Genomic DNA, 44,117 nt, shown 5'->3' on the forward strand with positions numbered 1-44,117 from the left:
GATAAACCCTCCCCGTACGCGGGGAGGGTTTATCCCCCCTACCCCCCCTTGCTAAGGGGGGAACCAGGCGTCTTGCGTTTGGCGTCTCGCGTTTGGCGTATTGCGTACGTCGTACGACGTAGGACGTACGACCCGCACCGAACGCCCGACCCGCGCCCGGCTACCGCCCATCGCCACCCCTACCCGAGCAACCACCCCGCCACGGCAAAGACCAGCACCAGCAGGCCCACGCTCAGCGCCAGGGCCAGCCAGGGCGGGCCTTCGCGCACGTAGCGGAAGAAGCGGCTTTTGCCGAAGAGCCCCCGGCCCAAGGCGATCAGCAGCACACCGCCGCAGAACACCGACAGCAAGACGATCAGGCGCACGGGCTCGAGGCCCCCCAGCCCTTCCAGCCGTTCCACGCCCCTAGCTTAGCCCCTCGAGAGGATTAAGCCGTCAGCTATCAGCGTTCAGCCGTCAGCGAAAGGCGGGCTCGCGGCGCGTGGCACTCGAGGGTCTAGGGCCAAGGGCCAAAGCGTCCCGCGTCTCGCGTCTTGCGTATTGCGTTTTGCGTACGACGTAGGACGTACGACGCACGACCCGCGTTTGGCGTTTGGCTATCAGCTATCGACTATCGGCCACCCGCAACATCCCCTAAACATCGCCATTTCCGCGCCCGATCCGCCTTTTTACCGCCCCTGCGCTTTGCACGCAGCTTGTGGGCTGGCTTAGACTAGGCTTGTGAACGGGTCCGACGCGCTGGCCGAACTGTTTCGTCTACAAGAAAAAGACCTCGAGCTAGACCGCATCCGTGAGGAACAGGGCAACCTCCCCGAAGACCTCAAGGCCGCCCGTGCTCGCTGGCAAAGCCTCGAGGCCGAACTCGCCAAACACCAGGGCGACCTGCGCGAGCAGGAGATGGAATACCGCCAGAACGAGGCCGAAATCGCCGACCTCAAGGAAAAGCTGGGCCGGGCCAAGGAGGCGCAGCGCCAAGCCCAGGGAGCCCGCGAACAGACCCAGTACGAGAACGTGATCCAGCAGCTCACCGGGCGCTACGAGGAGCTCGAGGGCCTCAACGAGCCCAAGTTCGAGGAGATCAGCCGCCTGGAGGGGGAGGTCGAGCGGGTGAAGGCCCTGATGGCGGAGGCCAAGCCCAAGCTCGAGGAGCTCGAGGCCGCCAACGCCGCGCGGGTGGAGGCGCTCGAGGCCAGCTACCAGGGCAAGCTCGCCGAGCGCAACGCGCTGGCCGCCACCATCCCCGCCAACCTGGTCAAGGAGTACGAGGCCGTGCGCAAGTCGCGCCGGGGCCAGGGCGTCGCCAAGGTCGCCCGCACCGGCTCGGGCTACCGCTGCATGGGCTGCAACGTGCAATTGCCCATGAACATCGCGCAGAAGGTGTACCAGGGCAACCAGATCGTGCGCTGTCCCTCCTGCGGGCGCATCATGTGGAAGGGCGAGTAGGGGCGGCGCGCGTCGCCCCTACAGCGTTTTCGGGATCGGGGATGACGCCACCCCCCATGGCTGCGCCGCCGGCCGGCCCCGGCTCGAGGAGGTGCCCGTGTCCAGCGGCAGGATGCACGCCGACGAGCTAGACACCGACGCGTCGCTCGTGCGCCGGCTGCTCGAGGCGCAGTTCCCGCAGTGGGCCGGCCTCCCGGTCGAGCCGGTCCGCTCCGCCGGCACGGACAACGCGATCTACCGGCTCGGCGACGGCATGGCCGTGCGCCTTCCCCGCATTCCTGCCGCTGCCGCGCAGGTGGACAAGGAGCAGCTGTGGCTGCCCAGGCTGGCCCCACTGCTGCCGCTTCCCGTCCCGGTGCCGCTCGCCAAGGGAGCGCCCGGCGAGGGCTACCCCTGGCACTGGTCCGTCTGCCGCTGGCTCGAGGGCGAGAACGCGACCCTCGAGCGCCTCGCCGAGGCGGCCCAGGCGGCGGCCGACCTGGCGCACTTCGTCGCCGCCCTACAGCGCATCGACGCCACGGGCGGCCCGCCCCCCGGCCCGCACAACTCCGGCCGGGGCGTGCCGCTGGCCGTGCGCGACGGGCCCACCCGGGCCGCGATCGCCTCGCTGCAGGGCATGCTCGACGCCGGCGCGGTAACGGCGGCGTGGGAGGCCGCGCTCCAGGCTCCCCCGCACGACGGCCCGCCCGTCTGGATCCACGGCGACCTGCAACCCGGGAACCTGCTGGCGGTGGGGGGCCGGCTCAGCGCGGTCATCGACTTCGGCTGCCTGGGCGTGGGCGACCCCGCCTGCGACCTGCAGGCGGCGTGGAACCTCTTCACCGCCGAGGCCCGGGAAGCCTTCCGCTCGGCCTTAGGGGTTGACGGCGCGACCTGGGCCAGGGGGCGCGGCTGGGCCCTGTCCGTCGCCCTGATCGCCCTCCCCTATTACCAGCACACCAACCCTTTCCTCGCCGGCGTCGCCCGGCACACGATCCGCGAAGTCCTCGCCGACCACGGGCACGGCGCGTGACGGGCGTGCCGGGCGCTGCGGGAGGGCCGGCGTTCGTGGGGTTCACGCTCGACGGAGTTCACAGGGTAGGGATAAGGCGCCCACCCCACCCGGCCGGGCTGGCGAGGGGGGGCGCAGGGCTGGCGGGTCGCGCACGTGCGTGCCTACGTGTTCATGCCCCGGCCTTTTTAGCCCCGCTCGAGGCGTCCCGTACCGCCGACCGCACCCGGAAATGCTTCAGGGCCAGCCGCCAGGCTGGCCCTGCTGTTGCTTCGGGGAGATAACGAGGGAGGTAGGCCTCCCCCGCTTGAAGGAAAAACTAAGGTCGCTGGAACCTTACTTCTTAACCTTCTCCTTGAGCGCCTTGCCGGGCTTGAAGGCCGGGTACTTGGAGGCGGGGATCTTGATCTTCTGGGTGGTGCCGGGCTTCACGCCGGTGCGGGCCTTGCGGGAACGCACCTCGAAGGTGCCGAAGCCGGTGAGCTGGACCTTGTGGCCACCGCTCAGGGCAGCTTCCACCTTGGAGAGGAAGGCGTCCACGGCAGCCTTGGCGTCTTTCTTCTTCAGGCCGGAGGCCGCAGCAACTTGGTCGATCAGATCAGCTTTGGTCTTGGTGGTCTTCTTCGCCATGCATTACCTCCTTTAGTTTTCCCTTCAGGACGGAGTGTAGCACACCATGAGAAAGAAATGCAAGCATCTGGTGGGGCTTCCCCTGCATTATGTTAAGAACCGACAGGCGCCGAATTGCCCTTGCTTACATACTCAGGGGGCAAAAGTGCCGCAACCATGGCCTCGAGCTGACGCGTAACCTCCTCCAACCCCTGATGATCAAGCTTCTTGTCGGGGAGGGTGATGGGATCGCCGAAGACCACTTTTATGTTCCTACGCAAGCGCGGCGCGTGGCCCACGGGCCAGGCCTTGTCGCTGCCGGTGATGGCGACGGGCACGATCTTGGCCCCGGTGCGCATGGCGATGGAGGCCGCCCCCGACTTGAAGGGCTCGAGCTTGCCCGTGCGGCTGCGCTGTCCCTCGGGGAAGATGCCGAAGGCCAGCCCCTCCTTCAGCGCCCGGATGGCGGCCTTGACCGCGCCCAGGTCGCTGGTGCCGCGCTCGACCGGGATAGCGTAGACCCGCGGCAGCAGCCACGAGAGCACCGGGTAGCGGAAAATATCGGCCCGGGCAATGAAGGCCACGGGCCGTGGGCACACCGAGCCGACGGCGATGGGGTCGAGGAAGGACAGGTGGTTGGAAGCCAGGATGACGGGCCCGTCCTTGGGCACCCGCTCGGCCCCCTCCACCCGCAGGCCGAACAGCACGCGCAGCAGGAAATAGGCTAGGGCTTTGCAGATCGCGTAAACCATGCGATTAGATTACCGTGGAATGCGGGGGGCAGGGCGGCGATAGTCGATAGCCGGGCGCGGGGCGCGGGCCGTACGTCTGAGGCGGGTCGTACGTCGTACGTCCTACGCCGTACGCAATACGCCTAACGTCGAACGCCGAACGCGAGACGCCAAACGCAAGACGCGAGACGCCTTGTCACCCCCCTTAGCAAGGGGGGTAGGGGGGATATCCCCTCCCCGCCACCCGAGAGGGGTTTACCACGGGCCACGGGCCTCCCGATTAACGCTGAGGGCTGATGGCTGACGGCTGAAAGCGGACCGCTTACGGCTTATGGTTTTCCCTCGTCGGCACCCGGAAGAGGATGAACCAGACGCCTGCTACGCCTAAGGCAAGGGCCAGGGCTCGAGCGGCCCAGGATTCGACGGCGACACTGCTCAGGAGCACGGCGACCGAGCACATCGAGGCGGCGATGCGCTTGGCGCGCAGGGGCATGCCTTTGCCGGCGCGGTAGTCGCGCACCAGGGGGCCCACCTTCGGCAGGGCCAGCAGCCACTCGAGCCAGCGGCGGCTGCCGCGGGCGAAGCAGTACGCGGCGATGATAAAGAACACCGTCGAGGGCATCACCGGCAGGAAGGCCCCGATGAAGCCCAGGGCCACGAAGAAGAAGCCCACCCCGATCCAGACCCAGCGGATCGGCTGGGCCAGGACGGCCTCGGCGGGCGGGGTGAGGGCGGGTTCGGGGGTGGACGCTTCGCGCTCGGGCATAGGCTCGCCTCAGATCCTCAACAGTTTACGGGCTCGAGGCGGCCGCATCGCGCCCTGGGCAACCTTTGGGACGTTTGTCCCTGGAAACGGGTGATAATGCCCCCGATGAGGCTTTCACCCCAGGTCATCCGGGCCATCGGGCAAATCCTGGCCGTCTCCTACCCCCTCTTAGCACTCTCCACCGGCGCGCGCGGGGTCTACCAGCTCTGCTGCAAGCCCGGCGTGAGCGACTACCTCGCCCCCGCCATCACCACGGTGGCCGCCGCGTGCTACCTGCTGGCGACGCTGGGCTTCGTCATCCGCAAGCCCGGCACCTGGCGCCTGGCCGTGGGCCTGCTGAGCTTCGAGACCGCCGGGGTGCTGCTGGTGGGCACCCTCACCGTGCTCGAGCCAACCGCCATCGGCCACACCGCATGGTCCTCCTTCGGCAAGGACTACGGCTTCCTACCCCTGCTCCAACCGATCCTGGGGCTGGTGTGGCTGCTGTGGCGGGAGAACCGGGAGGCCTACGGGGTTGTGAGCGGTCGGGCGGCAGGGGCAGAGGGAAAGCACTGAGCGGTCAGCCATCAGCCGTCAGTGGTCAGCTTGTGGCCCGTGGTAAACCCCTCTCGGGTGGCGGGGAGGGGGTATCCCCCCAGCCCCCCTTGCTAAGGGGGGAAAGAAAGGGCGTCTCGCGTCTTGCGTTTTGCGTACGACGTACGATGTACGACCCGCGCCCGGCGTCCGGCGTTGGGCGTCCGGCTATCGGCCATCAGCGCCCCGCATCCAGCACCTCCCGCACCCACGGCGCCACGTCCAGCAGCGAGGCCATCGCGGGGACGGTGGTAGCCCCGGGCCCCAGCACCAGCAGCGGCACCGGGTTTTGGGTGTGGGCGGTGTGCCAGGGTTCTTCGGCGTTGCCGTGGTCGGCGGTGAGGAGCAGGGTGGCCTGGGGGGCGGCCTCGAGCCAGCCCCGCACGAAGCGGTCGAGCTCGGTGAAGCGCTCGGCCAGGCGCTCGGGCTCGCGGTGGGCGGAGTAGTCGAGCGACCAGTTCTCCAGGAAGAGCAGGTCGTTTTGCCCGGCCATCCCGGCGAAGCGCTCGCCCGCCTGCTCGGGCTCGGGCCAGAAGGCCGGGAGCATGGCCCGCGCGTCGTCGAGGGGCAGCAACTCGAGGCCCGCCGCCACCGCGGCGTAGGCGAAGGCCGAGAACAGGTTGCGCCGGGAGCCGCGCAGGCGCTCGAGGTACTCGCGCCGGTAGCCGTTGGCGTGCAGCACCCGCAGGCCGCGCCGCACGGCCCACACCTGGAGGCTTCGCTCGCGCAGCAGTTCCTGCAGGCGCGAGCCGGGGTGGGGCCCCTGGTGGTGGCCGAGCAGGGCGGCGGCGTTGGCGCCGGTGAGCAGGGCGGTCTGGCCGGTGCCCGACTGGGGCAGGCCCTCCAAGCCCAGCTTGGCGTCGAGCACGCGGTAGGCCACGCCGGGGGCGTCGCGGGCGGCGGGGGCGAAGCCGCCGGTCAGGGCGCGCAGGGTGGGCAGCTCGAGCTGCCGCAGCGGGCTGCGGGGGTCGGCGGATAGCCCCAGGCCGTCCACGAAGAGGAAGGCGAGCACCCCTCGAGTCTACCGGGCTCGAGGGGTGCGACCGGGGGCCCGCGCTCAGCCGACGGGGGTGACGGCGGCGGTGTCCTCCTCGCCGGTGCGGATGCGGTAGACCTTCTCGACGGGCAGCACGAAGATCTTGCCGTCGCCCACCTCGCCGGTGCGGGCGGCGCTCATGATGGCCCGCACGGTGGGGGCGACGAAGGAGTCGGAGACGCCGATCTCGAAGCGCACCTTCTCGTGCAGCTCCATCTTGACGGTGGTGCCGCGGTAGGTCTGCACCTCGTCGGTCTCGCCGCCGTGCCCCTGCACGCGGGAGATGGTCAGGCCCCGCACCTCGGCCTTGTACAGCGCCTCGAGCACGTCGTTGACCTTTTCCGGGCGGACGATGGCGACTACCAGTTTCATGCCCTACCTCCTAGCCCTGGGCGGGGGCGGGCTTGCCCCGGGGTTCGCCGGCCTCGAGCACCAGGATGGCCCCCTCGCCGCTGGTGTAGCTCTCCTCGCCGTGCTGGCTGACGTCCATGCCGGTGGCCTCGTCCTTGGCGCCGGCCCGCAGCGGGGTGATGGCCCCCACCAGCTTGAGCAGGCCGAAGGTCACCAGCCCGCTGTAGAGCACCGCGATCAGCACCGCGAAGGCCTGGATCAGCACCTGCTGGGGGTTGCCCGCCAGCAGGCCGTCGAAGTAGCCCACCTGCGCCCCGGCGATCACCTTCTGCCCGAAGACCCCGGTCAAGATCGCGCCGGTCATGCCGCCGACGCCGTGGCCGGCGAAGACGTCGAGGGAGTCGTCGAGCTTGCTGCGGGCGCGCCACAGCAGGGCGAAGTAGCTGGGGAAGGCCCCGATGGCCCCCATCAGCAGCGCCGAGGCGGGCGAGACGTAGCCGGCTGCCGGGGTGATCACCACCAGGCCCACCACGATGGCCGTCGCCAGGCCCACCGCCGTCACCTTGCCGGTGCGGGTGAGGTCCAACAGCGCCCACGCCACCAGCGTGGCCGCCGGGGCCAGCAGGGTGTTGACGAAGGCGATGGCCGCGCTCTGGCTCGCGCCCCAAGCGCTCCCCGCGTTGAAGCCGAACCAGCCGAACCACAGCAAGGCCGCGCCCAGCAGCACGAAGGGCACGTTGTGGGGCAGGATGGCCTGGCGGCCGAAGTCCTTGCGGGCCCCGAGCACCAGCGCGGCCACCAGGCCCGAGATGCCCGCGTTGATGTGCACCACCGTGCCGCCGGCGAAGTCCCAAGCACCCAGGTCGGCCAGGAAGCCCCCGCCCCACACCCACTTCGCCAGCGGCGCGTAGACCGCCACGCTCCACAGCGTCATGAACAGCATGAAGGCCGGGAAGCGCATGCGCTCGACGACGGCCCCCGAGATCAGCGCCGCCGTGATGACGCAGAAGGTGCCCTGGAAGGCCATCCACAGGAGGTGGGGGATGGTGATGGGCACCACCGCGCCCTCGTTCTCGAGGCTCACCCCGTTCAGGAAGGCGAAGCGCAGGTCGCCCAGGAAGTCGTTGCCGCCCGGGCTCAGCGAGAGCGAGTAGCCCACCAGCGCCCAGGCCACCCCCACGAAGCCCAGCGCCACGAAGCTCATCATCATGGTGTTGAGCGAGCTCTTCGCGCGCACCAGCCCGCCGTAGAAGAAGGCCAAAGCCGGGGTCATCAGCAGCACCAGGCCCGTAGCCACCAGCATCCAGGCGGTGTCGGCCGCCGAGAACTCGGGGTCTTGGGCCAGCCCCACCGAGCCCGCCCCCACGGCCAGCATCCCCAACCAGCGAAGGTTTCTCATCCCCGCACCTCCATGGCCCAGAGGCTAGCAGGGCTCATGCCGAATGTCAAATTTTCGATGAACGGTTTGCCAACTTAATATAAGCGTTTCCCCTGTAAGTCTTTGATTTCGGCATTTTGTGTTGCGATTTTTGGACATTCGTACAGTCTTGGTTTGACGCTCGCTCAAAAGTCGTGGCGTTTGGTATACCTCGAGCACGCCCGGGGGGCGGGATGGATGTTTTTCTCACTGCACGCCGCGGCGGCGGGCGCATAAACTAGAGGCAGAGATGACCGAGCGGCAGCGCACCCTCTTGCACCTCCTGGTGGAGAGCTACATCCAGGGGCAGGCCCCGGTGCCCTCGGCCGTCCTGGCCGAGCGGCTGGGGCTCTCCCCGGCCATGGTGCGCTACGAGCTCATCGAGCTCGAGGAGGCCGGGTACATCGCCAAGCCCCACGCCTCGGCCGGGCGGGTGCCCACCCGGCAGGGCTTCCGGCACTACGCCCTCTCCAAGCTGCCGCCCGAGCTGCTGCCCAAGGCCACCCTCGAGCGCCTGGCGTTGGTGATGGGCGGGGCGGGCGACCGGCGCGAGATGCTGCTGGTGCAGGTGGCCTCCAAGCTCTCGGGCTACCCCGCGCTGCTGCGCCTGCGGCTGCAGCGCTCGACGCGCATCCGGCAGGTGCACCTCTCCTCCTTGGGCGAGGGCAAGGTGCTGGCGGTGGCGGTGCTCGAGGGCGGGCGGGTGCGCGAGGCGCGCCTCGAGCTCAGCTTCGCCCCCAGCGAGCCCCAGCTCACCGAGGCCGAGGGCCGGCTGCGCGGGCAGGTGGTGCTCGAGCCCCAGCCCGCCGACACCCCCGCCACCCGCGAGCTCTTCACCGCCTTGAAGCGGGCCTTCACCCAGGACGAGCTCGAGGAGTACCGCGAGGGCGTGGGCCTGCTGCTGGGCGAGCCCGAGGCCATGGACCCCGCCTTCCTGCGCCACGCGCTGCAGCTCTTCGAGGCCCCCGGCGACGAGCCCCTCACCCCGCCCGGCGGCCTCAACGTGCGGGTGGGCGAGGTCGAGGGGGTGTCGCTGGTGCAGGCCGGGGTGGCGCTGGGCGAGACGGTGGGCGAGCTCTCGCTGCTGGGCCCCATCCGCATGCGCTACCCCCAGGCGCTTTCGGTGGCCTTCGGCCTGAGCCAGGTGTACATGGGGAAGGAGCGCTATGCGAATTGACGTCCTCTTCTTCGCCCTCTTCCGCGAGCAGGCCGGCACCCGCGCCACCGCCCTCGAGCTCCCCGAGGGCGCCACCGTGCGCGACGCCCAGCGCGCCCTCGAGGCCCGCTTCCCCGGCCTGGCGCTGGGCCAGGGGCTGGCCGCGGTCAACCAGGAGTTCCGCCCCGCCGAGCACCCCCTGAGCGAGGGCGACGAGCTGGCCTTCCTGCCCCCCGTCTCGGGCGGCGGCGTGCCGGAGGTGGCCGAGGCCCAAGACAGTTGGGGCCTCACCGAGGAGCCGCTCGAGCCCCAGCGCTGGCTGGACTGGGCCAGCGCCCCGCCCTACGGCGCGGTGGTGAGCTTCCTGGGCACCACCCGCAGCCCCAACAAGGGCCAGGAGGTGGCCTACCTCGAGTACGAGGCCTACGGCGGCATGGCCGAGCGGGTGATGGGCCAGATCGTCGCCGAGATGCGCGGGCGCTGGGTGCTGGGCCGTGTGGCGCTGTGGCACCGCGTGGGGCGGGTCGGGCCGGCCGAGGCCTCCATCCTCATCGTGGTGTCCTCGCCCCACCGCCCCGAGGGCTTCGAGGCCTGCCGCTACGCCATCGAGCGCGTGAAGCAGGTGCTGCCGGTGTGGAAGAAGGAGTACCTCACCGACGGCTCGCACTGGGTGGAGGGCTTCGCCCCCGACGGGCTGCGCCTGCGATGACCGAGGCCACCTTCGTGCTGCTGCGCCTGGCCCTGTGGCTCTTGCCCGCGGTCTTGGGCTTCCTGGCGATGCGGGCGTGGCGCGGGGGGCGGGCCCGGGTCGCGAGCGGGCTGGCGCTGGGCGGGCTGCTGGCGGGCGTGCTCGCCAAGCCCCTGCCCGTCGGGCTGGTGCTGCTGGTGCTGGGCTTCCTGGCGGGCTGGGGCGGGGCTTCGCGGGGGGCTAAGCGTTAATGATACCGGCTCTTCGGGCTGGCTTTGTCGGATTTGACCATCGCCAGGGGTTCGCGCCGACTACACTGGGGAGATAAGTTGGGCTGTATCTCCTGGAGGGCATCGGGTGAATGAGTTCAATTGGAAATTATTCGCGCCGCTCTCGATTGAGGGTTCGACCCTCTTGATTGAACACCAGGAGCTTCCCGAGGGCACGGCGGTGCGGCTGGGGGGTTCGGCCGGGACCGTGCTGCGCGCGCCCGAGGCCCAGGAGCTGCTGCTGCACCTGCTGACCGGCGAGTCGTGGGTGAGCAACCGCCTGGTCTGGGCCGCGCCCCGCCTGCACCTGGGCCACAAGGGCTACAACCTCAACGAGCGGGCCCGGCTGGCCCTCATCGAGTCGCTGCAGTCCCTGCTGGCCGACAGCCAGGACGCCAGCGGCGGCGCCCAGCCCCAGGACTCCTGGCAGCGCGTGGTGCTGCAGCTCGCCCAGGGCCAGTTCGCCTCCCTCGAGCAGGCCCTCCCCCGGTTGGGGGAGGCCACGCTGAAGCTCTTGGGCCTGGAGAGCCTCAGCCTGTGGGTGCGCGACCCCGACACCCGCCACCTGCGGCTGGCGGCGCGCTACCCCCAGATCAACACCCCCGAGCGCCTGATCACCGCCCAGGACAACCCCGTCTACTTCGCCGCGCTCGAGCGCACCCTGCTGCTGACCGTCGAGGACGCCAAGACCGACGCCCGCGTGGCCGAGCTGCGCGGCATGCTCACCACCTGGGGCGTGCAGTCGATGCAGCAGATCGTCTTCCACGGCGAGGGCGGGGTGCTGGGCGTGCTGTGGCTGGAGAACGGCCAGCCGCGCACCTGGAGCAGCGAGAAGGAGGTGTTGGCGCTGTCGCTGGGCCACCTCTTCGAGCGCCAGATCTACCAGCCGCAGGGCGAGGCCCCGCGGGTGGTGCTGCAGTCGCGCAAGAGCATCGGGCTCAAGCTCACCGAGTTCGAGGCCCAGATCGCGCACGCCATCGCCCTGGCCGGACGCCACAAGCGCATGGTGGGGTTGGTGCGCGTGCAGATCGACGGCTTAGCCACCGGCCACAACGAGACCGCCGCCAAGGAGATCGCCGCCTGCCTGCGCAGCTCCGACGCCATCACCTGGCTGGGCGCGCAGGGCTACGCCCTGCTCCTGTCGGAGATCCGCTGGCCCAGCGGCGCGGCCCGGGTGGCCCAGCGCATCCTGCAGCGGCTGCGCTCGGCGCTGGGGCACGGTTTCAAGGTCGCCATCGGCATCGCGGTCTTCCCGCAGGACGCCAGCGCCGTCCCCGAGCTGTGGGAGCGCGCCGAGCAGGCCTGCGCGCAGGCGCTGGAGGACGGCGGGGGCATCCGCCTGCTGACCCCCGGGGCCTCCGAGCTGCAGGAGGCCATCACCCGCGACAACCTCACCCTGCACTTCCAGCCCATCCTGCGCCTGTCGGACCTCGAGCTCATCGCCGTCGAGGCGCTGGTGCGCTGGCCGCGCGGGCGCGGGGCCACCAAGCAGGCGGGCGAGTTCCTGGGCACCGCCCACCAGGCCGGGCTCATCGCCGTGCAGGACCGCTGGACCCTCGAGCGCGTGCTCGAGCAGGCCGCGCTGTGGCGCCCCTCAGGCGTCAACGCCTACTTCAGCCTCAACCTCTCCGGCGAGACCCTCACCGACCCCGCCTTCCCCACCCGCCTGCAGGACCTGCTGCAGGCCAAGCGGCTCGCCCCCGAGATCCTGGTGCTCGAGGTGCGCGAGGAGGCGCTGTTGTGGGACCTCGAGGCCTCCATCCGCACCCTCACCCTGCTCAAGGAGATGGGCGTGACCATCGCCCTCGACGACTTCGGCACCAGCCCCATCCCCATGGACCAGCTCAAGCGCCTGCCGCTCGACTGGATCAAGCTCGCCCCCCTCTTCACCAACCCCGACAACGCCGCCTTAGCCAAGGCCGCCGTCGAGATCGCCCACGCCATCGGGGCCAAGGCCATCGCCAAGGGCCTCGAGGACCAGAGCCAGCTCACCCGCCTCAAGGAACTCGGCTGCGACTTCGGCCAGGGCCACCTCCTGGGCTGGCCCGTCCCCGCCGAAGACCTCGGCGCCCTGCTGGTCTGGGGCATCGGGAGCTGATCCCGGCAGCCGTCAGCCTTCAGCCGTCAGCTCGTGCCTCGTGGTGGGCCCCTCCCCATCCCTCCCCGCGCGCGGGGAAGGTTTATCCCCCCTAACCCCCCTTGCTAAGGGGGGAACCAGGCGTCCTGCGTCTTGCGTCTTGCGTACGACGTAGGACGTACGACCCGCGTCTTGCGTCTTGCGTTTTGCGTACGACGTACGACGTACGACGCACAACGCACGACCCGCGTCTCGCATCCCGCTATCCCCCACCGTCAATCCGACCAATGCGCCGGCCTCCGCACCCAGCGGTGCTCGCGCAGGCGGGCCATGAGGTCTTCAGGCAGGGGCTCGAGCCCGCTCACGGCGGCGTTGGCCTCCACGTGGCGCACGCGGCGCATGCCGGGGATCACGGTGGAGACGTCGGGGTTTTGCAGGATGAAGCGCAGGGCCAGCTCGGGGAGGGTCATGCCCTCGGGGAGGTCGGCCTTCAGGCGCTCGACGCGCTCTAAGGTGGGGACGAGGTTCTCCTTGCTGAAGTAGCGGTTGCGCCAGTCGCCCTCGGGGAAGGTGGTTTCGGGGGTGAGGGTGCCGGTGAGGGAGCCCTCGTCGAAGGGCACGCGGGCGATGACGGCGACGCCGAGCTCGCGGCAGCGCGGGAAGAGCTCGTCCTCGGGGTTCTGGTCGAAGAGGTTGTAGATGACCTGCACCGCGTCGATGAAGCCGGTCTCGAGCGCCAGCAGGGCGTTCTCGGGCTCCCAGCGGTTGATGCTGATGCCCCAGGCCTTCACCAAGCCCTCCTCCTTGAGCTTCTCCACCTCCCGCTGCCAGCGCGCGTCGCGGGCCCAGTTGTCGTGCCAGACGTGGAACTGCATGAGGTCGAGGGAGGGCAGGCCCAGGTTTTGCAGGCTCCACTCGGTGTAGCGGCGGATGTGGTCGGGGGGGTAGGTCTCTTCCAGGGGGTACTCGGCGCGGGCGGGCCACTTGAAGTTCTTGGCGGGGATCTTGCTGGCGGTCCAGAGCTTCCGGCCGGGGTTGGCCCGCACCAGCTCGCCCAGCATCCGCTCGCTCCTGCCGTCGCCGTAGGCCCAGGCGGTGTCGAAGAAGTTGATGCCCAAGTCCACGGCGCGCTGCAGCGCCTGGCGCACCTCCGCCTCGTCCGAGCCGGTCCAGCCCGCCAAGCCCCACATGCCGTAGCCGATCTCCGAGACCGGCCAGCCCAGTCGTCCAAAGGTCCGGTGGCGCATGGGACCATTGTGGCACGGGCTCGAGGGCTTCGGGCGGGGGTCGCCGATAGCCGGTAGCCGCGCCGGGCCGTGGGCGCTCCGGAGCACTACCGCGCGAAGGCCGCTCCGGCCCTGGAGCCCGCCGCCCGGCGATGGCCCCTCACCGGCCCACGCGCTCGAGCACCTCCACCACCAGCGCCGCCCCGACCAAGTTCACGCCCAGGTCGCGGCGGATGCGCTCGGCCCGGCGCAGGCGCAGGAGGTCGTGGGGCCGGAAGTACCAGTGCCCGCCCGCCTCCGTCGGCTCCACGAAGCCGATCTCCACGTACGCGCGCACCGCTGCCGGGGAGAGCCCTTCGCCGGCGATGGCCTCGAGGCTGTACAGCTCGCTGCGCACCAGCATCTCCCCCTCCTCGCGTCTAGTGCTTGGCCTTGAGCAGCTCGGCCAACTGCTGGTAAAGCTTCTCCTCCTCGGGGGTGGGGTGGGCGGGGAGCACCACCCGGATCTCGGCGTACTGGTCGCCGCGGCTGCCGTCGCGGCGCGGCCAGCCCTTGCCCTTGAGCCGCAGCTTGCGGCCGTTCTGGCTGTGCTTGGGGACGTGGAGGTCCACGGGGCCGTCGAGGGTAGCCACCCGCACGTTGCCGCCCACCACCGCGACGGGCGCGGGAACCTCGGCCACCGCGTAGACGTCGTCGCCCTCGAGCCGCATGGCGGGGCTGGGCTGGACGCGCACGGTGAGGTAGAGGTCGCCGCCCGAGCGGCCCTTGCCCGCCAGCCGGATCTTCTGGCCCTCGCGCACGCCGGGCGGGATGCGCACGCTCAGGCGCTCGTTGTTGACCGAGATCAGCTTCTCGCCGCCGCGGTAGGCCTCCTCCAGGCTCAGGGCGAGCTCGGCCTCGAGGTCGCGCCGCTCGCCTACGCGCACCCGGCCCCCGGTCCGGCCCCCGCCGAAGAACTCCTCGAAGCCCCCGAAGCCGCCCGAGCCGCGCCCGGCGAGGTTGCCGAAGAGCTGCTGGAAGAAGTCGGAGAAGTCGCCCGCGTTGCCGCCGAAGCCGCCCTGTCCCGGCGGGGGCCCTTGCCAGCGGGCCTGGCCGGGGTCGGAGCCGTAACGGTCGTAGAACTGGCGCTTCTCGGGGTCGGAGAGCACCGTGTAGGCCTCGTTGATCTCCTTGAAGCGTTCCTCGGCCCCGGGGTCCTTGTTGACGTCGGGGTGGTACTTGCGCGCCATCTTCTTGAACGCCTTCTTGATCTCGTCTTCCGAGGCGTTCTTGGAGACACCGAGGATGGCGTAGTAATCCTTGTAGGCCATACGAACGTCCAGGGTCGGGGGTCCGGGTCTGGGGGCTAGGGCCGGAAGCCAGGGCTAGTTGCTCTCGGGGTCCGGCGGGCTCCCGGGCTCATCCCCCTTGCCCACGACCACCCGCGCCTCGCGCACCAGCGCGGGGCCGTAGCGGTAGCCTTCCTGGTAGACGTGCAGGACCTTGTCCTTCTCGCCCTCGAGCATCCCGATGGCCTCGTGGTAGCGCGGGTCGAAGTCGGCGCCCACGCCGGGCACCGGCTCGACCCCCAGGCCCGACAGCGCCCGCTTGAAGTTCTCCAGCACGGCCTTGACGCCGGGGATCAGGTCCTCGGGCTTGGCCTGGGCGAAGCCCAGGGCGCGCTCGAGGTCGTCGGCGACGGGGAGCAGCGCCCGCAGCACCCTCAGCTCCCCGCCCCTGCGGGCGTCCTCGAGGTCGGCGGCGGTGCGCTTGCGGAAGTTGTCGAAGTCGGCGTACAGCCGCACGTACTTGTCCTTGGCGGCGCGCAGCTCGGCCTGCAGCACGTCGAGCTCGGCCCGCAGCCGCTCGACCTCGGGGATGTCGGGCTGGGCCTCCTGGGCGGGGGCTTCCGCCGCGGCCTCGACGGGTTGGGTGTTTTTGGTCTCTTCCATACCTTCCTCGCGCGTGGCCGAAAGCCGATAGCCTCGGGAATAGGCTATCAGCTATCGGCGGTCGGTGGTTAGTCGGCGGGCTTGTAGTCGGCGTCGATCACGTCGTCGGGCTTGTTGGCCGGGCCGCCCTGGCCGCCGGCGGTCGCGCCGGCCGTGGAGCCCTGCTCGTAGGCCTGCAGGGCGTTGGCGAGCTCTTGCAGCGCGGAGGAGAGCTCGGCGTCGGGGGCGTCGCGCTCGACGAGCTCCTTGGCCTTGGTCACGGCGGCCTCGAGGCGGCTCTTGGCCTCGGGGGTGCTCTCCTTCTCGCCCATCAGCCGCTCGGCCTGGATGCGCGCGGTGTCGAGCTGGTTCTTGATCTCGGCGTGCTCCTTGCGCTTGCGGTCGGCCTCGGCGTTGGCCTCGGCCTCCTTGACCATGCGCTCGATCTCGGCCTCGGAGAGGGTGGTGGTGTTCTGGATGGTGATGCTGGCTTCCTTGCCCGTGGACTTCTCGCGGGCGGTGGCGTGCAGGATGCCGTTGGCGTCGATGTCGAAGGTGACCTCGATCTGGGGCATGCCGGCCATCATGGGCGGGATGCCCTCGAGGCGGAACTTGCCCAGGCTCTTGTTGTCGGCGGCCATGGGGCGCTCGCCCTGGAGGATGTGGATCTCCACGGCCGGCTGGTTATGCTCGGCGGTGGTGAAGATCTCGCTCTTGCGGGTGGGCACGGTGGTGTTGCGCGGGATGAGCACGGTGGCCACGCCGCCCTTGGTCTCCACCGCCAGCGACAGCGGGGTCACGTCGAGCAGCACCACGTCCTCGACCTGCCCGGTGAGCACGCCCGCCTGCACCGCCGCGCCCAGGGCCACCACCTCGTCGGGGTTGACCGAGCGGTTGGGCTCCTTGCCCAGCATCTCCTTGACGATCTGGGCCACCGCCGGCACGCGGGTCGAGCCGCCCACGAGCAGCACCTCGTCGATCTGGCTGGGCGAGAGCCCGGCGTCCTTGAGGGCCTGCTCCACCGGCTGGCGCACCCGCTTGAGCAGGTGGGCGATGAGCTCCTCGAACTTGGCGCGGGTGAGCTTCTTCTCGAGGTGGATGGGGGTCTTGGTGACGGGGTCGAGGCCGATGAAGGGCAGGCTGATGGTGGTCTCGGGGGTGCCCGAGAGCTCGATCTTGGCCTTCTCGGCGGCCTCGATCAGGCGCTGCAGGGCCTGGCGGTCGCCGCGCAGGTCCACCCCGCCCGACTCCTTCTTGAACTCCTCGACCAGCCAGCTCACGATGGCCTGGTCGAAGTCGGAGCCGCCTAGGTGGGTGTCGCCGGCGGTGGCCTTGACCTCGAAGACGCCCTCGCCGATCTCGAGGATCGTCACGTCGAAGGTGCCCCCGCCGAGGTCGAAGACCAGCACGGTCTCGTTGCCCTTCTTGTCCAGGCCGTAGGCCAGCGCGGCGGCGGTGGGCTCGTTGATGATGCGCAGCACCTCGAGGCCCGCGATCTTGCCGGCGTTGGCGGTGGCCTCGCGCTGGGCGTTGTTGAAGTAGGCGGGCACGGTGATGACCGCCTTGGTCACGCGCTCGCCCAGCTTCTTGGAGGCGTCGTCCACGAGCTTGCGCAGGATCATGGCGCTGACCTCTTCGGGGGTGTAGAGCTTGCCCCCGATGTCCACGCGCACGCCGCCGTCGGGGCCCTGCTGCACCTTGTAGGGCACGCGCTTGGCCTCCTCGGTCACCTCGTCCCAGCGCCGCCCGATGAAGCGCTTGATCTCGAAGACGGTGCCCTCGGGGTTGAGCGCGGCCTGGCGGCGGGCCATCTGGCCCACCAGCGTCTCGCTGCCCTTGAACGCCACCACGCTGGGGGTGGTGCGGTTGCCTTCGGTGTTCTCCAGGACCACGGGCTTGTCGCCCTCCATGATGGCGATCACGCTGTTGGTGGTCCCCAGGTCGATTCCCACTGCTTTAGCCATTGCCGTCACCTCTTCAGTTCGCGTCTGGGGCACGCACGCCCCGCCTCTGCGTCGCTATCCTCAACCCACTAGCTGTGGAGCAACTGAGGCTAGCTCACTAGCCTTAAGACTAGCTTTACGAGGTGCTAATGTCAATAGACTTGAGCGTGGTTATATCAAGGTTGGTCGCTCGAGCGGGCGGGCACGGGTTTTGGTCCGTCGCCGGGTTGAAGCCCCTACCGGCGCGCTCCCCCGCGATTCTCAGAAATTCAGCGCCGGGAATTGCCGCTTCCACGACGCAAAAGCTGGGCCTAAGGTGGCCTTAAGCCAGCCGGCGCAGCATGGGTTGCATGAAAGGCAGCTCAACGTTCCAGAGGGCGTTTTGCGTGTGTTTGGCTACCTTTGTCCCCCCCGCGCGATGTACCCTATAAACACTTAGGAGAGAGGATCCTACATGAACCGACTGCCCTTCAACCTTTGGTTCGTGCTCATCGCAGCCATTTTGATTGCTTGGGCATTCAGCTTGACCGGCAACCAAACCCCGCAGGGCCAGATCGGTTACGGAGCCTTCCTGGACGCCGTTCAGAACGACCGTGTCAAGGAGATCGTGGTGCAGAGCGGGGGCACCCGCATCAGCGGCAAGTACACCGACGACGAGAAGTTCATCACCAGCTCGAGCGCCCCCGTCACCAACGCCGACCTCGAGAAGTGGCGCGCCCAGGGCATCGCCGTGGACGTGGCCCCGCCCCCCAGGGAGAACCCCTTCCTGGGCTTTTTGCTGCCCATCCTGCTGGTGGGCCTGGCCTTCGCGGCCATCTACTACTTCTCGCGCAACCGCGGCCCCTCCGGCGACAACGCCTTCAGCTTCACCAAAAGCCGCGCCAAGGTGCTCACCGAGGCCCCCAAGACCACCTTCCGCGACGTGGCGGGCTGCGACGAGGCCAAGGAGGAGCTGAAGGAGATCGTGGAGTTCCTCAAGAACCCCGGCCGCTTCCACGAGATGGGCGCGCGCATCCCCAAGGGCGTGCTGCTGGTGGGGCCGCCCGGCTCGGGCAAGACCCACATCGCCCGCGCGGTGGCGGGTGAGGCCAAGGTACCCTTCATCACCGCCTCCGGCTCCGACTTCGTGGAGATGTTCGTGGGCGTGGGCGCCGCCCGCGTGCGCGACCTCTTCGAGACCGCCAAGCGCCACGCGCCGTGCATCATCTTCATCGACGAGATCGACGCCGTCGGCCGCAAGCGCGGCGGCGGCGTGGGCGGGGGCAACGACGAGCGCGAGCAGACGCTCAACCAGCTCCTCGTCGAGCTCGACGGCTTCGAGAAGGACTCCTCCATCATCATCATGGCCGCGACCAACCGCCCCGACGTGCTCGACCCCGCGCTGCTGCGCCCGGGCCGCTTCGACCGCCAGGTAGCCATCGACGCCCCCGACGTGCGGGGCCGTGAGCAGATCCTGCGCATCCACGCCAAGGGCAAGCCCATGGCCGAGGACGTGGACCTGGCCCTGCTGGCCCGCCGCACGCCCGGCTTTGTGGGGGCCGACCTCGAGAACCTCCTCAACGAGGCCGCGCTGCTCGCCGCGCGCGAGGGCCGCAAGAAGATCACCATGAAAGACCTCGAGGAGGCCGCCGACCGCGTGGTGATGGGCCCGGCCAAGAAGAGCATGGTGCTCACCCAGCGCGACCGCGAGATCACCGCCTACCACGAGGCCGGGCACGCCCTGGCGATGTACTACCTCGAGCACGCCGACCCGCCCCACAAGGTCACCATCGTCCCGCGCGGGCGGGCGCTGGGCTTCGCCATGCCCCGCCGCGAGGACATCCTGCACTGGAGCAAGAAGCGCCTCACCGACCAGATCGCCGTGGCCCTGGGCGGCCGCGCCGCCGAGGAGCTGGTCTTCGAGGACGTGACCACCGGCGCCGAGAACGACTTCCGCCAGGCCACCGACTTGGCCCGCCGCATGATCACCGAGTGGGGCATGCACAAGGACTTCGGCCCCGTGGCCTACCAGGTGCGCGAGGACACCTACCTGGGCGGCTACGACGTGCGCCAGTACTCCGAGGAGACCGCCCGCCGCATCGACGAGGCGGTGAAGGGGCTGCTCGAGGAGCAGCACGAGAAGGTGATCGAGCTCCTGCGCGAGCGCCGGGAGGTGCTCGAGCGCGTGACCAAGGCCCTCCTCGACTACGAGACCCTCAACGCCGAGCAGTTCGAGCGCGTGGTCCAGGGCCTGCCCCTCGAGGAGCCCACCCCCAACGAGCCGCCCAAGGACCAGGAGGAAAAGGACACCCCGCGCATCGTGCCGAAGATCAAGCCGAACCTGGGCGGGGCGTGATGGGTGGGACGCTGAACGCCGATAGCCGATAGCCAAGCGCCGGACGCGGGTTGTACACCCTGCGTCCGGCGTCGTACGTCCTGCGTCGTACGTCGTACGCAAGACGCAAGACGCCTGGTTCCCCCCTTAGCAAGGGGGGTTTAGGGGGGATAAACCTTCCCCGCGCGCGGGGAGGGTTGGGGAGGGGCCCACCACGAGGCACGAGCTGACGGCTGAGGGCTGACCGCTTCCCCCTCACACCGTCTTGAGGTACTGGTGCACCAGGCCCACGGTCACCCCGCCCTCGCCCACGGCGGAGGCCACGCGGCGGACGGCGCCCTGGCGCACGTCGCCGGCGGCGAAGATGCCGGGGACGCTGGTCTCGAGCAGGAAGGGGTCGCGCTTGAGGGTCCAGCCCCTAGGGCGCCGGCCCTCGCGCAGCAGTTCGGGGCCGGTGAGGACGAAGCCGGCGGCGTTGAGCTCGACCAGGCCGGCGAGCATGCGGGTGTGGGGGAGTGCGCCGATGAACAAGAACAGGGCGGCCGCGGGCAGCGTCTGGCTTGACCCGCCGTCGAGCTCGCGCACCACGACGGCCTCGAGGTGCTCCTCCCCCTCGACCCCGGCGACGACGGCGCGGGTGCACACCTCGATGTTGGGCTGGGCGCGGATCTGGTCCACGAGGTACTGCGACATGCCGCGCTCCAGCGCCTCGGCCCGCACCAGCATCGTCACCCTGCGGGCGTAGCCGGCGAGGAAGATCGCCCCCTGGCCGGCCGAGTTGGCCCCGCCGACGACGAAGACCTCCCGGTCCCGGTAGAGCGCCGCCTCGGTCACGGCGGCCCCGTAGTAGACCCCGGCCCCGGTCAGGCGCTCGACCCCGGGGGCCTCCAGGCGCTGGGCGGTGGCCCCGGTGGCGATGAGCACGGCGCGGCAGCTCAGCTCGCCGCCGTCGTCGAGCTCGAGGAAGCGGTAGGAGCCCTCCGCCCGCACCCGCCCGACCTCGCGGGGGGTGAGGATCTCGGTGCCGAAGCGCCGGGCCTGGGCCTCGGCCCGGCGGGCGAGCTCGACCCCGGAGAGGCCCTTGGGGAAGCCCAGGTAGTTCTCGATGCGGCTGCTGGTGCCGGCCTGCCCGCCCAGGGCCTCCTTTTCCACGACCAGCGTGCGCAGGCCCTCCGAGGAGGCGTAGACCGCCGCCCCCAGCCCGGCCGGCCCGCCCCCCACGATGACGAGGTCGTAGAAGGGCTGGCTGGCCTGGGTCTGCATGCCGATCTTCTCGGCCAGCGCGCGCGGGGCGGGGGCCTCGAGGCTGCTGCCGTCGGGGAACCAGACCACCGGCAGCCGCGGGCTGGGCCCGCCCAGCGTGGAGAGCAGCCGCAGGGCCTCGGGGTCGTGCTCGAGGTCGAGCCAGCGGTAGGGGACGCGGTTGCGGGCCAGGAAGTCGCGCACCTGGTGGCTCGACGCCGACCACAGCGTGCCCACCACCCGGATCCCCTCGTAGGGGGGCGGGACGCTCTGGGCCCACTCCTCGAGCAGGTCGTCGAGGACCGGGTAGAGGTGCTGCTCGGGCGGGTCCCAGGGCTTCATGAGGTAGTAGTCCAGGCCGATGCGGTTGATGCTGGTGATGGCGGCCTCGGTGTCGGCGTAGGCGGTGAGCAGCACCTTGCGGGCGTCGGGGTAGAGCCCCATGGCCTGGGCCAAGAACTCCGTCCCCGTCATCCGCGGCATGCGCTGGTCGGCCAGCAGCAGCGCCACCGGGACGCCGCGCTGCTTGAGCCGCCGCAGGGCCTCGAGGGCCTCCGCGCCGCCCCCGGCCCCCATCACCCGGTACTCGCGGTAGCGGCGCCGCAGGTCCCGCTCGACCGCGCCCAGCACGGCGGGCTCGTCGTCAATAGCCAGGACGACCGGCTTGGCCGGCCGCTTGTGGCTCAGGGGTTCTTCAACCATGCCCGGACTCCTTTACCCGGCGCCGGTAGCCGTATCCGGCCCGCGCCCGCAGAGGTCTATTCCCTCCCGTACTCCTCGGAAAAGCGCCGCGCGTACTGCGCGGGCCAGCCGGGGCCCTGCACCTCCCGGCCCATCCTCGCCAGCCACTCGGCCAGCTCCTCCCGGCCCAGCGGCCGGCGCGCGTAGGCCTGCAGCCGGGGGTGGAGGTACTCGGCGTACCACCGCGGCCACTGCGGGTCGTCGCCGCCGGCGTGCGCGAAGGCCCGGTGGTGGGCCTCGCCCGCCTCGCGGAACAGCTCATCCAGCGGCTTCATCCATGCCCCTCTCCAGGCGCAGCGGCAGGCGCACGCGGAAGGTGGTGCGGCCGGGCCGGGACTCCACCGTGATGCTCCCCTTGTGCCGCTGGGTGACGATGCCGTGGCTGATGCTCAGCCCCAGGCCGGTCCCCTCGCCGGGGGCCTTGGTGGTGAAGAAGGGGTCGAAGATCCTGGGCCGGATCTCGGGGGGGATGCCGGGGCCGGTGTCGGTGACCTCCACCACCACCGCGTCGCCGTCGCGGCGGGTGGCGAGGGTGAGCTCGCCCTGGCCCCGCATGGCCTGGACGGCGTTGTCGATGAGGTTGGTCCAGAGCTGGTTGAGCTCGCCGCCGTAGCCCTCGATGGCGGGCAGGTCGGGGGCGTAGTCGCGGCGCACGGTGACGCCGTGCTTCAGCCGCGCGCGCAGCATGACCAGGGTGTTCTCCAACCCCTCGTGGACATCGACGTTCTGCACCGGGGCCTGGTCCATGTAGGTGTAGGCCTTCAGCGCGCGCACGATGGCGTGGACGCGCCGGGCCCCCTCGCCGATCTCCTCGAGCACGCTGAAGACGGTGAAGCCGCTGCTGAGCCAGGCCAGCAGGGCCGGAACATGCCCGGGGAAGCGCTCGGCCAGCCCCGCCAGCGCGTCCGGGCCGTAGCCCATCGAGACCAGCACCGGGGCCGCCTCCCAGGCCTGCTCGAGGCCCGCGTCCTCCAGCCAGCGCTCGAGCTCGGCCTCGAGGTCGCCGCGGCGCAGGGGGTCGAGCGCGCCCACCCGCTCGCGGCAGGCCTCCTGCTCGGCCGCCAGGCGCCGCAGGGTCTCGACCTGTTCGGGGCCGAGCGGGGCGGCGCAGAGCTTTAAGTAGGCGGCCAGGTGCTCTCGCAGGGCCCGCTCGAGCTGCTCGGCCCCGCGCTGCGCGGCGGCGACCGGGTTGCCCAGCTCGTGGGCGATGCCCGCGGAGAGCTTGCCCAGCGTCGCCAGCTTCTCGCTCTGGCGCAGCATCAGCTCCTGCTGCAAGTAGGCCTGCTCGAGGTCGCGCAGCTTCTTGCGGCGCAGCGAGGCCTCCAGGCGCGCCCGCAGGAAGACGGCGTTGAAGGGCTTGGGGAGGTAGTCCTCGGCCCCCATCTCGATGCAGCGCACCGCGCTGTCCACCTCGTCGAGCGCGGTGATGACGATCACCGGGACGTGCCGCAGCGCGGGGTCGTCCTTCATCCGCGCCAGCACCGCGTAGCCGTCCATCTCGGGCATCAGGATGTCGAGCAGCACCGCGTCGAAGGGCTCCTGGCCCAGCCGCTCGAGCGCCTGGCGGCCGTCCTCGGCCAGGGCCACGGCGTGCCCCTGCTGCTCGAGGGTGCGGGCCAGGGTCAGGCGGTTGACCCGGTTGTCGTCAACCACCAGGATGCGCCCGCGCTCGCCTTCCACCGGGGCTCAGCCTCCCCCGCGCAGGGCCTCGAGGACGGGCCGCACCCGCTCGAGCTCGGCGCGCACCCGCTCGAGCAGGGCCTCGGCCCCCTCCAGCACCCCCGCCTTGCCCCGCCCCTCGAGCTCCTTGCAGAGCTCGGCCAGGTCGTGGGCGCCGAACTGGGCGCCGTTGGACTTGAGGGTGTGGGCCGCCATCCGCACCCCGGCGGCGTCGCCGGCCCGCAGGGCCTGCTCGAGGCCCTGGATGAGCGCCGGGGCGTCGTGCAGGAAGGTCTCGGCCAGCTCGGCCAGGAAGGCCCCGTCCCCGCCCGCCAGGGCGCGCAGCTCCTCGAGGGCCGCCGGGTCCAGCCGGCCCCCGCCGCCGGGGGCCGCAGAACCCCCGGGCCGAAGGCGGGCCGCCGCCTTCTCCAGCACGCCCACGAGGGCCTCCGGCCGGATCGGCTTGCTCAGGTAGTCGTCCATCCCCGCCGCCAGGCACATCTCCCGGTCGCCCTCCATGGCGTTGGCGGTCATGGCGACGATGAACAGGGGGGCGGCGGGCCAGCGACGCCGGGCCAGCCGGGTGGCCTCGAGGCCGTCCATCTCCGGCATCTGCACGTCCATGAGCACCAGGTCGTAGGGCTGCCGCTCCAGCGCCCGCAGCGCCTCGAGGCCGTTGCCCGCCACGTCGGCGCGGTAGCCCATGCGCTCCAGCAGCCGCAGGGCCAGCTTCTGGTTGGTGGCGTTGTCCTCGACGAGCAGGACGCGCAGGGGCAGCCTCCGGCCCATCTGTGGGTCGAAGCTCGAGGGCCCCCGCCCGGCCTCGGGCAGCGGCCGCGGCCGCTCGGCGAACACGCCCACCAGCGCGTCGAAGAGCTGTGAGGGCCGGATCGGCTTGGTCAGGAAGACCCGGAACAACCCCTCCCCCTCCCCCATCTCCCGCCGGCCCAGCGAGGTCAGCATCACCAGGGGCAGCGCGTCGGCGTCGCGCAGCTCGCGGATCTTTTGGGCCAGGGCCAGGCCGTCCATCTCCGGCATCTGCATGTCCAGCACGGCGACGTCGAAGGGCTCGCCCTGCGCCACCCAGGCCAGGGCCTCCAGCGGCCGCGCGGTCGCCCGGTGGCGCATCCCCCAGGACTCGGCCTGCTGCTCGAGGATGCGCCGGTTGGTGGCGTTGTCGTCAACGATCAGCACCCGCCGGCCCCGCAGCTCAGGGGGCCCCCCCTGCAGGAAGGCCCGCGCGGCCGGGGGGGCGGCCTCGGCCCGCACGGTGAAGTGGAAGGTGGAGCCCTCGCCGGGCACCCCCGCGCTCTCCACCCACATGCGCCCCCCCATCATCTCGCTCAGGCGCTTGCTGATGGCCAGCCCCAGCCCGGTGCCCCCGTAGCGCCGGGTGGTCGAGGCGTCGAGCTGGCTGAAGGAGCGGAACAGCCGGTCCATGCGGCCCGGGGGGATGCCCACCCCGGTGTCGCGCACCGCGAAGTGCAGCTCGTGGCCGCCGTCCAGCGGGGTGCTCTCCAGGCTCAGCACCACCTCCCCCTGCTCGGTGAACTTTACCGCGTTGCTCAGCAGGTTGACCAGGATCTGGCGCAGCCGGGTCACGTCGCCCACGATGGCCTCCGGGGTGCCCGGGGCGACGAGGTAGGCGAGCTCGAGGCCCTTCTCGGCGGCCTTGGCCGACAGCAGCTCGAGCGCCCCCTCCACGCACTCGCGCAGGTCGAAGGGCTGGTGCTCGAGCTCCAGCCGGTCGGCCTCGATCTTGGAGAAGTCGAGGATGTCGTTGATGATCGTCAGCAGCGACTCGCTGGAGTTGCGCACGGTCTCGGCGTACTCGCGCTGCTCGGGGGTGAGCGCGGTGTCGAGCAGCAGGCCGGTCATGCCGATGATGGCGTTCATGGGGGTGCGGATCTCGTGGCTCATGGTCGCCAGGAAGGCGCTCTTGGCCTCGTTGGCGGCCAGGGCGGCGTTCTTGGCCTGCTGTACCTCGGCGAAGAGGCGGGCGTTGTCCAGCGCCAGCGAGGCCAGCGCGGCGAAGCGGGTGAGGAGCTCGACGTCCTCCCCCGCGATCTCGCGCTCGGTGTCGCTGCCGTAGGCGATGCCCAGCGTGCCCACCACCTGCTCGCCCGAGTGCAGCGGCACCACCGCCGCCGAGCGGATGCGGCTGTAGTCGAAGCTGGGGTTGCGGTGGTCCCAGGCGCCGAAGTCGCGCACCACCAGGGGCTGCCCCTGCACCAGCACCTGCCCCGACACCCCCTCCCCCGGGGCGAAGCGCAGGCCGATGGTTCCGGCAAAGACGCCGGTGCCCACCTTCTGCTCGAGGCCGCCGCCGGGCTCGAGCAGCGTCACGAAGCCGTGGGGCGTCCACAGCAGCTCGCTGGCCCGCGAGACGACGTCCTGCAGCAGCTCGCCGAGGTCGAGCCGCCGGATCAGGCCCAAGGCGGTGCGCTGCAGGGCCGCCAGCAGCTCGTTCTGCCGCTGCAGGCGCTCCTGGTCGCGGCGGCGCTCGGTGATATCGACGACGTAGAAGCGCAGGCGCTCGTGCCCCGGCACGCGGCGGAACATCTGGTGGTACCAGCGCTCGCCCACCGCCACCTCGCGCACCGCCGAGGTCTGGCCGCTCTCCCCCAGCGCCGCGTCCACGGCGGGCAGGTCGGCGAGGAAGGGGTGCCGGCCGCGCTCGAGGGGCGAGTCGGGGAAGATGCGCTCGGCGGCGGGGTTGAGGTAGAGGATGTCGCCGGAGAGGTCAACCTCGAACACCGGCCCGGGGTTGAGCCTGGGGAAGGAGGCCAGCCAGGCGAGCTCCTCGTTGGCCTTCTTCAGCCGCTCGGTCTGCTGGAGGTGGTCGATAGCCAGGGCCAGGTGGGTGGCGACGGTGTGGGCGACCTTGCGGTCCTCTTCGCCGTAGGCCTCCGGCCTGGCGGTGGCGAAGGTGAGCGCGCCCAGCACCTTGCCGTAGGCCTCCAGCGGCAGCGAGAGCGCGCTGGCGAGCGAGCCGTCCCACAAGGCGGCGTCGGCCCAGGGGGCGTAGCGCTCCCGCTCGGCGCGCAAGTCCGGCAGGACGCGCAGTTGGCGGCTGTGCATGACCGCGCCGGGCAGGTCCTGGCCCCACGGCACGCGCTCGAGCTCGAGCGGGGCGACCGCGCGGCGGGCCTCGAGCACCGTCTGCAGGCGGTAGCTCTGGCCGTCGGGGTCGGCCAGCGCCAGGGTGCAGCGCTCGAAGTCGAGCACCCACTTGACCTGGCGGACCACCCGCTCGAGCAGCCCCGGCAGGTCGGTGGTCTGGGCGATGGCCAGCACCACCTCCGAGAGCATGGCGTAGCGGGCCGACTGCAGGTGACGGGCGTCGCGGGGGTCGGCCATGGCTACCTGCTATGCGCCAGCATCCGGGTGACCTGGGGGTCCACGTCGATCTTGAGGGCGTCGGCCAGGGTGTCGTTCATGGCCGCGACCGCCGCCATGAAGACGATCTCCACGATCTCCTCGTCGCTCAGGCCCTCCTCGCGCAGGCGCTGGTAGTCCTCCGCCGAGAGCTCCTTGGGGTACAAGGAGGCCTTGATGGCGAACTGCAAGATGGCCTGCAGCCGCTCGGGCGAGACGTTGCCCAAATCCTCCACCACCCCCGCCAGCGTCTGCTCGTCGATCCCCAGGGTGCGGCAGGAGAGCTCGTTCCAGGAGCTGCAGTACTCGCAGTCGCGCCGCTCGGCGATGGCGTAGAGGATGATGGACTGCAGCGACTGCGGCAGGCTGGAGTGCTCGAGGCTCGCGCGCAAGAAGGCCCAGTAGATCTTGAACGCGGCGGGCGAATTCGCCAGCGTCCGCATCGAATTGGGCACGAAGGGGATCTGCAGCGCCCGCTTGATCTCGGCGAACGCCTCCGCCATCTCCCCCGTGGCCTCGCCCTCCCCGACCAACGCCAGCCCGCTCTTGAGAATATGGACCATGATCGCAATCCCCCAGCCTGCCGGTCCCCGCCCGCGGTGAATTGTGTTAACCCCACCATTATAGGGCCTCATCGCCGCCGGCGGCCCCCGGCCGGGCCACGATTGGGCCGAGGGTTACACGCGGGTTTCACCCTCGTGCCCTACCGTAAGGTCAGCAAGGAGGCAGCCATGGCGATCAAGCGAGCGAAGGGCAACACCGGCAAGAGCAGCGCGGCAAAAGCCCGGCTCAACCCCACCCACAACGACCTCCCCACCGACGTGCGCCACGCGGTGGTCAACCTGCTCGCGCCCTACCTGGCGAGCGCCGTCGATCTGCACTGGCAGGCCAAGCAGGCCCACTGGAACGTCAAGGGCCCCAACTTCATCGGCCTGCACGAGCTCTTCGACCGGGTGGCCGAGGCGGTGGACGGCTGGGCCGACCTGCTGGCCGAGCGCGTCGTGCAGCTCGGGGGCGTCGCCGAGGGCACGGTGCAGGTCGCCGCCGGCCGCTCCGCGCTGCCGGCCTACCCGCTCGACATCCTGCGCTGGAGCGACCACGTCGAAGCGCTCTCGAGCTCCCTCGCCGCCTTCGGCAGGCTGGTGCGCGAGGGCATCGACCAGGCGGGCGAGCTCGGCGACCAGGACACCGCCGACCTGTGCACCGAGATCTCGCGCGAGGTCGATAAGTTCGTGTGGTTCGTCGAGGCCCACAACCCGTAGGCCCCGGCGATCCGCCCGCTTAAACGTGAGCCTCCTCACCAGCCTCCCCTGCCCAGCCGCTACCGTGAGGGCATGAACGCACTCGGGTGGGTCCTGCTGGTTCTGGGGGTGCTGCTGGCTACCGGGCTGCTGGGGCCGGTGATCGGGCTGGCGCTGGCTTTGCTGGCCTTGCCGGTCGCCCTGGTCGCGGGGGTCGCCGTCCTGCCGGTCGTGCTGGTGCTGGCGGTGCTGGGTCTGGCGTTCGGCATCCTGGGCTCGCTGATCGGCGGGCTGTTCGCGCTGGTGGGCCTCCTGGTCAAGTTCTTGCTGCCCCTGCTGCTGGTGGCCCTGGGGCTGTGGCTGATCCTCAACCGGCGCCGCCCGGCGCGGATCCCGTAAATATAAAAAAGGTCTTGACAAAATGTAAATTTGGGGTTTACAATTTTACCCAAACTGCCCGGGAGGTGGGACGTGCTCATCCAGGCCGAGATCCGAAGCATTGACCTGCGCAACGCCAGCGAGGCCGAGTACGCCGCGCTGTCCGACTTCGCCAACACGCTGCGCGCGGAGATCCTCCCCGACGACCCGCCCGTCCCCCTCGAGGAGCGCCGCCGGAGCTGGCAGAGCATCCCCCCTGTCGTGGAGGTGCCCACCTGGGCGCTGTGGGAAGGGGGGCGCGTCGTCGCCACCGCCAGCGCGGAGGTGCTCAAGCTCGAGGAGAACAAGCACGCCATGAGCTTCGACGTGCGCGTGCTGCCGGAGTTCCGCCGCCGGGGGATCGCCCGGCGGCTGCTGGCACAGGTGCTCGAAACCGCCCGCCGGCACCAGCGCCGCCTGCTGATCGCCAACACCAGCGGCCGCATCCCCGCGGGGGAGGCCTTCATGGAGCGGCTGGGGGCCGAGCGGGGGCTCGAGACCCACACCAACCAGCTCGAGCTCGCCCACCTCGACCGCGAGCTCGTCCGGCGCTGGCAGGAGGAGGCCCGGGCGCGCGCCCTGGGCTACCGCCTGGAGCTCGTCGAGGGCCCCTACCCCGAGGCCGACTACCCCGCCATCGCCGACCTCGTCAACGTCATGAACACCGCCCCGCGCGACAGGCTCGAGGTCGAGGACTTCACCATGACCCCCGAGCTGCTGCGCCACCAGGAGCGCTCGGCCTTCGCCTCGGGCGGCTGGCGCTGGAGCTACTTCGCCCGCGACCCCGGGGGCCGGCTGGCCGGCTACACCGAGGTCTACGGCCACCCCAACCGGCCGCAGGTCATCCACCAGGGGGCCACCGGCGTCCGGCCCGAGCACCGGGGCGCGGGGCTGGGGCGCTGGCTCAAGGCGGCCATGCTGGAGCGCATCCTGCAGCGCCAGCCCCACGCCCGCTTCGTGCGCACCGGCAACGCCGACTCCAACGGCCCCATGCTCAAGATCAACTACGAGCTGGGCTTCAAGCCCTACATCTCCAGCGTGGTCTGGCAGGTGCCGGCCGACAAGGTGGCGGGCTACCTCGGCGAGGCCGCGCCGGGGTAGCAGCCTGGGGCAGCCCGTGAATTTCGCGAGCGGCCGGTTCAGAACCGCACCCGCAGGCGCACGAAGGCGTACCAGGCCCCGTCGCCGCCGGCCTCGCCCTGGAGGCTGAGGCCCTCGAGCACCGGGTAGAACGCCCCCAGGTAGGGCCCGTGCCCCAGGTAGGAGCCGCCCGCGAGCACGGCGCCGAGGTAGAGGCTGTAGCCGGCGTAGAGGGTGAGCGGGTCCAGGCCGTAGAAGTCGGCCTCGAGGTAGCTCGAGAGGTAGGCCTCCGCCGGCAGCAGGTACAGCCGCGCCTCCAGGCCGGCGAGGAGCTCCCAGCCGTCGGCGAGCGCGTAGCCTAAGTCCAGCCCGGCGTAAGGGGCCAGGTTGAAGCCGAGGGCGTAGCCGGGGGGGGAAAGGCTCAGGTCGGCCCGGGCCCCCGCGTAGCCCTCCAGGTTCAGGGCGGGCCCGTCGAGCAGGGGGGCGGCGTACTCGAGGTAGGGGCTCAGGCCGAAGCCGGGCAGGCTCGAGCCGTCCTCGGGCTTGCCCCGGCCTTTCCCCTTCCCCCTCCCGCCCCCGCCGGGGGCCGCCGTGAGGCCCAGGCCGGCGTGGGCCCGCAGCCCGGCCTCCAGCCCCGGGAGCAGCTCGAGGTAGTAGCTGCCCTGCAGGGTCAGCTCCCCCGCCTCCAGCAGCGGGCGGCTGTCGAGGCGCAGGGCCAGGGAGAAATTCTGGGCCGATCCCGGGTTCAGCACGATCCCGGCCACGGCGATCGCGGTCAGAAGCATCCTCATGGCTCGGTCTCCTGCCCCGGACCATAGCACGCGGGGGCAGGGGCGGGCAATCGGGCGCGCGGTACACGAAAGCCCGCACGCCTGTTCGGCGTGCGGGCCAGGGGTCAGGGCCGGCGAACTACCGCGCCACCGGGCGGCGGCGCTCGAAGGGCCGGCGCTCACGGCCTTCGGGGGAGCGCCCGCGCGAACGCTCCTCGCGCGCGCCCGCGCCGGCCTCGGCCGGGACCTCGTGGGCGCGGGAGAGGTGGAACTCGGTGAGCTGCGACTGCACGGCCTCGAGCTCGTTCCCCGGCAGGTCGAGGTAGGCGGCGCTGTCGGTGAGCAGGATGCGCCCGATGCGCCCGGCGCCCGCCTTCTTCAGCACCGCCACCACGCGGGGCACCGACAGGCGCGGGCCGGTGAGCTTGACCGTCACCAACCCCTCCTCGCCGGTGATCAGGCTCTTGGAGGCGGGGGCCCCGCCCAGCAGCAGCGCCAGCATCCCGGCCACCGCCTCGAGCTCGCCCTCCGCCACCAGGCGGGCGGCGTACTCGCGCCACAGGGCCCGGTCGGCGGCGGGCTGGCTGGTGAGGCGGTTGAGCAGGCCGCGCCACTTGGCCTCCATCACCTCCTCGGGGGTGGGGGGGTTGATGCGGCGGAACTTCCGGCTCACCTCGCGCTCGAGCTGCTCGAGGTCGCGGCGCTCGCGCGGCCCGTAGAGGATGATGACCCGGCCCGAGCGCCCCGCGCGGCCGGTGCGGCCGGAGCGGTGCTGGTAGGACTCGGCCTGCTCGGGGAGGCGGTAGTGCACCACCAGGTCCACCTCGGGGATGTCCAGGCCGCGCGCGGCCACGTCGGTGGCTACGAGCACGGTGTCCTGGCCGCTGCGGAAGCGGCCCATCACCAGCTCGCGCTCGCGCTGGCTCATGTCGCCGTGGATGGCGGCGGCGGGGAGGGCCCTGGCCTGCAGGCCCAGCGCCACCTCGTCGGCCTCGGCCTTGGTGCGGGTGAAGACGATGGAGCGCTCGGGGGAGTAGGCGTAGAGCAGGTCGGAGAGGGTGGCGAGGCGGGTCTGCAGGGGGGCTTGCAGCGCGAGCTCCTCGTAGCTCACCCGCTCGTCCTTGATCACGTTGACGTGGACGAAGTTCTTGAGGTAGCGGTCGGCCAGGCGCTTGGCCCAGGCGGGCACGGTGGCCGAGAACAGCAGGGTCTGGCGCTCGTCGGGGGTGTGCTGCAGCAGCTTCTCGACGTCCTCCTCGAAGCCCATGGAGAGCATCTCGTCGGCCTCGTCGAGCACGGCGATCTGGACCTTGGAGAGGTCGAGGATGCCCTGCTCGAGGTAGTCGATGGCCCGGCCCGGCGTAGCCACGACCACGTCGCAGCCGCGCTTGAGGGCCTCGGCCTGCTTGCCGTAGCCGGTGCCGCCGTAGACCGTCACGACCGCCAGGTCGCGGGCGATCCACTCCAGCTCCTTCGCCACCTGCAGCGCGAGCTCGCGGGTGGGGGCCAGCACGAAGGCCCGGGGGGCCCGGCCCCGCTCGCGGGCGGGCTCGAGGCGGTTGGCGATGGGCAGGGCGAAGGCCAGCGTCTTGCCGGTGCCGGTGCGGGCCTGGCCCAGGATGTCGCGCCCCTCCAGCGCCAGCGGCAGCGCGGCGGCCTGGATGGGGGTGGGGGTGGAAAAACCTTTGGCTTGCAGCGCGGCAAGCACCTCGGCCTTGAGGGGGAAAGCAGAAAACTCCATCGGTCTTTGATCCTTTCCGAGCTCGCTACCGCACACACCCGGAAAGTCAAAACAACCATCGAGGGGCAATGCAGCTAAACGAGCTTCTGGCTATACGGGGCGGGTGCCCTTCGCACCTCACTCCTCGGAGCCAACCTATGCAGTATGGCGGCAAAAGGCCAATAGGTCAAGGACCCACCTGCCAAAGGGCGGCCTCGAGCCCGCCCCCCACGCCTGCGACAGCCCGCAGGTTGACGACTCGGGGCCTTGTCGCTAAACTATGGAGCGCGCGGCAAGCGTAGGGCTGCCGCGTAAAGAGCAAAACGGGGTGTAGCGCAGCCTGGTAGCGCACACGCTTGGGGTGCGTGTGGTCGTGAGTTCAAATCTCGCCACCCCGACCAGAGCAGGACGGAGGCCCAAAGCCCCGTCCTGTTTTTTTCATCCCATGGGCAGCTCCTGAGCCCGGGCATCAGGGGTGGCCCTGCCCCACCCCGCTGAGCAGGCGCCGCACCCGGCTGACGATCTCGTGGAAGGAGGCGGGCTTGATGAGGTAGTCGCTGGCCCCGGCCTCCAGGCCCTCCTCGACGCTCTCCTCGGAGTCCTTGCCGCTGAAGAGCAACACGGCGCAGGCGGGGTCTTTCTGGCGGATGGCGCGCAGCACCTCGAGGCCGTCCATCTGCGGCATCATCACGTCGAGGATCACCAGCGCGGGCCGCAGCCTCTCGAACTCGCGCAGGCCCTCGGGGCCCGAGCCGGCCGTGGCGACCTCGAAGCCCTGGTAACCCAAGCCTCGCCTCAGGAATGAGCAGACGGCGGGGTCGTCGTCGATGACAAGGATTCTCTGCATGTACCCCCGAATTCGACCTGGCGAAACTACGCCCAAAGCCTAAACCAGGGCGCGGCGGCCGACTCGAGCCTGCCTCACAAAAGCCGGCCATCGGCCGCGTCGCCCGGCGGCCTCAGGCGACGGGCAGGTGCACCACCACCGTGGTGCCCCGGCCCAGCTCGCTCTCGACGGCGATGCTGCCGCCGTGCTGCTGGACGATCCAGCGGGCGATGGACAGGCCCAGCCCGGTGCCGTCGGCGTCGCGGCTGCGCGCGGGGTCGGCCCGCCAGAAGCGCTCGAAGACGTGGGGCAGGTCCTCCGGCGCGATGCCGATGCCCTCGTCGGTCAGCCGGAAGCGCACCTCCTGCCCCGCCTCCACCTCCAGCCGCACCCGCCCCGGCGGGGGGGTGTACTTGAGGGCGTTGTCCAGGAGGATGAGCAGGAGCTGCTCGAGGCGGTCGGGGTCGGCGTGGACCTCCAGCGGGGGGACGGGGGCGAGCTCGAGGCGGTGGCCCCTCGCCAGGCTGCGGGCCTTGGCCCACGCCGAGGCTACCACCTCCTCCAGCCGCACCCAGCGCTTGTGCACCGTGCGGCCCGCGTCGCCCCGCGCCAGGGCCAGCATGTCGTTGACCAGCCGCGACAGCCGCCGGGCCTCGCGGTGCGTCTCGCGCAGGGCCTCGGCCCGGTCCTGCTCGGGCATCTGCGGGAACTCCACCAGCAGGTCGAGGTTGCCCTGGATGGCGGTGAGGGGGGCGCGCAGCTCGTGGGCGGCGTCGTTGACGAAGCGCTTCTGGCTCTCCGAGAGCTCGCGGTAGCGCTCCTCGCTGATGCGCAGGGCCTCCTCCGCCTCCTTGCGGTCGTGGATGTCGTGGAAGTAGGCGGCCAGGCCCTGGGGGTCGGGGTAGGCCCGCACCTCGAACCAGCGGCGCAGCGGCATGTACAGCGCCTCGAAGGCCACGCTGCCGCCCGAGTCGCGGGCCCAGAGGAAGTTCTGGTAGATGGCGGTCTGCCGCAGGTGGGGGAACTCCTCCCACAGGTTCTTGCCGATGAGCTGGGGGCACTTGCGCCCCAGCAGGCGCTCGGCGGCGCGGTTGAGGTAGGTGAAGCGCCAGGCGGTGTCGAGCACGAAGAAAGCGTCGCCCACGCTGTCGAGAACCTGGATCACCTGGCGGCGGGTGCGCTCGAGGAACTGCTGGGCCTCCTTGGCGGCGCTGACGTCCAGGCAGTACCCCACCACCCGCAGCGCCTGCCCCTCCGCCCCCCGCTGCACCTCGCCGCGGTCGAGCAGCCAGCGGTAGCGGCCGTCCTTGTGCCGCAGGCGGTACTCCAGGGCGAAGGGCCCGCGCGCCTCGAGCCGCTCGCGCGCGGGCCCCAGGTCGTCGGGGTGGACCAGGGCGTACCAGCCCTCGGGGCCAGGCGGCAGCTCCTCGGGGTCGTAGCCGGTGACCTGCGGCAGGTTGGGGCTGTAGCGCAGGCGGCCCTCCGGCAGCTCCCAGGCGTAGGCGAAGGCCCCGGCGGCCCGCTCGGCGCGGGCGTAGCGCTCGCCGGGCCAGGACAGGGGCTGGGGCGCTTCCGCGAAGACCGCCACGGCCAAGCCGGGGGCCTCGAGGGGGGTGATCTGCACGCGGGGCTGTTCGAGCAGCACCGGCTCGCCCTGCTGCAGCGCCCGCCGCACGGCCGGCTCGAGCACCCCCGGTTCCGGGGGCTCGGCCTGCCCCCCCATCCGCTGCCACAGGCGGTTGGCCCCCAGCACCTCGCCCCGCTCGCCCAGCAGGAGGGCGGGGAGGGGCAGCGCCTTGAGGATGGCCTCCGCGACGGAGGGGATCGCCTGGTCTCGCCGTACGTCCATACCGCTCGAGCCCTCCCGCTCAGCCTCCAGTACAGCCGAGCCGGTTGTGGCTGGTCTGAGCGCGCCCTGAGGCTTTCGGGGGTGACGCAAGGCCGATGCGTCGAGGCGGGCAGAGCCCGTGCAGGGAGCGGGGGCCCGTCCGGCCCCTTTGTCCCTGCCGCCGCGCGGGGGCGTGGGTTAGAGTGCCCTTAGCTATGGACGAGAACACCCAGGTCCTCCGGCTGGGCGAGGCCACCCGCCCCAGCCCCCTGCTGGGCCGCCGGGACCACTTCGTCCCCGAGGGGGCGCGGGTGCTGCTGGGCTCGACCCTGCGGGAGGTCGAGCCCTACCTCCGGCAGGGCCAGCTCCCCCCGAGCTTCGAGCAGGCCGGGCCGCGCGAGCGCGTCTTCTTCGACCCCAAGGGCATCGCCTGCGGCGTCGTGACCTGCGGGGGGCTGTGCCCCGGGCTCAACGACGTGATCCGCGCGGTGGTGCTGACGCTGCACTACAGCTACGGCGTCGAGCGCATCTACGGCTTCCGCTACGGCTACGCCGGGCTGGCGGCGAGCCAGGGGATCGCGCCTTTGCTGCTCACCCCGGCGGTGGTGGAGCCCATCCACGAGCAGGGCGGCACCCTGCTGGGCTCCTCGCGCGGCCCGCAAGAGCTGGACGACATGCTCCAGACCCTGCTCGAGCTCAACGTGCGCGTCCTCTTCACCGTCGGGGGCGACGGCACCCTGCGGGGCGCGACGGCGCTGGCGAAGGAGATCCTGCGGCGCGGCCTGCCCATCAGCGTGGTGGGCATCCCCAAGACCATCGACAACGACCTGCACTGGGTCGAGCGCAGCTTCGGCTTCGCCACCGCGGTCGAGGAGGCCACGCGGGCGCTGGTGGCCGCCCACGTCGAGGCCAAGGGGGCCTTCAACGGCATCGGGCTGGTCAAGCTGATGGGCCGCCACAGCGGCTTCATCACCGCCCACGCCACCTTAGCCAACAGCGACGTGAACTTCTGCTTAGTGCCGGAGGTGCCGGTGAGCCTTCAGGGCTTCCTGGGGGCGCTCGAGGAGCGGCTGCGCCAGCGCCACCACGCGGTGATCGCCCTGGCCGAGGGCGCGGGCCAGGACTGGATAGACGGCGAGGTGGCCCGCGACGCCTCGGGCAACCTCAAGCTCAAGGACGTGGGGGCCTTCCTGCGCGGCACCGTCGAGCGCCACTTCGACGGCCTGGGCCTCGAGGCCACCGTCAAGTACATCGACCCCAGCTACACCATCCGCAGCCTGCCCGCCAACGCCCTCGACTCCGAGTACTGCCTGGCGCTGGGCCAGCACGCCGTGCACGCGGGGATGAGCGGGCGCACCAACGTGATGGTGGGCTACTGGAACCAGCACTTCACCCACGTCCCGCTCGAGCTCGTCACCGGCCAGCGCCGCCGGATGGACCCCTCGAGCGAGCTGTGGCAGCGGGTGCTGGCCTCGACCGGGCAGCCCTCGGCGATGTAGGCCCCAGCCGCTCAGTACCCGCTCTGCAAGCCGGTCTTCTCGGCGGGCTGGGCGGTCCCGGCCTTGCGGGCCTTGAAGTCCTCGAGGATGGCCTGCGTCGCGGTGGCCCCCACCCGGGTCACGCCCAGGTTCATGACCTCGAGCAGCGCGTCGAGGGTGCGCACCCCGCCCGCCGCCTTGACCTGCACGCGGGGAGACACCGACGAGCGCATGAGCCTGAGGTCTTCGGGGGTCGCGCCGCCGGGGGCGAAGCCGGTGGAGGTCTTGACGAAGTCGGCCCCGGCCTCTTCGGTGATCCTCGAGCCCAGCACCTTCTGCTCGTCGCTGAGGTAGGCGTTCTCGAGGATCACCTTGACCAGCGCCCCGCCCGCCCTGGCCGCCTCCACCACCGCGCGGATGTCCTCCAGCACGTACCCGGCCTCGCCGCCGCGCAAGCGCCCGATGTTGAGCACCATGTCGAGCTCGGCGGCGCCCTGCTCCATCGCCAGCCGGGCCTCGAAGACCTTGGTGGCGGTGGCGTGGCTGCCGTGGGGGAAGCCCACCACGGTGCCCACGAGCACGCTCGAGCCCTTTAGCACCTGCGCCGCCAGCTCCACGTCGCAGGGCTTCACGCACACCGAGGCCACCTCGTACCTCGCCGCGAGCTCGCAGCCGGCCACGACCTCGGCGGGGGTGAGCTCGGGGCGCAGCAGCGAGTGGTCGATCATCTTGGCTACTTGGGCATAGCTGAGGGTTTCTACGGTCATCTCTCGCATTTAAAGCTCCTTGGGCTTCAGATCACGAAGTTGCGCAGGAAGCGCCCGGCCTGCACCAGCGAGCGCTTGCGGTCGTCGAGCGAGCCCTCGTAGGCGCGGTCCTCGACCTCGATGCACACCGGCCCCGAGTAGCGGGCCTCGGTGAGGGCGGAGAAGAACGCGCCCCAGTTCACGTCGCCCAGCCCCGGCAGCTTGGGGGTGTGGTACTCCAGCGGCGTCGCTAGGATGCCCACCTGCCGCAGCTTGTCGCGCTCGAGGCGCACGTCCTTGGCGTGGACGTGGAAGAGCTTGTCCTTGAACTCCAGGACCGGCCAGGCCGGGTCCATCATCTGCCAGACCAGGTGGCTGGGGTCGTAGTTGAGGCCGAAGTGGTCGGAGGGGATGCGGCTGAACATCTCGCGCCAGATGGCCGGGCTCACCGCCAGGTTCTTGCCGCCGGGCCACTCGTCGGTGGTGAAGTACATGGGGCAGTTCTCGATGCCCACCCTCACCCCCTCGCGCTCGGCGTGCTTGATGACCTCGGGCCAGCGCTCGTCGAAGAGGGCCCAGTTGTCGGCCAGCGAGCGGGCGGGGTCGCGCCCGACGAAGGTGTTCATGCGCCCGACGCCCAGCCTCGCCGCGGCGCTGATGACCTTCTTGACGTGCTCGAGGTAGACGCCCGCCTCCTTCTCGTCGGCGACGAGGGGGTTGGGGTAGTAGCCCAGCCCCGAGATCGAGACGCCGTGTTTCTGGGTCAGGCCCCGGATCCGTTCCACCTCCGCGTCGCCGAGTTCGTTGACGTCGATGTGGGTGACCCCCGCGTAGCGCCGCTCGGCCTTGCCCCGGGGCCAGCACATCACCTCCACGGTGTCGAAGCCCTGCTCGGCGGCGAACTTCAGGACTTCCTCGAGGCTGAGGTCGGGGAGAATGGCGCTCACGAAACCTAGTTGCATCGTTCCTCCTTTTGGTGGCCCTGCGGCACCCTCAATACTTCACCTTCACCCACTTGCCCTTGCGGTGGCTCTCGAGGATCGCCTCGCACAGCGCGAGCTCCTTGTGCCCGTCCTCGAAGGTGGCGTAGAGCGGCTGCTCGGAGGGCCCTCCGGCGGCGATGTCGGCGTAGACGGCGCGGTAGAGCTGCTTGAAGGTGTCGGGGAAGCCCTCGGCGTGGCCGCCGGGGTAGCTGGTGTAGGCGCTGGCGGCGCGGTCGAGCAGGCCGGGGTCGCGCATGAGCACCTTGTTGGGCTCGTTCCGCTCGCCGATCCACAGCTCCTCGGGGCGCTCGCCGTTCCAGGCGATGGCCCGCCGGCTCCCGGCGACCTCCCACTCGAGCCGGTTCTTGCGCCCCGCCGTGACCTGCGAGACCGTGAGCACCCCACGCGCCCCGCCCGCGAAGCGCAGCAGCACGCTGGCGTAGTCTTCGGTGTCGATGTGTACCGGGGTGGTGCTGAGTTCCTTCTTGGCTCCTTTTTTACCGCCCGTACCCGCCGTCGCGGGGGGCCGATCGCCCTTGGGGCTGAAGGTCTCCACCGAGCCCTGCGGCGGGGCCTGGCGCACCGGGTGGACGGTCTTGAGGTCGGCCATCACCGCCTCGACCTCGAGGCCGGTGATGAAGCCCACCAGGTCGAGCCAGTGGGTGCCGATGTCGCCGACGGCCCGCAGCGCGCCGCCCTCGGAGGCCAGCACCCGCCAGTTGAAGTCGGTGGGGTACAACAGCCAGTCCTGCACGTAGCTGCCCTTGACGTGGAAGACCTCGCCCACCTCGCCCGAGCGCACCATGGCGCGCGCTTGCAGGCACAGCGGGTAGAAGCGGAGGTTGTAGTTGACCGCCGTGACCAGCCCGGGGTGCTTCCTCGCGGCGGCGACGAGCTCCTTGGTCTCGCGGGCGGTCATGCCCAAAGGCTTCTCGCAGACCACGTGCTTGCCCGCCTCCAGGGCCCGCAGCACCTGCTCACGGTGGAAGCGGTTGGGGCTGGTGAGGTGCACCACGCCGATCTCGGGGTCGGCCAGCAGCTCGGCGTAGCTCGAGTACCCCCGCTCCAGGCCCATCCGCTGGGCCGCGGCCTGCGACTTCTGGGCGCTCGAGCCCAGCACCCCCTTGACCCCCACCCCGATGCGCCTGAGGGCCTCCACGTGGACCGGGCCGATGAACCCCGTGCCGACAACGCCAACTTTCATCGCCATATCGCCTCCGAATCTCGTCACCTGGGGTCGAACGCCAGCCACCGCCGGGGGTTGTGGCGCAAGAGGTCGTCGAGCTGCCCCGGGGAGAGCCCCGCCCCCAGCAGCATGGGTGCCACGGTGCGGGGGAGGTGCTCGAGGCCGGGCCCCCCGCCGTAGCTCTTGAAGTAGGAGCGGCGGGCCATGTCGCCGCCGAGGAGGACCTGCCGGGCGTGGCCCGCCTCCACCAGCCCCAGCACCAGCTCGACCCGCACGGCGTCGGGGAGGTACTTCTCCTTGCCGAACTGGTCGAGGCCCAGGTTGACCCCGCTGGCCGCGACCTCCAGCAGGTAGGGCAGGTCGGGCTTGAGGTCGAGGTGGCCGATGAGCACCTTCCGGGGGTCCACGCCGCCCTCGAGGAAGAGCGCGGCCTGCTCCAGCGCCCAGGTGCCCTTCTCGGTGTGGGTGGAGATGGGCGCCCCGGTGGCGTGGTGGGCCTCGACGGCCGCCGCGAAGACCTTGCGCTCGTGGGGGCCGGCCCCGCCCAGGCTGCTGCTGGCCTTGATCAGGCCGGCCCTTGGCCCCGGCCCCTCCGCATGGGGCTGCTCCGGCGCGAAGCGCCGCACGCCCTCGCGCACCTCCGCCGCCATCCAGGCGGCGATCTCCCCGGCGCTGCGGCCGGCGGTGAGCCGGTCGGCGAACTTCCCCTTGTTGAAGCCGGTGGCGGCGACCACGTGGACCCCACCGGCCCTCGAGACCGCCGCCAGCGCCCCCGCGTCGCGCCCGTAGTCCACGGTGGTCATCTCGACGACCGCGCCGCCGCCCGCCGCCTTGAAGCGCTCGAGCTCGCGGACGGCCGCCTGGGGGTCGTCGAGGCGCAGGTCGGGGTCGGCGACGTCGGGCGGGGGGTAGGCCAGCAGGTGGTCGTGGCCCAGCGTGAGGCCCAGTTCGGCGGGCTCGACGTCGCCCAGCACGGTGCGGACGATCACAGCAGCGCCCCCATCTCCAGCAGCCTCGAGCGCAGCTCCCCCACGTCCACGCCGCGCAGGTCGCCCCCCTTCGCCAAAGCCGCCGCCAACCCCGCGGCCTGCCCCATCGCCAGGCACTGCCCGATGGAGCGGATGCTGGCGTGGGCCTCGTGCGAGGCCGACAGGCAGCGCCCCGCGACGACGACGTTCTCAAGCCCCTGCGGCAGCAGAGCCCGGTAGGGGATGTCCACGGTCTCGCCGTCGGGCAGGTACTCCCAGCGGGTGTCGCCCCCGGCGTGGTGCTCCTCGATGGGGGCGCCGCAGCGGGCGACGGCGTCGGGGAACTTGCGGGCCGAGAGCACGTCCTCGCGGGTGATCCAGTACTCGCCCCGGATGCGCCGGGTCTCGCGCACGCCGATGTTCACCGAGAGGCCGCCCAGCTCGGCCCGCTCGTAGCCGGGCACCTTGTCGCGCAGGAAGCGCAGGTACTCCAAAGCCTGGCCGCGGCCCTCCATCTCGGCCCTCGAGAGCGCGTCGGGGTCGGTGGCGTCCACCCCGGCCACGCGGGTCATGTTGGTGACCATCACGCCCTGGAAGGGGGTGACGTGGGCGCTGCCCTCCTTGCGCGGCAGGCGGTAGCCCTCGGAGGCCGCGGCCTCCATCAAGGCCCACAGCTCCTTCTTGGGGAAGCTCTTGGCCCGCGCCACGTCCACGTTGATGACCTTGAAGGTGGTGGTGAGCGACTGCGCGATGCCCAGCGCCCCGGCGTCCTCGAAGGGCCCCCCGGCCCGCGCCACCACGTCGGCGTCGCCCGAGGCGTCCACGACGGCCCGGGCGGCGACGGCCCGCAGGCCCCGCTTGGTGCCGACGACGGCCCCCCTCACCCGGGGGCCGTCCTGGATCACGTCGGCGAAGTAGGCGTGCAGCAGCACCCGCACCCCCGCCGCGCTCACCAGCTCGTCCCAGACCACCTTCAGCGTCTCGGGGTCGTAGGTCAGGCCCGCCCCGGCGCCGTAGGTGTTGGGCCGCTTGAGCAGCACGCCGCGGCGCTCCAACCCCCCCACCACCTCGTCGGGGATGCCGCCCACCACCTTCTTCTCCACGAGGCCGGGGGTGTAGAAGCCGTAGAAGGTGTCGAGCACCGCGGCCCCGGTGCCGCCCAAAAAGCCGTAGCGCTCCAGGAGCACCACCCGCGCGCCCTGCCGCGCCGCGGCGACCGCCGCGCTGCACCCCGCCGAGCCGCCGCCCACCACCAGCACGTCGCACTCGGCGAGCACCGGGACGGAAGCCGAGTAGGTAAAGGCCTTCACCCCGCCACGCTCCACCCGCCCGCGACCTCGAGCACCACCCCCGTCACGAAGCGCGCCGCGTCGGAGGCCAGGTAGCCGATGGCCTGGGCCACGTCCTCCGGCGTGCCCAGCTCCCCGGTGAGGGGCTGGCGCACCCGGACGTACCCCAAGATGGCCGGGTCGCCCTGGGCCCGCGCGCTCATCGGCGTGGCGATCAGGCCGGGGGCCACCGCGTTGACCCGGATGCCGTGGGGCGCGTAGTAGGCGGCCATGGCCTTGGTGAGGGCGATGCGGGCGCCGTTGCAGGCGGCGTAGGCGTGGGTGGCGAAGAACTCGCGCGCCGGGGCGTAGGCCAGCACGCTGGCGACGTTGACGATGGCCCCCGAGCCCTGCTCCAGCATCGGCCCCAGCGCCGCGCGGCACATGCGGAAGGTGCCGCGGGCGTTGGTGTCCATCACGCTGTCCCAGCCCGCGTCGGTGGCCTCGTGCACCGGCCCGTCGCCGAAACGCCGCCCGGAGATGCCGGCCGCGTTGACCAGGACGTCGAGCCGCCCGAAGCGCCCCAGCGCCGCCGCCACCGCCGCGTCCGCGGCGGAGGGCTCGAGCAGGTCGGCCTCGAAGCCGGCCACCCCCGGCAGCTCGGACTCAAGCCTCGAGAGGTTCTCCCCCGACCTGTCCAGCACCATCACCGCCGCCCCCAGCCCCGCCAGGTGTCGCGCGGTCGCGGCGGCGATGCCGGAGGCCCCGGTGACGAGCGCGCTTTTGCCGGTGAGGGAGGTCATGGGCGGGCCTCGAGGGAGGGAACGGGAAGCGAGGGGTGAGGTGCAAAGGCAAAGAGGCGGAAGGGCGAAAAGCGGGGACCGCGGGCGTTGCTTTTTCCCTTGCCCCCCCTGGACCCTTTCCCCCCTCGCCTGTGTCTCCCTGGCGTTGGGCGTCCGGCGCCGGGCGTTCCTCTACCCCCCATACACCACCTTCACCCGGTCGCGGTGGTCGTCGTAGGCGTCCTCGAAGCGCCGGGTGCTGGCCTCGGGCCCCAGCTTCCAGGCCCCGGCCAGCACCAAGGGCGGCTGGCCGCGCCGCGCGAGCTCGGCGGCCACCAGCACCTTCAGGCAGTTGACCACCGCGGTGTTGCCGATGGTGCTGCCCGGCCCCACCGGCACGTCCACGCCGGGCACCTCCACCATCGCGTCGCCGGGGACGGCGCAATTATCAATCACCAGGTCGGCGAGGTCGTGCAGGCGCTGGCCGCTGGAGTGCCCCGGCGGGAGCAGGCGGGCGTACTCCTCGGCGATCACCGCGACCACCCGCATCCCGCGCCGCTTGGCGCCCAAGGCCACGTCCACCACCACCCCGTTGTTGCCGCTGGTGGAGAAGACCATCATCACGTCGTGCTCGCGGAAGACGAAGTTGCGCAGGATCACCTCGCCCAAGCCCTCCTGCCGCTCGATCCACATGGCCTGGCGCTGGCCGTTGGCCCCCACCACCTGGGTGTGGTGGGTCATGGAGAGCTCGACGATGGGGTGGAAGCCGGGGAAGGAGCCGTAGCGCGGCCACATCTCCTCCACCGCCATGCGCGAGTGGCCGTTGCCGAAGAGGTGCACCAGCCCGCGCCGGGCGATGGCCTCGGCGCACCAGGCCGCCGCCTGGGCGATGCGTCCCATCTGGGTCTGGCGCACCCGCGCCAGGATGCGCTCGCAGCCGTCCAGGTAGTCGAAGGCGGGTTGGAGTGGGTTCATGGGGGCTCCTAGCTGCTGTCCCGGAGGGTGATCTGGGTGTTGTCGCCCTCGAGGTTGACGCGGAAGCTGCACCGGTCGGCGCGGCCGTAGCGCTCGGTGTGCTCGAGCACCGCCCCGGTGTCGGTGGTGACGGTGCGCCGGGTGAAGAGCACCACCGCGCCCCTGGGGATGCCTAAGGCCTTCGCCAGCCAGGGCTCGGCCTTGACGGCCTGGATGCTCTCCTCGCCCCGGGCGAAGCGCAGGCGGTAGGTGTGGGTGAGCAGGTCGTAGAGCGAGCCGGAGAGGTCGTGCCCCAAAAGCCCCGGGGTGAGCGCGTAGTTGAGGTGGGCCCGCTCGAGCATCAAGGGCTCGCCGTCGGCCAGGCGCAGCCGGGTGATGACCGCCACCACCGCGCCGGGCCGCAGCCGCATGGCCTTGAGCAGGTGGGCGGGGGCGGGCTCGAGGCGGGCGGAAAGGAGGCGGGTGGAGGGCTCGATCCCCGCCAGGCGCATGTTCTCGGAGAAGCCGGTGACGCGGGCGAGGGGCTGCTCGACCTTGGCGGGCCGGGGGAAGGTGCCCCGCCCCTGCTTGCGCTCGAGCCAGCCCTCGAGCTCGAGCTCGTGGATGGCCTGCCGCACCGTGGCCCGCGAGATGGAAAGCCCCTCCGAGAGCTCGCGCTCGCTGGGCAGCGGCTTTCCTTCGGGCCACACCCCGCTGTGCAGGACCTGCAGCATCGCCTCCTTGAGCTGCAGGTACAGCGGGATGGGGGCCTGGGGGTTGAGGTGGAGGAGCGCTTCGGGCAGGTTCATGCGGGCCCTCTTTGCCGGAGCAGGATGGGTGGACTAGACATCCGGTGGTCCGTACCTTTATATTACACACAGCAAGGCAAAAGCAAATTCTCGGACGGGCCAATCATGACGACGGCGACGGCATCAATCGGGGTGGACCTGGGCGGGACCACGTACAGCGTGGGCTGGCTGGACCCGGCGGGCGCCCTGCACGACCGGGTGGAGCTCGAGACCCGCTCCTACCGCCCCCCCGCCGAGGTGGTGGCCGACCTGGCCCGGGCCATCGAGGCCGCGGCGCGGCAGGCCCGGTCCGCCGCTCACGCCGTGGCGGGGGTGGGGGTGGGCGTCCCGGCCGTGATCGACCCCTGGGCCGGGAAGGTGCTGCTGCCGCCCAACTTCGCCGCCGGCTGGGCGGGCTACCCCCTGGCCGCCGAGCTGGCCGCCCGCACCGGCCTCCCCGTCTGGCTCATCAACGACGCCCGGGCCTTCACCTTCGCCGAGTCGCGCCTGGGAGCGGGCCGGGGCGTGGGCAACCTGCTGGGCGTGACGCTGGGCACCGGGG

General features: G+C 71.2%; 42 protein-coding genes and 1 tRNA gene. 14 read left to right on the plus strand and 29 right to left on the minus strand.

Annotation, left to right across the window (positions count from 1 at the left end; genetic code table 11):
• Nucleotides 1–179: 179 nt before the first annotated feature.
• Complete coding sequence (locus tag Mterra_RS01430; RefSeq protein WP_119313535.1) at nucleotides 180–401, minus strand: hypothetical protein; 222 nt, start codon at nucleotides 399–401, stop codon at nucleotides 180–182.
• A 319-nt stretch (nucleotides 402–720) separates the two neighbouring features.
• Between Mterra_RS01430 and Mterra_RS01435 the strand changes: the two genes are divergently transcribed.
• The gene (locus tag Mterra_RS01435) at nucleotides 721–1,443 is read left to right on the plus strand and encodes a zinc ribbon domain-containing protein (protein ID WP_119313536.1); all 723 of its coding nucleotides are present in this window, start codon (nucleotides 721–723) and stop codon (nucleotides 1,441–1,443) included.
• A 97-nt stretch (nucleotides 1,444–1,540) separates the two neighbouring features.
• The gene (locus Mterra_RS01440) at nucleotides 1,541–2,455 is read left to right on the plus strand and encodes an aminoglycoside phosphotransferase family protein (RefSeq protein WP_218022858.1); all 915 of its coding nucleotides are present in this window, start codon (nucleotides 1,541–1,543) and stop codon (nucleotides 2,453–2,455) included.
• 315 nt (nucleotides 2,456–2,770) lie between these two features.
• On the opposite strand, the gene Mterra_RS01445 is transcribed toward Mterra_RS01440, so the two are convergent.
• From Mterra_RS01445 to Mterra_RS01455, 3 genes are all read right to left on the minus strand, one after another.
• Nucleotides 2,771–3,064, minus strand: a complete 294-nt coding sequence (locus Mterra_RS01445; protein ID WP_027891410.1) for an HU family DNA-binding protein — start codon at nucleotides 3,062–3,064, stop codon at nucleotides 2,771–2,773.
• Nucleotides 3,065–3,156: 92 nt separating this feature from the next.
• On the minus strand, nucleotides 3,157–3,795 hold the full coding sequence (locus Mterra_RS01450) for a lysophospholipid acyltransferase family protein (RefSeq protein WP_119313538.1): 639 nt from the start codon (nucleotides 3,793–3,795) through the stop codon (nucleotides 3,157–3,159).
• A gap of 301 nt (nucleotides 3,796–4,096) precedes the next feature.
• Entirely contained in the window at nucleotides 4,097–4,540 is a 444-nt protein-coding gene (locus tag Mterra_RS01455; RefSeq protein WP_119313539.1) for a YbaN family protein, read from the minus strand.
• 105 nt (nucleotides 4,541–4,645) lie between these two features.
• Here Mterra_RS01455 and Mterra_RS01460 point away from each other — a divergent pair, with 105 nt between their 5' ends.
• Nucleotides 4,646–5,095 (plus strand): hypothetical protein, encoded by a 450-nt coding sequence (locus tag Mterra_RS01460; RefSeq protein ID WP_119313540.1) that lies wholly within the window; start codon nucleotides 4,646–4,648, stop codon nucleotides 5,093–5,095.
• Nucleotides 5,096–5,291: 196 nt separating this feature from the next.
• On the opposite strand, the gene Mterra_RS01465 is transcribed toward Mterra_RS01460, so the two are convergent.
• From Mterra_RS01465 to Mterra_RS01475, 3 genes are read right to left on the minus strand one after another with little or no spacing between them, the layout of a single operon-like run.
• On the minus strand, nucleotides 5,292–6,125 hold the full coding sequence (locus Mterra_RS01465) for a metalloenzyme (RefSeq protein WP_119313541.1): 834 nt from the start codon (nucleotides 6,123–6,125) through the stop codon (nucleotides 5,292–5,294).
• 45 nt (nucleotides 6,126–6,170) lie between these two features.
• Complete coding sequence (locus Mterra_RS01470; protein WP_027891413.1) at nucleotides 6,171–6,521, minus strand: P-II family nitrogen regulator; 351 nt, start codon at nucleotides 6,519–6,521, stop codon at nucleotides 6,171–6,173.
• A gap of 10 nt (nucleotides 6,522–6,531) precedes the next feature.
• On the minus strand, nucleotides 6,532–7,899 hold the full coding sequence (locus Mterra_RS01475) for an ammonium transporter (RefSeq protein ID WP_119313542.1): 1,368 nt from the start codon (nucleotides 7,897–7,899) through the stop codon (nucleotides 6,532–6,534).
• Between the two features lie 268 nt (nucleotides 7,900–8,167).
• On the opposite strand from Mterra_RS01475, the gene Mterra_RS01480 reads away from it, so the two are divergent.
• The 4 genes from Mterra_RS01480 (at nucleotide 8,168) to Mterra_RS01495 (ending at nucleotide 12,128) form a co-directional block, all read left to right on the plus strand.
• Nucleotides 8,168–9,094 (plus strand): HrcA family transcriptional regulator, encoded by a 927-nt coding sequence (locus tag Mterra_RS01480; RefSeq protein WP_119313543.1) that lies wholly within the window; start codon nucleotides 8,168–8,170, stop codon nucleotides 9,092–9,094.
• On the plus strand, nucleotides 9,084–9,782 hold the full coding sequence (gene moaD / locus Mterra_RS01485) for a molybdopterin converting factor subunit 1 (RefSeq protein WP_119313544.1): 699 nt from the start codon (nucleotides 9,084–9,086) through the stop codon (nucleotides 9,780–9,782). Before Mterra_RS01480 ends, moaD begins: the two co-directional genes overlap by 11 nt.
• Nucleotides 9,779–10,012 (plus strand): hypothetical protein, encoded by a 234-nt coding sequence (locus Mterra_RS01490; protein ID WP_119313545.1) that lies wholly within the window; start codon nucleotides 9,779–9,781, stop codon nucleotides 10,010–10,012. Before moaD ends, Mterra_RS01490 begins: the two co-directional genes overlap by 4 nt.
• A gap of 163 nt (nucleotides 10,013–10,175) precedes the next feature.
• Nucleotides 10,176–12,128, plus strand: a complete 1,953-nt coding sequence (locus Mterra_RS01495; protein WP_245971462.1) for a GGDEF domain-containing phosphodiesterase — start codon at nucleotides 10,176–10,178, stop codon at nucleotides 12,126–12,128.
• A gap of 254 nt (nucleotides 12,129–12,382) precedes the next feature.
• On the opposite strand, the gene Mterra_RS01500 is transcribed toward Mterra_RS01495, so the two are convergent.
• The 5 genes from Mterra_RS01500 to dnaK all read right to left on the minus strand — a co-directional run bounded on the left by Mterra_RS01500 (nucleotide 12,383) and on the right by dnaK (nucleotide 17,207).
• Nucleotides 12,383–13,354, minus strand: coding sequence for an aldo/keto reductase (locus Mterra_RS01500; protein ID WP_119313547.1), 972 nt, complete (start codon nucleotides 13,352–13,354; stop codon nucleotides 12,383–12,385).
• A gap of 139 nt (nucleotides 13,355–13,493) precedes the next feature.
• Complete coding sequence (locus Mterra_RS01505) at nucleotides 13,494–13,736, minus strand: chaperone modulator CbpM (RefSeq protein ID WP_119313548.1); 243 nt, start codon at nucleotides 13,734–13,736, stop codon at nucleotides 13,494–13,496.
• 16 nt (nucleotides 13,737–13,752) lie between these two features.
• Nucleotides 13,753–14,643: a DnaJ C-terminal domain-containing protein gene (locus tag Mterra_RS01510; protein ID WP_119313549.1), complete on the minus strand. Its 891-nt coding sequence runs from the start codon at nucleotides 14,641–14,643 to the stop codon at nucleotides 13,753–13,755.
• 54 nt (nucleotides 14,644–14,697) lie between these two features.
• A complete protein-coding gene (locus Mterra_RS01515) occupies nucleotides 14,698–15,264 on the minus strand; it encodes a nucleotide exchange factor GrpE (protein ID WP_119313550.1) in 567 nt (188 codons plus the stop codon).
• Between the two features lie 68 nt (nucleotides 15,265–15,332).
• A complete protein-coding gene (gene dnaK, locus Mterra_RS01520) occupies nucleotides 15,333–17,207 on the minus strand; it encodes a molecular chaperone DnaK (protein ID WP_119313551.1) in 1,875 nt (624 codons plus the stop codon).
• A 433-nt stretch (nucleotides 17,208–17,640) separates the two neighbouring features.
• On the opposite strand from dnaK, the gene ftsH reads away from it, so the two are divergent.
• A complete protein-coding gene (ftsH, locus tag Mterra_RS01525) occupies nucleotides 17,641–19,521 on the plus strand; it encodes an ATP-dependent zinc metalloprotease FtsH (protein WP_119313552.1) in 1,881 nt (626 codons plus the stop codon).
• A 234-nt stretch (nucleotides 19,522–19,755) separates the two neighbouring features.
• Here ftsH and Mterra_RS01530 read toward each other — a convergent pair whose 3' ends face one another.
• Genes Mterra_RS01530 through Mterra_RS01550 form a run of 5 tightly spaced genes read right to left on the minus strand, consistent with a single transcriptional unit; the run spans nucleotide 19,756 to nucleotide 27,083 of the window.
• Nucleotides 19,756–21,444, minus strand: a complete 1,689-nt coding sequence (locus Mterra_RS01530; RefSeq protein ID WP_119313553.1) for an FAD-dependent oxidoreductase — start codon at nucleotides 21,442–21,444, stop codon at nucleotides 19,756–19,758.
• Nucleotides 21,445–21,500: 56 nt separating this feature from the next.
• Entirely contained in the window at nucleotides 21,501–21,758 is a 258-nt protein-coding gene (locus Mterra_RS01535; protein ID WP_119313554.1) for a hypothetical protein, read from the minus strand.
• The gene (locus Mterra_RS01540; RefSeq protein WP_119313555.1) at nucleotides 21,742–23,163 is read right to left on the minus strand and encodes a sensor histidine kinase; all 1,422 of its coding nucleotides are present in this window, start codon (nucleotides 23,161–23,163) and stop codon (nucleotides 21,742–21,744) included. Before Mterra_RS01540 ends, Mterra_RS01535 begins: the two co-directional genes overlap by 17 nt.
• 6 nt (nucleotides 23,164–23,169) lie before the next feature.
• Nucleotides 23,170–26,502: a response regulator gene (locus Mterra_RS01545; RefSeq protein ID WP_119313556.1), complete on the minus strand. Its 3,333-nt coding sequence runs from the start codon at nucleotides 26,500–26,502 to the stop codon at nucleotides 23,170–23,172.
• Between the two features lie 2 nt (nucleotides 26,503–26,504).
• Nucleotides 26,505–27,083 (minus strand): carboxymuconolactone decarboxylase family protein, encoded by a 579-nt coding sequence (locus Mterra_RS01550; RefSeq protein WP_147372495.1) that lies wholly within the window; start codon nucleotides 27,081–27,083, stop codon nucleotides 26,505–26,507.
• A 168-nt stretch (nucleotides 27,084–27,251) separates the two neighbouring features.
• On the opposite strand from Mterra_RS01550, the gene dps reads away from it, so the two are divergent.
• The 3 genes from dps to Mterra_RS01565 all read left to right on the plus strand — a co-directional run bounded on the left by dps (nucleotide 27,252) and on the right by Mterra_RS01565 (nucleotide 29,279).
• A complete protein-coding gene (dps, locus tag Mterra_RS01555; protein WP_119313572.1) occupies nucleotides 27,252–27,782 on the plus strand; it encodes a DNA starvation/stationary phase protection protein Dps in 531 nt (176 codons plus the stop codon).
• Between the two features lie 72 nt (nucleotides 27,783–27,854).
• Nucleotides 27,855–28,160 (plus strand): hypothetical protein, encoded by a 306-nt coding sequence (locus tag Mterra_RS01560; RefSeq protein ID WP_119313558.1) that lies wholly within the window; start codon nucleotides 27,855–27,857, stop codon nucleotides 28,158–28,160.
• Between the two features lie 72 nt (nucleotides 28,161–28,232).
• A complete protein-coding gene (locus Mterra_RS01565; RefSeq protein ID WP_170159513.1) occupies nucleotides 28,233–29,279 on the plus strand; it encodes a GNAT family N-acetyltransferase in 1,047 nt (348 codons plus the stop codon).
• A gap of 38 nt (nucleotides 29,280–29,317) precedes the next feature.
• Here the strand turns inward: Mterra_RS01565 and Mterra_RS01570 are convergent, their stop codons facing one another.
• Together Mterra_RS01570 and Mterra_RS01575 are read right to left on the minus strand one after the other, a co-directional pair.
• A complete protein-coding gene (locus Mterra_RS01570; RefSeq protein WP_147372496.1) occupies nucleotides 29,318–30,049 on the minus strand; it encodes a hypothetical protein in 732 nt (243 codons plus the stop codon).
• 118 nt (nucleotides 30,050–30,167) lie between these two features.
• Complete coding sequence (locus Mterra_RS01575; RefSeq protein ID WP_119313561.1) at nucleotides 30,168–31,769, minus strand: DEAD/DEAH box helicase; 1,602 nt, start codon at nucleotides 31,767–31,769, stop codon at nucleotides 30,168–30,170.
• 303 nt (nucleotides 31,770–32,072) lie between these two features.
• On the opposite strand from Mterra_RS01575, the gene Mterra_RS01580 reads away from it, so the two are divergent.
• Nucleotides 32,073–32,149 (plus strand) — tRNA-Pro (locus tag Mterra_RS01580).
• A gap of 68 nt (nucleotides 32,150–32,217) precedes the next feature.
• Here Mterra_RS01580 and Mterra_RS01585 read toward each other — a convergent pair.
• Together Mterra_RS01585 and Mterra_RS01590 are read right to left on the minus strand one after the other, a co-directional pair.
• A complete protein-coding gene (locus Mterra_RS01585; RefSeq protein ID WP_119313562.1) occupies nucleotides 32,218–32,595 on the minus strand; it encodes a response regulator transcription factor in 378 nt (125 codons plus the stop codon).
• A 112-nt stretch (nucleotides 32,596–32,707) separates the two neighbouring features.
• Nucleotides 32,708–34,423 carry a sensor histidine kinase gene (locus tag Mterra_RS01590; RefSeq protein WP_119313563.1) on the minus strand — a complete coding sequence of 572 codons (1,716 nt, stop codon included), beginning with the start codon at nucleotides 34,421–34,423 and terminating at the stop codon, nucleotides 32,708–32,710.
• Nucleotides 34,424–34,617: 194 nt separating this feature from the next.
• On the opposite strand from Mterra_RS01590, the gene Mterra_RS01595 reads away from it, so the two are divergent.
• Nucleotides 34,618–35,901, plus strand: a complete 1,284-nt coding sequence (locus Mterra_RS01595; protein ID WP_119313564.1) for an ATP-dependent 6-phosphofructokinase — start codon at nucleotides 34,618–34,620, stop codon at nucleotides 35,899–35,901.
• A gap of 11 nt (nucleotides 35,902–35,912) precedes the next feature.
• On the opposite strand, the gene deoC is transcribed toward Mterra_RS01595, so the two are convergent.
• The 8 genes from deoC to Mterra_RS01635 all read right to left on the minus strand — a co-directional run bounded on the left by deoC (nucleotide 35,913) and on the right by Mterra_RS01635 (nucleotide 43,576).
• On the minus strand, nucleotides 35,913–36,656 hold the full coding sequence (gene deoC, locus Mterra_RS01600) for a deoxyribose-phosphate aldolase (protein WP_119313565.1): 744 nt from the start codon (nucleotides 36,654–36,656) through the stop codon (nucleotides 35,913–35,915).
• Nucleotides 36,657–36,673: 17 nt separating this feature from the next.
• The gene (locus tag Mterra_RS01605) at nucleotides 36,674–37,588 is read right to left on the minus strand and encodes a sugar phosphate isomerase/epimerase family protein (protein ID WP_119313566.1); all 915 of its coding nucleotides are present in this window, start codon (nucleotides 37,586–37,588) and stop codon (nucleotides 36,674–36,676) included.
• 31 nt (nucleotides 37,589–37,619) lie between these two features.
• The gene (locus Mterra_RS01610) at nucleotides 37,620–38,813 is read right to left on the minus strand and encodes a Gfo/Idh/MocA family protein (RefSeq protein WP_119313573.1); all 1,194 of its coding nucleotides are present in this window, start codon (nucleotides 38,811–38,813) and stop codon (nucleotides 37,620–37,622) included.
• A gap of 23 nt (nucleotides 38,814–38,836) precedes the next feature.
• Nucleotides 38,837–39,784 (minus strand): phosphotriesterase family protein, encoded by a 948-nt coding sequence (locus Mterra_RS01615; RefSeq protein WP_119313567.1) that lies wholly within the window; start codon nucleotides 39,782–39,784, stop codon nucleotides 38,837–38,839.
• Complete coding sequence (locus tag Mterra_RS01620) at nucleotides 39,781–41,073, minus strand: FAD-dependent oxidoreductase (protein ID WP_119313568.1); 1,293 nt, start codon at nucleotides 41,071–41,073, stop codon at nucleotides 39,781–39,783. Before Mterra_RS01620 ends, Mterra_RS01615 begins: the two co-directional genes overlap by 4 nt.
• Nucleotides 41,070–41,834 (minus strand): SDR family NAD(P)-dependent oxidoreductase, encoded by a 765-nt coding sequence (locus Mterra_RS01625; RefSeq protein WP_119313569.1) that lies wholly within the window; start codon nucleotides 41,832–41,834, stop codon nucleotides 41,070–41,072. The genes Mterra_RS01620 and Mterra_RS01625 overlap by 4 nt, the downstream gene beginning before the upstream one ends.
• Before the next feature lie 171 nt (nucleotides 41,835–42,005).
• A complete protein-coding gene (locus Mterra_RS01630) occupies nucleotides 42,006–42,788 on the minus strand; it encodes a sugar isomerase domain-containing protein (protein WP_119313570.1) in 783 nt (260 codons plus the stop codon).
• Between the two features lie 8 nt (nucleotides 42,789–42,796).
• The gene (locus tag Mterra_RS01635; RefSeq protein WP_119313571.1) at nucleotides 42,797–43,576 is read right to left on the minus strand and encodes a GntR family transcriptional regulator; all 780 of its coding nucleotides are present in this window, start codon (nucleotides 43,574–43,576) and stop codon (nucleotides 42,797–42,799) included.
• A gap of 105 nt (nucleotides 43,577–43,681) precedes the next feature.
• Here Mterra_RS01635 and Mterra_RS01640 point away from each other — a divergent pair.
• Nucleotides 43,682–44,117, plus strand: a 436-nt coding sequence (locus tag Mterra_RS01640; RefSeq protein ID WP_170159514.1) for an ROK family protein, incomplete at its 3' end; no start/stop codon positions are given.

Source organism: Calidithermus terrae, from assembly GCF_003574345.1.
GTDB lineage: Bacteria > Deinococcota > Deinococci > Deinococcales > Thermaceae > Calidithermus > Calidithermus chliarophilus.

Bases quoted from the DNA above. Each gene is read 5' to 3' on its own strand.
- Mterra_RS01445 (WP_027891410.1), bottom strand. From the start codon at position 3,064: ATGGCGAAGAAGACCACCAAGACCAAAGCTGATCTGATCGACCAAGTT.
- Mterra_RS01450 (WP_119313538.1), bottom strand. From the start codon at position 3,795: ATGGTTTACGCGATCTGCAAAGCCCTAGCCTATTTCCTGCTGCGCGTG.
- Mterra_RS01455 (WP_119313539.1), bottom strand. From the start codon at position 4,540: ATGCCCGAGCGCGAAGCGTCCACCCCCGAACCCGCCCTCACCCCGCCC.
- Mterra_RS01460 (WP_119313540.1), top strand. From the start codon at position 4,646: ATGAGGCTTTCACCCCAGGTCATCCGGGCCATCGGGCAAATCCTGGCC.
- Mterra_RS01470 (WP_027891413.1), bottom strand. From the start codon at position 6,521: ATGAAACTGGTAGTCGCCATCGTCCGCCCGGAAAAGGTCAACGACGTG.
- Mterra_RS01475 (WP_119313542.1), bottom strand. From the start codon at position 7,899: ATGAGAAACCTTCGCTGGTTGGGGATGCTGGCCGTGGGGGCGGGCTCG.
- Mterra_RS01480 (WP_119313543.1), top strand. From the start codon at position 8,168: ATGACCGAGCGGCAGCGCACCCTCTTGCACCTCCTGGTGGAGAGCTAC.
- moaD (WP_119313544.1), top strand. From the start codon at position 9,084: ATGCGAATTGACGTCCTCTTCTTCGCCCTCTTCCGCGAGCAGGCCGGC.
- Mterra_RS01490 (WP_119313545.1), top strand. From the start codon at position 9,779: ATGACCGAGGCCACCTTCGTGCTGCTGCGCCTGGCCCTGTGGCTCTTG.
- Mterra_RS01500 (WP_119313547.1), bottom strand. From the start codon at position 13,354: ATGCGCCACCGGACCTTTGGACGACTGGGCTGGCCGGTCTCGGAGATC.
- Mterra_RS01505 (WP_119313548.1), bottom strand. From the start codon at position 13,736: ATGCTGGTGCGCAGCGAGCTGTACAGCCTCGAGGCCATCGCCGGCGAA.
- Mterra_RS01510 (WP_119313549.1), bottom strand. From the start codon at position 14,643: ATGGCCTACAAGGATTACTACGCCATCCTCGGTGTCTCCAAGAACGCC.
- Mterra_RS01515 (WP_119313550.1), bottom strand. From the start codon at position 15,264: ATGGAAGAGACCAAAAACACCCAACCCGTCGAGGCCGCGGCGGAAGCC.
- dnaK (WP_119313551.1), bottom strand. From the start codon at position 17,207: ATGGCTAAAGCAGTGGGAATCGACCTGGGGACCACCAACAGCGTGATC.
- ftsH (WP_119313552.1), top strand. From the start codon at position 17,641: ATGAACCGACTGCCCTTCAACCTTTGGTTCGTGCTCATCGCAGCCATT.
- Mterra_RS01530 (WP_119313553.1), bottom strand. From the start codon at position 21,444: ATGGTTGAAGAACCCCTGAGCCACAAGCGGCCGGCCAAGCCGGTCGTC.
- Mterra_RS01535 (WP_119313554.1), bottom strand. From the start codon at position 21,758: ATGAAGCCGCTGGATGAGCTGTTCCGCGAGGCGGGCGAGGCCCACCAC.
- Mterra_RS01545 (WP_119313556.1), bottom strand. From the start codon at position 26,502: ATGGCCGACCCCCGCGACGCCCGTCACCTGCAGTCGGCCCGCTACGCC.
- Mterra_RS01550 (WP_147372495.1), bottom strand. From the start codon at position 27,083: ATGGTCCATATTCTCAAGAGCGGGCTGGCGTTGGTCGGGGAGGGCGAG.
- dps (WP_119313572.1), top strand. From the start codon at position 27,252: ATGGCGATCAAGCGAGCGAAGGGCAACACCGGCAAGAGCAGCGCGGCA.
- Mterra_RS01560 (WP_119313558.1), top strand. From the start codon at position 27,855: ATGAACGCACTCGGGTGGGTCCTGCTGGTTCTGGGGGTGCTGCTGGCT.
- Mterra_RS01570 (WP_147372496.1), bottom strand. From the start codon at position 30,049: ATGAGGATGCTTCTGACCGCGATCGCCGTGGCCGGGATCGTGCTGAAC.
- Mterra_RS01575 (WP_119313561.1), bottom strand. From the start codon at position 31,769: ATGGAGTTTTCTGCTTTCCCCCTCAAGGCCGAGGTGCTTGCCGCGCTG.
- Mterra_RS01585 (WP_119313562.1), bottom strand. From the start codon at position 32,595: ATGCAGAGAATCCTTGTCATCGACGACGACCCCGCCGTCTGCTCATTC.
- Mterra_RS01590 (WP_119313563.1), bottom strand. From the start codon at position 34,423: ATGGACGTACGGCGAGACCAGGCGATCCCCTCCGTCGCGGAGGCCATC.
- Mterra_RS01595 (WP_119313564.1), top strand. From the start codon at position 34,618: ATGGACGAGAACACCCAGGTCCTCCGGCTGGGCGAGGCCACCCGCCCC.
- deoC (WP_119313565.1), bottom strand. From the start codon at position 36,656: ATGCGAGAGATGACCGTAGAAACCCTCAGCTATGCCCAAGTAGCCAAG.
- Mterra_RS01605 (WP_119313566.1), bottom strand. From the start codon at position 37,588: ATGCAACTAGGTTTCGTGAGCGCCATTCTCCCCGACCTCAGCCTCGAG.
- Mterra_RS01610 (WP_119313573.1), bottom strand. From the start codon at position 38,813: ATGAAAGTTGGCGTTGTCGGCACGGGGTTCATCGGCCCGGTCCACGTG.
- Mterra_RS01625 (WP_119313569.1), bottom strand. From the start codon at position 41,834: ATGACCTCCCTCACCGGCAAAAGCGCGCTCGTCACCGGGGCCTCCGGC.
- Mterra_RS01630 (WP_119313570.1), bottom strand. From the start codon at position 42,788: ATGAACCCACTCCAACCCGCCTTCGACTACCTGGACGGCTGCGAGCGC.
- Mterra_RS01635 (WP_119313571.1), bottom strand. From the start codon at position 43,576: ATGAACCTGCCCGAAGCGCTCCTCCACCTCAACCCCCAGGCCCCCATC.